Below are 55,226 nucleotides of genomic sequence, written 5' to 3' on the forward strand. Positions count from 1 at the left end.
CCTGGCCGCCGAACGCGCGGCACCGCTATTCGGAGGTGCCCCCGCCGACCTGCGGAAAATCGCCTGAATCCTCTGGCCCGAAAGCACAGGGCGCGCCACTCAGATAGGCCTGGAGGCTCCGGCGGGGACCAGGTCGGGGGTGCCGCATGCCCCCTGATCTTCCGGAGAACTGTCCTCGGCGGACAGCTCCCCGCCTTCGGCATCGAAGCCGACGACGTCGGCAACCTGGTAGCAGTCGATGCCATTCTCCAGGGGGAAGGAGAACAGCTTCACCAGCTCCGACAGTGCGACCTGCCGTACCTCCTCGCCGACGAAGATGCCGTCGCGAAAGGCCTCCAGATGCAACTCGACGGACACCGCGGCGCCTCCTGCATCGCGGCTCAACACACCGACGAAGCGCTCCTCATCCTCGATCGGCTGCACCCAGTGGCCGCGCAGGTGGACCTCCGCGGCGCGCACCGGGCCGGAAGTGGCCAGGGCGCAGAACGCCAGCGCGGCCAGCTGCACGGCGATTGCCCGTTGTTTCACCAAGCTGCGCTCAACGGCTGGACAGCTGGCCGCGGTTGCCGGGCGCTGGCAGGTCAAGCCACTCCTGCCAGCGCGGCAGGTCGGCGCGGGTCTGCTCGAACACCGCGTTGGCTTCCATGTTTTCCAGGGACGCCACGCATTCTTCGAGCGGCGTTTCCTGCCGCAGGCAGGGGTTGTCCGCCGGCAGCTTGGTGCCCGCCAGGTAGGAAACCAGGAAGTAGGACGCCGCATTGTCGGTGGGGAAAATGTGCTTGCCGCCGGTACTCAGCCAGCCACGCAGGGCTTCGGTGAGGTTGTCCGCATAGGCCTTGGCCTCGGGGCTGAAGTTCACTTCCGTGCAGTCCTTCAGGTAGACGTTGCTCGCGGTGTCGTCGCTGACCTTGCCGAACACGGTGCAGTAAAGGTTCACGTACTTCCCTTCCATGACCGGCGACGAGAACTTCTCGGGATCGCGATGGAGCTGCGCCTGGACGTTGAACAATTCGTTGACGCCGGGAAGCTCGAGGACCACGTCATCGGAGAAGTTCATGCGGACCCCCAGGATCTCGCCCGTGACGATGATCTTGCGGCCCTTGTAGAACTGATCGATGGACTCCTCGTCGCCTTCGTACAGCCGCGCCAGTTTCGAACTGGGCACACGCTCGATCGGGTTGACCATCGACAGGATGTTCAGCGCCGACTTTCCGCCGGCCAGGGCGATCAGGTAGTCCTGCTCCATGAGGTGCCGGAAGAAGTTCAGCGCGCCCGCGTCCACTTCCGGATGATCCCCGGCGTCCGCCTTCACGGTGGAGTCCCCGTTGGACATCATTCTCCAGCCTTCCGCCGGCCGATCCAGGTCCCGCGCGGTCGTCGTGATGTGGATGCCAAGGAGGAAGAGCGGGACCGCCAGAACGGCGACGGCGATGCCGCTGCCCTTCTTCCCGGCGAGGCTTTCAATCGCCCGCCAACTGGCGGGGCATAGCCAGATGGCGCCGGACAGCATCAGCAGCCCGCCGATGAGCGAATGGCGCATGAGCGCGACGGACACGGCGATCAGGATCGCGCAGACGATCCAGCAGGCAAGCCTGATGACAGGTACACATTTCATGAGTCGTCCCTTTTCGCGACAAGACGGGTCCCGGCTACTCCCGACAGGCTTTGCCTGCTCCGGGTCGTCGAGCTGGGGTCTGGAGGATTCTTCGCAGGGAGGCGGTGGAAATGAAAATTACCAATCTTCATTTTCTGTCAACGCCGCCCCTCCCCTGCGCGCCAGGGCCCTGGAGGGAAACAGGACGGCTTGCCCGGAAAGGATCGACCGCGCCCGGCAGTCCGTGGGCTGAGCGCCACGGCGCCGGAAGCAATGACCATTTTTGATTCGCATCTTCCAGGCAGCGAATTCGACAATCGACAGCGAGACAACTTCACCAGGGAGTTCGCAATGCTGATCCTGTGTCGCAACGTCGGGGAAAGCGTGGTGGTCCAGCGCACGCCGGACACCATCACCCGCATCAAGGTCATTCGCGTGGAAAGGCCCACGGTCGTCCTCAGCGTCGAAACCCGGACGCTGGACGGAAGGCTTACGGAAAGTCGTGAACTGCGCCTTCTGGAGTCCGCCTGAAGGGCAGGAAAAAAGAGATCGGGGAGCCGCAACGCGAGCCCCCCACGGAACCCTGACCCGGCCGGGTCAGCGGTTCAGGCAGCGGACGTTGTCGATCTCGCGGGCGTAGTAGCAGATCACCTTGCTATCCGGCACCGGCAGGAACTCCAGGCGCAGCGTCGCACCGGTGGCCAGGCCATACTGCCGGCCGAAGAACACATCCGGGATTTCGCTCAGCCGCTCCAGGGGACTGCTGCGGCTGGTCTTGGCCTTCTGCAAGCGCACGTCGAGGCTGCGGGCACCGAAGTCGACGACATCCGCCGAGAGGGACGCGTAGTTGACCTCCGAGCCAACCCGCTCCATGGCGGCCAGGCTCAGCACATCGCCGATGATGAGGCGCTCTTCCGAACGAATCGGGGTGCCGTCGTTGAGCAGGATGGTGTTAGCCCCGTGGTAGGACACACCCCGGGTGTAGGCCGGGCGCTCGAACACCAGGCCGGCCACCGCCAGCAGGGCGAGGCCGCCGAGGATGAATCCGTGCTTGACCCTGCCAAGTTTCATCGCCACCCCCTCATGCAGCGCCTGACCATCTCCAGCTCCAGGTTGGCCATCGTGTTGTCCTCGCGAAAGATCAGGTTTTCGGTAACGCCGCCCGCGCGGACGCAACTCAGGTCGTAGAGCCGGTTCGACTTGTTGATCCAGATATCCCCCTCGAGCCCCTCTTCGCCGGTCTCCATGGCCAGCCTGAAGGCTTCACGGGCCGTCGCGTTCTCCTCTTCACTCTCGCCAATGAAGTGGTAGGTCAGCGGTCCGACCTTGACGTCCTCGATCACCAGATCAGGCGTCGCGCCGCCGAGGACGCCAGTACGGTACAGAGCCACCAGCACCAGCAGGCAGAACATCAGGGCATAGGCAGGGACCAGCAGCCTGCGGGAGCCGAACAGGCCAATCAGTTGGCGGGGCATCTCCCCTGCCGCAAGCTCGGCGTCAGGCTCGATGACCTCCCGGGGGCTGTCGTCGGGCAATTCCGGGCTGGCCGCGCCGGCCTCGTTCGCGGAGTCGTCCGCGAGGTACTGCGCATTGAACCGATAGCCTCGCCGGGGGACGGTTTGCAGCAGGTCATGATCGGTGCCGTCATCGATCAGGTTGCGCAGGGTGAATATCGCCTGGTTCAAACTTCCCGCCGCCACGACGCGGTTGTCCCAGGCATATTCCATTATTTCGTTGCGACTTCTGGTTTCCCCCGGATTATCCAGCAGAAGTTGCAGTAATCGGGATTCCGAATAGGACAGCGTAACGCTGCGGGGCTCGCCTGAACCTGAGCTTAAGAGCAGCTGATTGGTCGCGGCATCGAACATCACGCTATCGCCACACTTCAGGAAGAAATTGAATTTGCTTTTCATGATCGCTTATTGATCGTTATGACTTGATCACCCGGAAAAGTGGAGGCGAATTCTCTCGCACAACGGCACCGGACTGTTTGCCTCACATCAAAAATAACGATTTTTGATTCTCCTTTTTCGCCCACCTGCTTCAGAGTGCAAACGCGCCGAACGTGGCGCGGCACAACGGATTACAAGGCCACCTCCCACCGGGAGAACCGCCCGACGACGTACCGCGCCGCCCACCGACAAGGCCTGCCGAAACGATACGAGACCGTCCGGGCAAGTTGCCCCTGAACATCGGCATTTCCCTTGCGAAAACTCCCCTGAGTCACAGTCGAGTAATTCGATCCGACTTCAACAGGAATACCCATGCATTTCAAAACGCTTTCAACTCTCTCACTTTCGATGGCATTGCTTGGTTGTTCGATGGCTCCGAAAATCGATCAGACCAGCGTTGAACAACAGCAAGCCAACAGCAAACTTCAGTTGATCGAAAACGACGGGGAAACCGTAGTCTGGAAGCGGTATCCCGAACCGCTGTCCAAGCGCTATGGCAAGAAGATATTCATCAACTTGCCGAAGCCGGTTCCCGTCGCGGACAAGAACTCGCTCCATGGCGAATCCGAGGAGGACTTCAACCGGCTGCTCGTCCACTTCAGCGGCAAGCTGAGGCTGGAACTCGTCTCCGCCGGCTACCGCGTGGTGAACAAACCCGAACCCGGCGCGCTCTCGCTCAAGGTCGCGATCACCGACATCAAGCGCACGCCTCGTGATCCCAGCGTCACGGAATACATCCCCATCGGCATGCTGATCGGGGCCTCCCTGCACGTTGCCGGTGTACGCGACGAAACCCTCTACGTGATGTTCGAGACCGAAATCGCCGACAGCCAGAGCGGCGAGCTCCTCGGCCGGTCCCTGACCCGGGTTCGTGGCAAGAACATCGAGCAATCCGAACGAAACACCCTCGACGCCATGTACCCCGCGCTGGACGCCAAGGCCCAGCAGATCCGCGAACGCCTGGACAAGGAGTTCCCGGGCAAGAAACCCGCCTGATTCCACAGACTCCCCCTCACCTCCAACAGACCTTGCAGGAAGAAACATGAAAATCGGCAACAAGCTGGCAGCTGCACTACTGGCCTTCACCTCCCTGGGCGCAATCGCGGATGACAAGGGCCTCTACCTCGGCGGCGGCGTGACCCGCGTGGAGATCGACGAAAGCACCCTGGGCGACGACGACAACAGCTACAAGGCCTACGTCGGCTACCGCCTGAACCCCTACCTGGCCTTCGAGGGTGCCTGGGTCGACCTGGGCAGCTTCAGCGGCTCCGGCGGCGACTTCGATGGCCACTCCGTTCAGGCCGCCGCCCATTTCGGCATTCCGGTGGGCGACCGTCTGCGCCTGTTCGGCAGCGCCGGCGTCCACGCCTGGGAAGCCGACGATGACGCCGCCGGAGACAGCAGCGACCTGGACCTGACCTATGGCGTCGGCGTCGAGCTGGACGTGCTGCGCAACGTTGGTGTGCGCGTGGAGCAGGAAGTGCTCAAGGTCGGCGACATCGAGCTGGACCAGACCACCGCCAGCGCCTACCTGCTGTTCTGATGTCCCCTGCGGCTCCTGTCCCGACAGCGAGCCGCCTCTCCCCGCCAAGGGCATCTCAGCGATGCCCCTGGCCGTCAGCCAGGCTGAGCGGCCGCTCTTCTTCCAGGTCCTGGGCGAACCGGTACGCCACGTAGTACTTGTAGACGTTGTTGACGTAGTTCAGCGTCTCTCGCCCCAGCACCCTCCCCGCCACCTTCTCCACGTTGCCGAACCAGCGATCGGGATCGAGTCCGCTCTCCCGGGTCATGCGCCGGACCTTCTGCAGGTTGCCCGGCCCGGCGTTGTACGCCGCCAGGAGCATGAACATCCGGTTCTCCGGCGTCAGCGACGGATCGTCCAGGTAGGTATCCGCCAGGAAGCGCAGGTACTTGCTGGCCGCTTCGACATTCTTCTCCGCACTGGCAACCACGCCCGATACCCGCACATTGGGGTCCGCCGCGGTGCTTGGCAGCACCTGCATCACCCCCACCGCGCCGCGGCGGCTGCGGGCACGCTGGTTGAACTGGGATTCGTGGAAGGCCTGCGCCATCAGCATCAGCGGGTCCAGGTCATAACGCTCGGCGGACGCGATGAAGGCCCGGTTGAGGCGGCGGAAGCTGCGCAGCTCGTCCGCCGAGGCGGAGGTTCCCAGGTAGCGCCCGGCCTCGATTTCTCCTGAATCGAGCCGGGTCCCGCGTCGGTGCCCGGCAAAGAACGCCGCCAGCACCCGCTGCAACTCGGGGTTGCCCCGGCGCACCACCCAGGCGTACTGACCGCCCCAGTCCAGCTCGACCTCGTCCTGGATCTCGATCCGTCCCAGGGCCGGTTTCCACGCCTGAGCCACTCGGCGGTCCACCACGGCCGCCGGCACGGTTCCGGCATTGACCAGCTCCAGCAGGTCCTCCGGTTCGATCCCCTCCGCCAGCGGCACCAGGTGGATCGGTTGCAGGCCGCGCTCGCTGAACTGGCTGCTCAGCTCCACCAGCTCCCAGAAATCGCTGTTCATGGCGGGCACCGCGATTTCCTTTCCCGCCAGTTGGTCGAGGCTACCGACCGGCTTGCCGCCCGGTCCGTTCACCAGCACCGGGTCGGCCCTGAAGGAGCCGGGCGCGGCAACGACCTGCTCGCCGAATCGTGGCCGGTCGCCTTCCACCAGGCCGCCTGCGGCGATATCGCCGACACCCCGGACCAGGCTGGGAATCAGTTGGTCGCGGGCGACTGGAATGAACATCACGTGCCAGCCGAGGCTGCCGCCCTTGCGCGGGTAGCGCTTGTTCAGCCAGCGCTCGAAGGCGATGCCGACCTCATGGGTGACACCTTTCTGCCGGCCGTGGTCGATGTGGAAGAACGTCCGGCTGTAGGGCACCAGGACGCGAATGGTTCGGCGCTCCTGGAGAAGGTCGAAATCATCGGTCCGGTTGGGCGGCGCGTCGGGCGCCAGCACGACCGGCCCCGCTGAATGCGCGGCACTGGCCAGGGCCGTTGGCTGCGCCGCAATGGCCATGGCCAGAGCCGTCGGCAGGACGAGCCTTCCCGCCAGCCTGCGCAGCGTTTCGCGCCTTGGGTGATATCCCATCGGGTTTCCTGCTTTGGGTTCACGGCTCGTGCGGGTCCAGCGCCCCGAACCGGGCGAAACAGCTCGTGGGCGGCGAACGCCTGCCTTGAGCGATTCAATGAAGCGGGAGTCGTCCTTTTTCCCACGAAACTTGGGCACACACCGGAACATGAATGACAGGCTCCGGTACCTGTTCTGGCCGCCCCTCCGGTGTATCGGGACGGCAAGGCACGCAAGGTCAGGTCCGGCGCCCGGGCGGAGCCTTAGTACTTCTCGGCGATGTAGCGGAAGTCATACTCCGGGGACTTGTACTTGCCGAGCTTGCCGCGCTTGGGCAGCTTCACCGGCTTCTCATCCCGGATTTCCTGATAGGGAACCTGGTCCAGGATGTGCTGGATCACGTTGAGGCGTACCCGGCGCTTATCCTCGGATCGGGCGACATACCAGGGCGCCCACTCGGAGTCGGTGGCCGCGAACATCTCGTCACGGGCCCGGGTGTAATCGTCCCAGCGGCTGAAGGACTTGATGTCCATCGGCGAGAGCTTCCAGGTCTTGCGGCCATCATGGATGCGGTCCTCAAGACGGCGCTCCTGCTCCTCCGGGCCGACCTCCAGCCAGTACTTCAGCAGGATGATCCCCGACTCCACCATCGCCCGCTCGAACAGGGGCGTGACGGCGAGGAACTTCTGCACCTCGGCCTCGCTGCAGAACCCCATCACCCGCTCGACGCCGGCGCGGTTGTACCAGCTCCGGTCGAAGATCACGACCTCACCGCCCGCCGGGAAATGCGTGATGTAGCGCTGCACGTACATCTGCGATTTTTCCCGCTCGGTCGGCGTGGGCAGCGCGACGGTGCGGAAGATGCGCGAGCTGGTGCGCTCCGTCAGGGCCTTGATCACGCCGCCCTTGCCGGCCCCATCCCTTCCTTCGAAGACGATGCAGACCTTCATGCCCTGCTGCACCACCCAGCGCTGCATCTTCACCAGTTCGACGTGCAGCCTTTTCAGCTCCGCCTCGTACGCCTTGCGAGGCATCCTGAGCGCCTCGGTCTCACCCTTGGACTTGTCGGATTTTCCGGCCATATATCCCTCTCTCTTCTAGACATCCGGATTTCGCACAGCGGAATCCACCTGGTTGTCCAGACGCGCTGGGGTACTCCCTGTGACCGCCCCACGTCCGGCCTGGCGGGAACGCGTCCCGCCAATCCTCGACGCCGGTGGACGGCGAAGCCCAAGGGCTCCGGCCACCGGCAAGTGCTCGTCCTCAGTGGAAGGGGAAGATGTAGTTCATCCAGGCCGCCATGCGCAGAAGGATCTTGCGCATGATCGCCACATGGTGGAAATGCTCGCTGTAGAGCGCCGCCTGACCGTAGGCACCGCCAGGCATCAGGGCCGCGTAATTGGCGAAATCGGGATCGGTGATCTCGATGATCACCGGCACCCGGCCGGGAGGCGGCGAGCCGCTGAAGCTGGTCAGGTTGCCGGACGGCTGCACCTGGCCTTCTCCGATCACGCCGAGCACCTGCTTGACGTGGCCCTTGAACACCTGGCCGGGAATGCCGTCGAAGGCCACTTCCGCCTCGTCGCCGGGGGTCAGACGCAGCTGGCTGTTCTGGCGCATCCAGGCGGCGAAGTAATGCCCTTCATCCGGGATGAAGACCATGGAAGGGCGCAGCGGCATGCGGGTCGCCATCATCCCCGGGCGCAGGGACACATGGGTGACGAAGCCCTTGCTCGGGGCGCGCACCACAGTGTTGTCCAGCTCGAACTGGGCGATGTTCAACTGCGCCTGCAGGTCCTCCACCCGCGCAGTGGTGAGGTCCACATCGCGGCGGTTGCCGACATTGCGAGCGGCCAGTTCGCGGGCACGGGACTGGTCGGCGCGAGCCGAAACCAACTGGGCCTTGATCGACTTCACCCGGTTCTCGAAGGGCGTCGGGTCGATACGGAACAGCACATCGCCTTTTTCCAGCGGCTCGTTGCCCTTGACCGGCACGTCGATCACCTGGCCGGTCACCGCCGGGATCACCGGCGTCGACACGAAGTAGCTACGCGCCACCTCGGAGTACGGGTGGTTGTAGTTCATCAGGAAGACCAGCGTACCGATCAGGACCACGCCGCCCAGTGCCGCCGTGGGCACGCTCCACTTGTTCAGCGGAATCTTGAAGATCTTGAAGATGGCGACGCAGATGGCGGTGTAGGTGAGGATGAGCAACAGATCCATGTCAGGCCTCCTCTACCTTGGCCGAAGTGCGGGAAGCACCCTGCCCTTCCAGCTGTTCGAGGCGCTGACGCATGTCGGCCAGTTGCTGTTGCAGGTCCCCCTTGGGAACGTTGAAGCCCCAGCCCCGGTCCTCGCGGTACAACATCGCCCAGATCCACAGGAACGGCCACAGCGCGTGGAGGGTGAACAGGCTCACCCAGCCAGCGGCGTGGATGGCGTCCTGATGGGGATGGTTGCGGTGCTTGGCGATCTCGTAGGGAATGTCGTGCAACAGGATGATCCCGTAGAACAGCACGATCACGACAAAGAACAGCACGCCCAGGGCGAAGTAATCCAGAACGCCATCACTAACCATTTCATCACCTGATTGGCGGGGCCGGCCCGTCGCCGGAGTGTTCCCGCCTGCATGGGGGTTTCACGTCCGGGCCAGCGGGCCCGGTACGACTGGCGAGCACACGAACACGCACCGGCTACCCGCGTGGCGGGTGCCGGTTACGGCGTGTGGCTCGTTCGGAAAGGTGGCCCGTCAGGGCCGGAAATCACGCGCGTCCTTGGCCCACTCATCGAGCACGGGCTTGACGTCATCCAGGATCAACGGGGTCTTGCGGTTCTCCAGGCTCAGTCCCTGGCCCTTGCGCACCGTGCGGGCCACCGGCTCGCCGGTGGTGCCGTCCAGCGCTTCCACTTCCGCGTAGATCGCCACTTCCTGGTCACGGGTTCCTGCGGCGGTGGTCGCTGCGGCCGCCAGCAGGGCGATCGGGATGACCTCGTAGACTTTCAGGTCCTCATTCGACACGGCAACCGCGGAAATGGAGGGGCGCAGGATGAGGGTGTCCGCTTCCGGCTCGCCCACCAGCCGCATCTTGCCAACCATCTCGCGCTGCAAGGCCAGGCGCATGTAGGTGGCGATCTTGTCCATGGTTTCCTGGCTCAGTTGGTCGCTGGGGGCCTGGGCGGGGTAGAAGACGGGCTTCTCCACCATCAGCGAGCCATAGCGCTGGGGATCGAAGCCCGGCGCCGTCCAGCGCATGACCGGCTTGCCGCTGGCGGACATGGTTTCCTCAAGCTTCGAATAATCGCCGAGGAACCCCGAATACTGCTCGGGCTTGGTGATCGTGCTGGAACAGCCACTGCCGAAAAGGACCAGGCCAGCCAACGCAAATCCGAAAAGCGGTTTCACCACAGGTATCTCCATGACAATCGGGGCGAACCGCGCAGGTCCTCCACCCCTTGTGACAGGCCGCAAAGCCTAGGGGTGCGCAACTATCACCACTTCGCATTTCATGACAATTTCTTACCACTTCATGACAACGTGACGCACTTCCTTGCAACAAAACATGTCGATCAGATCGGCGAAAACGAAGCTCACTGCCCCCTCAATCTCCCTGCCGGCGCACCTTGCCGGTGCCTACCGGCGAGGCCAAGGCGGAGGCCGTGGCGCCATGGATTCCCCTCCACACCGCCCCGGAGCGAACCTGCCACCGGAAGCTGAACGCGCCAGCACCTGAGGGAATGCCATCGGCGTCCTGGATGGCAAAGGTGCTGGCGGTCAGACGGTACTGCGTCGGCAACGGCCGGTTGGGGATGGATAGAGCGGTGGCGTAACCGGAAACCATCGGCTTGCCAGTGGGCAGGTGGTGACCGGATCCGAGACTGAGCGTGCGGTCAGCAAAACGCCCTCGGGGGTGCTGCCCAACACACGCAGCGTGGGGAAACTGCCTTGCTGCAGAGTCCTTCACGTTGTGCGTGGAGCTTTTCAGGCTGTACATGGCTGCCTCCCACCACCCGGCCCGGTTTTATCCAAGGGCGTGGAAAGAGCATCAACGACTCCAGCAACCGTGCATAGCTGCGAAAGTCGAACCATTTCATCGGACGTTGGGCCAGAACGACGACCCGACCTTGGTCGAGTGCGCCGCCGAATGCAGGGTTTCCCCAACCCGAGGGCACACGGGCGATCTGTCGGCCATATTTCGACGAACGCCTGTTCGCGGCGAGTGGCGCAACTGGTAAAACTGCATCCGTAGCAGCCGAGGAGCCCGATCCATCGCAATGTACGGCCCGGACCCCGTCCTCCAGAACCTGTCCTACCCGCCGCTGCTGGACCAGCCGGTGCAGCTCACGCGGGCGGAACTGCTCGCCTCACTGGAAACCACGATGGCCCGGCACCGGGGCGGCGCCGTCTGGCTGTTCGCCTATGGGTCGCTGATCTGGCGGCCGGAATGCCCCACGGTGGAAACCCGGCGCGCGCGTATCCATGGCTATCACCGCGGCCTTTATCTCTGGTCGCAGATCCACCGTGGCACCCCGGAAACGCCGGGTCTGGTACTTGGGCTGGATCGTGGCGGCTCCTGCGCCGGTTTCGCCTACCGCCTGCCGGAGCAACAGCTGGAAGAGCACCTCTTCGCCCTCTGGCAACGGGAAATGCCCGACGCGGCCTATCAACCGAAATGGCTCAATTGCCAGTTGGAAAGAGGCGCCAAGGTGCAGGCCCTGGGCTTTGTGCTCAAGCGAAACATTTCCTGCTATGCCGGGGCCTTGCCGGACCACGTGCTGCGCCAGGTCTTCGACAGCGCCAGCGGCCGCTATGGCAGCACCCGCGACTACGTGGAGAAGACTGCCCGAACCCTGCGCGCCCATGCCATGCCCGACCGCAAGCTGGAAGAAGCCCTGGTGCGCTGCTGCCGACAAGGCGCGCTGGATTTCAGCTGAGGGCTCTGGGCCGCGCGTTCCAAGGGAATCAGTATTTATCCCCTCTTCATCCCTACCCGCCAACGCGAAAATTCGCACACGGATCCTGCCTTGAACACCTACAGGAGGCCTGGGTAATTTTTCCGCGCCCCTGCCTCCATGAAGTCCACGCCATGACTACTCCACACCGTTTTCCGACCCTGAACGACTTCTCCGACGACGTGTTGGACGTGCGCGCCGACTCCAGCCCGGAAGCCTGCCGCCGCCTGGCCGACTACCGCCTGGTGCAGGTTTCCCGCCTGATCGAGCGCCTGCGCCTGGAACAGGACAGCAGCACCGCCGGCCGCCTGCGGCAGGAGGCCGTGCTCTCCGGCATGGAGGCGCTGCTGATGGATGCCCACCTGATGTATGCAAGGGCCCAAGGGCAACCCGAAGGCAAGGCTTAGCCCCTGGAAGGGCTCGAATCCTCCCCCTGCACAAGATCCCCCCTTTAGCCTGGCCTGGACCGTAGGGTGTGCTGCGCGCACCGACAACAGGACCGTCTTCGGCACCGCGTCACACCGCCGGCGCGCACGGCGCACCCTACCGGATCGGTCTCATCCTGCTAGCCCGGGCATTCGAAAGATTCATCAGCGCATGACCGGTCAACCCACCCCGATTTCCACCACATCCCCCTGCAACCGCACCGGCCAGACCCGCAGCTGCTGCTCCGGATACTCCAGGCAGCTACCGTCTTCCAGGCGGTAGTGCTGCTTGTACAGCGGCGAGGCGATCACCAGAGCGCCGCCCAGGTGGCCGACGATGCCCCGGCCGATGACGTTGGCCCGCGCCAGCGGATCATGGTTCTGCACCGCGAAGAGCTGCTCGCCGGCCTCTCCCGGCAGATAGAAAAGCGCCACCTGGATATTGGCCACCCAGGCCACCACGCCGGAATTGGGCACCAGGTCGGCGCGATTGCAGACGGCTTGCCAACGGCCCCGAACTTCACTGGGTTGCACGCTTGCTTGGTTCATCAGACCACCTCCTCCACCAAGGGAATAAGCTCGGCCTCGTCCGCCCGGAGCGGGCGGATCTGGCCGCGTTCTTCGATGAAACGGATATCCGGGTCGCCGCGACCGTCGTTGACGAAGGTGCGGAAGCGCTTGAGCTTCTCCGGGTCCTGGATGGCGTTGGCCCACTCGCATTCGTAGCGGTCCACCACCAGTTGCATCTGTGCCTCCAGCTCCTCGGCCAGCCCCAGGCTGTCGTCGATGATCACCGCCTTGAGGTAGTCCAGGCCGCCCTCCAGGCTTTCACGCCAGACCGAGGTGCGTTGCAGCTTGTCGGCGGTGCGGATGTAGAACATCAGGAAGCGGTCGATGTAGCGGATCAGGGTTTCGTCATCGAGATCAGTGGCGAACAGCTCGGCGTGGCGCGGGCGCATGCCACCGTTGCCGCAGACGTAGAGGTTCCAGCCCTTCTCGGTGGCGATCACACCCACGTCCTTGCTCTGCGCTTCGGCGCACTCGCGGGTGCAGCCGCTGACCGCGAACTTCAGCTTGTGGGGTGAGCGCAGGCCCTTGTAGCGGTGCTCGATATCCAGGGCCATCTTGACGCTGTCCTGCACGCCGTAGCGGCACCAGGTGCTGCCGACGCAGGACTTCACGGTGCGAGTGGACTTGCCGTAGGCATGGCCCGTCTCGAAGCCGGCGGCGATCAGCTCGCCCCAGATATCCGGCAATTCGTGCAGCTGGGCGCCGAACAGGTCGATGCGCTGGCCACCGGTGATCTTGGTGTAGAGGTTGTACTTCTTCGCCACCTCGCCAATGGCGATCAGGCCTTCCGGGGTGATCTCGCCACCGGGGATGCGCGGCACCACCGAGTAGGTGCCGTTCTTCTGCATGTTGGCCATGAAGGTGTCGTTGGTGTCCTGCAGCGGCACCAGCCACGGGTTCTGGATCGGGCGGTTCCAGCAGGACGCGAGGATGGAGCCGATGGCCGGCTTGCAGATCTCGCAACCGACATGGCCGCGACCGTGCTTGGCGAGCATTTCCTCGTAGGTCTCGATGCCTTCCACACGAACCAGCGCATAGAGCTCCTGGCGGGTGTAGGCGAAGTGTTCGCAGAGGCTCTTGTCCACGGCCACGCCACGGGCCGACAGCTCATGCTCCACCACCTGCTTGAGCAGTGCCGCGCAGCCGCCGCAGCCTGTGGCCGCCTTGGTGCAGGCCTTCACTCCGGCGACATCGGTGCAGCCGGAATCGATGGCGGAGCAGATGGCACCCTTGCTGACGTTGTGGCAGGAGCAGACGGTGGCGGTGGCCGGCAGCGCATCGGCGCCCAGGGCCGGTGCGCCCTCGCCCGCCGGCAGGATCAGGCTGGCCGGGTCGGCCGGCAGCTTGATGCCGTTCTGCACGTACTGCAGCAGGGTGTCGTAGTAGCTGTTGTCGCCCACCAACACGGCGCCGAGGGCCTGCTTGCCGTCGGCGGAGACCACCAGGCGGCGGTAGCTGGCGGTGGCTTCGTCGATGAATCGGTAGCTGCGCGCGCCCGGCAGAGCGCCGTGGGCATCGCCGATGGAGCCCACGTCCACGCCCAGCAGCTTCAGCTTGGTGGACATGTCGGCACCGATGAAGGGATCGGCGTCTTCGCCGCACAGCTGCGTGGCGACGCTGCGGGCCATCTGATAGCCGGGGGCGACCAGGCCGAAGATGCTACCGTTCCAGGCGGCACATTCGCCGATGGCGTAGATGTTGGCGTCCGAGGTCAGGCACTGGCCGTCGATGGCCACGCCACCGCGCGGGCCCAGTTCCAGACCACTCTGACGGGCCAGGGCGTCCTGCGGGCGGATACCCGCGGAGAAGACGATGAGGTCGGTTTCGAGGAAATCCTCTCCGGCGAAATTCATCCGGTAGCGGTACGCCTCACCCGCGCTGATGGACTGGGTGGCCTTCGACAGGTGCACGCCCACGCCCAACTCCTCGATCCGGGCCTTCAGCGCCAGGCCGCCCTGATCGTCGAGCTGAACCGGCATCAGACGCGGGGCGAACTCCACCACGTGGGCATCGAGGCCCAGGGACTTCAGCGCATTGGCGGCTTCCAGGCCCAGCAGGCCGCCACCAACCACCACGCCACGGCGCGCCTGCGCGGCGGCGGCGCGAATGGTGTCGAGATCCGCCAGGGTGCGGTAGACCAGACGCGAGTTGCCCTCGGCACCCTCGATGGGCGGCACGAACGGATAGGAGCCGGTGGCCAGCACCAGCTTGTCGTAGGCCACGCAACCGTTGGCGGTGATCACTTCACGGCGTTCGCGGTCGATTTCCAGCACCGGCACGCCCAGGTGCAGTGTCACGCCGGGGGTCTGGTAGAGGCTGGCTTCGCTCAGGGCCAGGGACTCGGCATCACGACCGCCAAAGTACTCGGACAGGTGCACCCGGTCATAGGCGCGCAGCGGCTCCTCACTGAAGACTTCGATGCGATAGCGGCCCAGCGCACCGCGCTCGATCAGTTGCTCGACGCAATGATGGCCGACCATGCCATTGCCGATGACGACCAGCGTTTGCACATCAGGAGTGGAAGTGTTCATACGTAGCACCCGGCCCAAGCCAATCACGTTTTTCGGGGGCAAAAAAAAGCGCCTGGGACTCAGCCGTCCCAGGCGCCTTTGCCTGTTCATTCGTGGGTGCCGCCGAGCAGCATTGCCTGGCGCACCTGTCAGCCCGGGGAGCGATCGCCATTGATCTGCCGGGCCGCCCTCCGCCGTGTTCGCGGTGGGTCTGGTCCTGCCTATGCAGTGGCTGTGCCAGTTCGGCGAAAAGCCAATTGGACCGCCGCACCGGACGCGTTCCGACGCAGCAGCGGCGCGGTTTGCAGCGATTCGCACAAAAATCGACCTCCTCTTCAGTAGCCTTCCCGCCGACCGCCGGCTCAAGTACCAAAACGGTGCGAAGGCACCTCGCGCGCCCCATCCTGAAGCCGGCTGACCACCCTTGCCCATGACCCGAAAAATGCCCGCAAAGGCCGCCGCGCAATGCCTGCGAGGAAGGCTGGCCAACTTGGCATGTGCCTTGCGATAGCCCCGGCAAGGCAATCAATGCCGATTGCCCATCCCACGACAAAGGCGCCGTGTCTCCCCCGTTTCGAACGGAGGGTGGCATGGCGCTTTTTCGTTTCTGCGGCAGGTGTTGGATATGGCGAACAAGACAGTACGAAGCGTGTGCCCCTATTGCGGTGTCGGCTGCGGCATCGTCATGGAGGTGGCGGACAACCGCGTGGTCAAGGTAAGTGGCGACAAGGCCCACCCCACCAACGTCGGCCGCCTCTGCACCAAGGGCAACACCTGCGCCCAGCCGCTCACCGAATCCGGCCGCATGGAGCACGCCTACCTGCGCCACGAACGCAGCCGCGACCCGGTGCGCACCGGCATCGACCAGGCCATCGCGGACACCGCCAACCGCCTGCGCGCGCTGCTCGATGCACATGGCCCGGATGCCATTTCCTTTTATGTGTCCGGGCAGATGTCTCTGGAGGCCCAGTACCTGGCCAACAAGCTGGCCAAGGGTTTCATCCGCACCCGCCATATCGAATCCAACTCGCGGCTGTGCATGGCCAGCGCCGGCAGCGGCTACAAGCTCTCCTTCGGCTCGGACGGCCCGCCCGGCGCCTACCAGGATTTCGACCAGGCGGACCTGTTCCTGGTGACCGGCGCCAACATGGCCGACTGTCACCCGATCCTTTTCCTGCGCATGATGGACAGGGTCAAGGCCGGGGCGAAGCTGATCGTGGTCGATCCGCGCCGCACCGCCACCGCCGACAAGGCCAGCCTCTACCTGCCGATCAAGCCGGGCACCGACCTGGCGTTGCTCAACGGCCTGCTGCATCTGCTGTACAAGCATGGCCACATCGATCCGGCCTTCATCGCCGCCCACACCCAGGGCTGGGAAGCCATGCCGGCCTTCCTCGAGGACTACTCCCCGGAGCGGGTCGCGGCCATCACCGGCCTGTCTGAAGCGGATATCCGCAAGGCCGCCCAGTGGATTGGCGAAGCGCAGGAGTGGATGAGCTGCTGGACCATGGGCCTCAACCAGAGCACCCATGGCACCTGGAACACCAACGCCCTGTGCAACCTGCACCTGGCCACCGGCGCCATCTGCCGCCCTGGCAGCGGCCCCTTCTCCCTCACCGGCCAGCCCAACGCCATGGGCGGCCGCGAGATGGGCTACATGGGTCCCGGCCTGCCGGGCCAGCGCTCACTGCTGGTGGAGGCCGACCGCCACTTCATCGAAGACCTCTGGCAGCTGCCGCGCGGCCACCTGCGCCAGGACGGCGGCAACGGCACCGTGGCCCTGTTCGAAGCCATGAGCGCGGGCGAGATCAAGGCCTGCTGGATCATCTGCACCAATCCGGTGGCCACCGTGCCGAACCGCCGCACAGCCATCGAAGGCCTGCAGGCCGCCGACCTGGTGATCACCCAGGACGCCTTCCTCGACACCGAAACCAACCGCTACGCCGACATTCTCCTGCCCGGCGCCCTGTGGGCCGAAGCCGAGGGGGTGATGATCAACTCCGAGCGCACCCTGACCCTGACCCAGAAAGCCGTGGACGCCCCCGGCGACAGCCTGCCGGACTGGCAGATCATCGCCCGCGTCGCCTGCGCCATGGGCTTCGCCGATGCCTTCAGCTACGAAAGCGCCGCCGAGGTGTTCGAGGAAATCAAGCAGGCCTGGAACCCGAAAACCGGTTACGACATCCGTGGCGCCAGCCACACCCTGCTGCGCGACGGCCCACTGCAATGGCCCTGCGCACCGGGCAGCGAAGCCAACGCGCGCAACCCGATCCGCTACCTCAACGACGGCGTTAGCCAGGCGCTGAAACTGGACGCCGACGGCAACCGCCCCGCCATCGTCTTTGCCACCGAGCATGGCAAGGGCGTGTTCTTCGCCCGCCCGCACCTGGACCCGGCGGAGATGCCCGACGACGCGTTTCCGCTGGTCCTCAACACCGGGCGCGTGCAGCACCAGTGGCACACCCTGACCAAGACCGGCAAGGTGGCCACCCTGAACAAGCTCAATCCCGGCGCCTTCCTTGAGCTGAACCCGCTGGACGCCGAACGCCTGGGCATCGCTGACAAGGGCCAGGTGGAAGTGCGCTCGCGCCGGGGCCGCGCCGTGCTGCCGGCGGTGGTCACCGACCGCGTGCAGCCGGGCCACTGCTTCGCGCCGTTCCACTGGAACGACCGTTATGGCGAGGACCTGGCGATCAACGCCGTGACCAGCGACGCCATCGACCCCATTTCGCTGCAGCCGGAATTCAAGTACAGCGCCGTCTCCCTGGCGCCTGTCGCCCCGGCCAGCTCCCAGCTCATCCCCTTGGTCGAAGTCGAGCCGGTCGCGGCCTGTACCGCTTCCGGTTTCGCGGAGGAACTCGCCGACATGCCAATCAACGCCTTCGCCCGCCTGCTGAACCTCGACGCCAGCGCCGAAGTCAGCCTGGCCCCCACCGAACAGCGCTACCTGCAGGGCTACCTGCTCGGCCTGCGCAGCGAGGAAGGCCGCAAGCTGGGCGGCGTGCCCACCCTGCCTTCCAGCGCGCCCCTGGCCCCGGACACCCGCCTGCTGCTGGACGGTATCCTTGCCGGCCTGTTCTCCCGCAACCGGGAAGCGCCCGCCGCTGATAAAGCGCCAGTCCAGGCCGAACAGAAGCCACTGCTGCTGCTCTGGTGCTCGCAGACCGGCAATGCGGAACGCTTCGCCGCCGTCTGCGCCGAAACCTTCCAGGCCGAGGGACGCGCCGTGACGGTGCGCTCGATGGATGCTGTCCAGCCTGCCGAACTCGCCGCTGCCGGCACCGCCCTGCTGATTGCCAGCACCTTCGGCGATGGCGATCCATCCGACAATGGCGCGTCGCTCTGGAGTGCGCTGAGCGCGGACGATGCGCCGTCCCTCGCTGGCCTCGACTTCGCCGTGCTGGCCATGGGCGACTCGAACTACGACCAGTTCTGCGGGTTCGGCCGCAAGCTGGATGTCCGCCTGGAAGAACTCGGCGCGCGCCGCCTGGCCCCGCGCATGGACTGCGAACCGGAGTACGACGAACCCGCGCGGGCCTGGCTGGCCGCCGTGCGCGACGCCCTGGTCGGCGCTCCCGCCCCGCAGGCCGTGGTCGAACTGGCCGGGGCGGACGCCGAGCCCGAAGTCGAAACCGCGCCTCGCTACAGCCGCCAGCAACCGCTGCGCAGCCGCCTGTTGCACAACCGCGTGCTCAACAGCCCGGAATCGGCCAAGGAAACCCGGCAGATCGTGCTGGACCTCAAGGGCAGCGGCCTCGCTTACCAGGCCGGCGATGCGCTGGGCGTATGGCCGAGCAACTGTCCTGCGCTGGTGGAGGAAGTCCTGACCGCAGCCGGTCTGGACGGCCGTCTGGAGGTAGAGGTGAAGGACCAGGGCACCCTGCCCCTGGCGACCGCCCTGGATCGGTACTTCGAAATCGCCAGGATCACCCCCGACATGCTGCGCTTCGTCGCCGAGCGCTCCCGCAGCCCGGAACTGGCGCGGCTGTTGGATCCGGCGAACAAGGCCAAGCTGGATAACTGGCTCTGGGGCCGCCAACTGGCCGACCTGCTGCGGGCCTTTCCCATCCAGATCAGTGCGGATGAGCTGCTGGGCCAGCTCAAGCGCTTGCAGCCACGCCTGTACTCCATCGCTTCCAGCTCACTGGCTACGCCGGACGAGGTGCACCTGACGGTCTCCACCGTGCGCTACCAGTGCGACGACCGCGAGCGTGGCGGCGTCTGCTCCGCCTTCCTCGCCGACCGTGCAGGCCAGGGCGAGGTGCCGATCTTCATCCAGAAATCCGCACACTTCCGCGTACCAGCCGACCCCGAGCGGCCGATGATCATGGTCGGCCCCGGCACCGGCATCGCCCCCTTCCGCGCCTTCCTCCAGGAACGCGAGGCAGCCGGTGCGAAAGGGCGTAACTGGCTGTTCTTCGGTGAGCAGCGGGAAGCCACCGACTTCTACTACCGCGAAGAACTGGAGGGCTGGCGGGCGTCTGGTCACCTGTACCGCCTGGACACCGCCTTCTCCCGCGATCAGGCGGAGAAGGTCTACGTCCAGCAACGCATGCTCGAACAGGGTGCCGAACTCTGGCGCTGGCTGGAGGATGGGGCGCACTTCTACGTCTGTGGCGACGCCAGCCGCATGGCCAAGGACGTGGACACAGCGCTCAAGTCAGTGGTGCGGGAACATGGGGGGATGAGCGCGACGGAAGCGGAGGCCTACGTGGGCGCGATGGCGAGGGATAAGCGGTATGTGAGGGATGTGTATTGAGGGGCAGCCCTTCGGGCTGCTTGGCGAATGAATTCGCCCCCAAAGGAAGCCCCCATCGTCCGAGAGGATCAACCCCCGCGCATCATCTCCAGCACCTGGGCATGGAGACGCGGGTCGCCGCAGGCGATGACGTCGCCGCCGTTCTGCGCGTCGCCGCCGTCCCAACGGGTCACCACGCCGCCCGCACCCTGGATGATCGGCATCAGGGCCTGGATGTCGTAGGGCTTGAGGCCCGGATCGAGGACGATGTCCACCAGCCCGAGGGCCAGCATGCAGTACGCGTAGCAATCGCCGCTGTAGCGCACCAGGCGCACTTCACTGGACAGATCCCTGAACAGGCTGCTGTAGGGCGGCTGCAGAAAGTGCTCGGGACTGGTGACCATCAGGGTGGCGTCGCTCAGCTTGCGACAAGCGCGGGTCTGGATCGGTCGGCCGTTGAGGGAAGCATGCTTGCCATCCCCGATGAAGCGCTCGCGGGTGAAAGGCTGGTCCATCACCCCCAGTGCCGGACGGGTGCCATCGTTGAGGGCGATCAGCGTGCCCCAGAGCGGGATGCCGCTGATGAAGGAGCGGGTGCCGTCCACCGGGTCCAGCACCCAGGTCCAGGGCTCTTCGCCCTTGATGTTCTCTTCTTCCTCACCAAGGACGCCGTGGCCGGGATAGCGCTGGGCGATCAGCTCGCGCATGGCCCGCTCGGCGCCCTTGTCGGCCAGGGTCACGGGGTCGAAGCGCTCCGCTTCCTTGTTTTCCACCTCAAGCGGCAGGCGAAAATAGGTCAGGGTCACCCGGGACGCCGCTTCAGCCAGTTCTTCGGCGAATTCCAGGTACTCGGGAGGGAGGGTTTGCTCGTTCATGGGGACTCCGGGTTACAGGCGTATTGGCAGAATTCCAGCATAGGTTGTGAACCCGCTCCAACCCCCGCCCCGGAGTGGGTCACCATGCCCCCTCTATGGCAAGACCTCCCGCGTCAGCGCCGGTTCCCGGCGTTCGGCATCAGTTCTGCTGCGCGAGGTACTCGTCAGTGGACACCACCTTGGCGTAGGCAAAGCCCAGCGAGGACATGAAAGCGGCATGGACCTGCTCGGCGGGGATGACCTTGCCGTTGAACTCCTGGTCCCGCGTGGCGCAGGCATCGTGGATCACAGTGACGTCGTAGCCGTAGTCCGCCGCCGCGCGGGTAACGCCGTCGACGCACATGTGGCTCATGCTGCCGACGATGGTCACCTGTTCCACGCCGTTCCGGTCGAGGATGTCCTTCAAATCGGTCTCACGGAAGGAATTGACGAAGTGCTTCAGGACCACGGGCTCGCCTGGGGCGTTCAGCACCTTGGGATGGATCTGCGCGCCTTCCGAGCCGGGCCGGAAGAAGGGAGCGTCCTGACTGGTGAACTCGTGACGGACGTGTACCACCAGGTCCCCGGCCTCGCGCGCGCCGGCAATGATGCGGGCGGCGTTGTCGGCCGCGGCGTCGGCGCCGTGCAGGGTCCAGAGGCCACCGGGGAAATAATCGTTCTGGATATCGATGACGATGACGGCTTGTTTGCTCATGGTGTTCACCTCGGGTTGTAGGAGTGGAGACATGGGGCCCAAGATGAACGTCCGCGCGCCGGTTGAGGATCGGCGCGACCGACAAATTCGCAGGAAAAACTGACAATGACGACCCTGCTGGAGATCAGCCTCCTGCTCTATCCCGGTGCCCAGCTCGCAGCCGCCCATGGCCTCTCCGACCTTTTTGCGGTGGCCAATCGCATGGCCGCCGAACGCGCCGACGCCGACCTTCCCGTCCTTCGGGTCCGGCACCTGACCACCGACGAGAACGGCGAAATCCGCTGCACCCTCGACAGCCATCCCGGTGCCGACAGCCGCCCGACCGTCGTCGTGGTGCCGCCCTGCATCGGTACGCTGCCGCCGGCCGAAACCTTGCAGCCCCTCGCCGACTGGCTCAGCCGCCAGCATGCAACCGGCGCCACGCTGAGTTCGGTATGCGCAGGGGCCTTCGTGCTGGCGCAGACGGGGTTGATGGCCGGTCGTGTCGTGACCACGCACTGGAGCCTGGCCAAGGACCTGGGGGAACGTTTCCCCGAGGTGAAGGTGGATGCCGACAAGCTGGTGGTGGACGACGGCGACATCATCACCGCCGGTGGCGTGATGGCCTGGACCGACCTGGGCCTGACCCTGGTGGACCGGCTGCTGGGGCCGACCATCGCCGCCGACACCGCACGTTTCCTGGCACTGGACCTGACCCGTCATTCCCAACAGTACTTCCGCCGTTTCACCCCGCGACTCACCCACGGCGACGAAGCGGTGCTCAAGGTGCAGCATTGGCTGCAGCGCCAGGCTGCGCGCAATGTCAGCGTCGCCGCCATGGCCACTCAGGCCGGGCTGGGGGAACGCACCTTCCTGCGGCGCTTCCAGCAGGCCACCGGCCTGCGCCCCACGGAGTACTGCCAGCAATTGCGCGCGGCCAAGGCCCGCGAACTGCTGGAGCTCACCAACCGCTCGGTGGACCAGATCGCCTGGGAAGTCGGCTATCAGGACCCGGCGGCCTTTCGCAAGGTGTTCAACAAGATGGTCGGGCTGTCACCCACGGACTATCGCCGGCGATTTGGACGGAGGAGTCCGGGGGCCGCTTGAGGCGGCAACCTGCACCCGCCGCCAGCGCCGCGGTCCAATGCAGAGTCCACCCTGTTCGATGAGGTGATCCGCCATGTCCCGGCCCGGTCTGCTGCTCGCCACCTGTGTCGGAACCCTCGCCTACCTGGGCCTTGCCATCCTCGGCGAAGGCGGGTTCAGCGCGTTCTTCAGCCATTCCCCCCTGGTGGCGCTGACCCTGGTGCTCTTCGTCCTGTCCTTCGTGGCGCCCTTCTCCGGCGGCAACCTCAGCAGCGGCATCCGCGAAGACCGGCACAATCGCTGGGTGCTGTGGGTGTTCGGCCTCATCGGCTTGCTCAGCGCCTTCCTCCCGGCCTACACCGACCGCCTCAATGTCTGGACCTTCGGCGGCGAAGGTGTGCGCTGGCTCGGCGTACTCATCTTCGCTGCGGGCGGCGCGCTGCGGCTCTGGCCGGTGTTCGTGCTGGGCCATCGCTTCAGCGGCCTGGTGGCCATCCAACCCGGCCACCGCCTGGTGACGGACGGCATCTACGGAACGATCCGCCACCCCAGCTACCTGGGCCTGATGGTCGGCTCGATCGGCTGGGCCCTGGCCTTCCGCTCCGGCGCCGGCCTGGCGCTGGCCGTGCTGACCCTGCCGCCTCTGCTGGCCCGCATCGATGCTGAAGAGGCGCTGCTGCGCACGGAGTTCGGCGAGGCATACGAAGCCTATTGCGCACGCACCTCACGGTTGATTCCCGGACTCTACTGAGGCCCGCAGTCGACGAAAGCCTTGATGCCGTTGCGCGCCGCCAGCTTCAGACCCGCAGGCGCTCGGCGCTGATCTCCGGCAGGTCGGTGCGGCGCAGGTACACCAGCAGCACGTCGCCCAGATTGAGGCGGTCATTGATGTTCTGGTCCAGCAGGATCTGCAGGCACTCGCGGCTGAGGGTCATCACCTGGCCGGCTTTCTGCACCCAGACGAACTCGCTGGCGGGGGTGATGCTGTTGTCGGGCACGTCCATGCCAAACGAGTCCTCGCTGAAGCGCACGATGTACTTGCCCAGCTTGCGGTTGAAACCGACGAACCCCGTGAGGGCATCGGCGGCCTTGCAGATATCGGCGGATGTGATGCTCATGCTGTACTTCCCTGGATTGGATCGGGACGGGTTGGGCACGCATGACAGGCAGAAAGGCTCCCACTCTGAGCGGTGGGTAGGCGCGCCATTCTGCCAGCCCGGACCAGCGCCGGGGATGTCGTCATGAGAGGCGCGTTGTCGCACCCCGGGGAGCTTCTGGTGGGATCGGAGGGAAGCCAGGGGCCGGCAGGCAGCCCCCGGCTGAACAGGTCAGTGCGCCGGCTGGACGATGGCGTTGCCCGGCAGGGCCGGAAGCCGCGCCAGGTGCAGGGCCACGGCCACAGCAACCACCAGCAGGGCGCCGATGAACAGGCCGACGCCTTCCCAGCCGAAGTGGTGCCAGAACAGGCCGCCAAGGGTGCCGGCCAGGCTGGAGCCAACGTAGTAGCTGAACAGGTAGAGGGACGACGCCTGGCCCTTGGCACGCTGGGCGCGGCGGCCGATCCAGCTGCTGGCCACCGAGTGGGCGCCGAAGAAGCCGAAGGTGAAGATCGCCATGCCGGCCAGAATCACCCCCAGCGGGCTGAACAGGGTAAGCAGGAGGCCGCCCAGCATCAGCAGGATCGCCGCCCAGAGCACCTTGCGCCGGCCCAGCTTGTCCGCCAGGGAGCCGACCCAGGCCGAGCTGTAGATGCCCGAGAGGTAGACCACCGAAAGCACGCCCACCACGGCCTGGCTCATCTGGTACGGCGACGCCAGCAGGCGGTAGCCGATGTAGTTGAACAGGGTGACGAACGCGCCCATCAGCAGGAAGCCGGTGAGGAACAGCCACGGCAGGCCGGCATCGCGGAAGTGCAGGCGATAGCCCTCGATCAGCGTGGCGGGTTTGAGCGGCATCGGGCGGAAGTGCTTCGACTCCGGCAACACACGCCAGAACACCACGCCGGCGACCAGGGCCAGGCCGCCGAGCGCTGCCAGCGCCGCGTGCCAGGAGACAAAGTCCACCAGCACGCCGCTGATCAGCCGCCCGCTCATGCCGCCGATGGCGTTGCCGCCGATGTAGAGCCCCATGGACAGGCCCAGGTGGTGCGGATGGATTTCCTCGCTCAGGTAGGTCATGGCCACGGCGGCCAGGCCGCTCAGGGACAGGCCGACCAGCGCGCGCATCACCAGCACGCCTTCCCAGGTGGGCATGGCGGCGCTGGCCAGGGTGAACAGGGCGGCGGCGAGCAGCGACACCACCATCACGGGCTTGCGGCCAAGGGCGTCGGACAGCGGACCGGTCACCAGCAGGCCGAGGGCGAGCATGGCGGTGGACACCGACAACGCCAGGCTGCTCTGGGCGGCGGTGACGGAGAACGCCTTGGACAGCACCGGCATCATCGGCTGGATGCAGTACAGCAGGGCGAAGGTGGCGAAACCGCCGGAGAACAGCGCCAGGGAGGTGCGCTTGAACTGCGGCGTGCCCTTGCGGATGAAGGTGGGGAGTTCGGGATCGTTGGCGGCGGCGTCCGGCAGCTCGCTGGCTGCGTCACGGACCGCCTCGCTAAGCGCGGGTTCGTCTTCGTTCTTGAGTACTGCCTGGGATTTGCTCACGGGGCACCTTCGGGCGTTTGCGGCGAGCGGGCACAACGAGGCCGCGCCGCCTGGATCAGGGGCTGGGGGATTCGTTGTTGGGGTTGTGGGGCAAAGAATATCGGCGGGTTTACATTATCTCCAATATATTGTTCGACACATTTGATACTCGAAACATATCAATAGGCCGCCCCATGGAACTGAGACACCTGCGCTACTTCATCGCCGTGGCCGAAGAGCTGCATTTCGGCCGGGCCGCCGAACAACTGGGCATCTCCCAGCCACCCCTGAGCCAGCAGATCCAGGCCCTGGAGGAAGAAATCGGCGCGCGCCTGCTGGACCGCACCAACCGGCGTGTGGAGCTGACCGAAGCCGGCCGTCGTTTCCTCGATGAGGCCCGCCAGGTACTGGTGCAGGTAGACCGGGCGGTGCAACTGGCGCGGCGTGCCCACCGTGGCGAACTGGGGGAACTGAAGGTGGGCTTCACCTCGTCGGCGCCCTTCACCTCGACCATCCCCCGCAGCATCAACGCCTTCCGCCAGGCCTACCCGGACGTGCACCTGGAACTCACCGAAGGCAGCAGTGCCGAGACGGTGAAGGCGCTGCTGGAGGAGAGCCTGCAAGTCGGGGTGATCCGCCCCCTGGCCCTGCCGGACAATTTGCAGGCGGTGGAGCTGTTCCGCGAACCCCTGGTGGCCGTGCTGCGTGCCGACCACCCCCTGGCCCAGGGCAGCGAGGACGGAATTGCCGTCGCCGCCCTGGCTGAGGAACCCTTCGTATTTTTCCCCCGCACGTTCGGCACCGGCCTCTATGACCAGTTGCTGGCCCTCGCTCGGGAGGCCGGCTACACCCCGCGCATCGCCCAGGAGGCCAGCGAGGCCATGACTATCATCGGCCTGGTGTCGGCGGGCCTGGGGGTATCGGTGCTGCCGGCCTCGTTCCGCCGCACCCGCATCGATGGGGTGGTCTACCGCACCCTGCTGGACCCCGGCGCCACCACCGCCGTCTGGCTGGTGCGCCGGCGCTGCGAGCGTTCGGCCCCGGCCCTGGCGTTCGTCGAACTGGTGACCCGTGAGGCCGCCGCCCTGGCGGGCCGAAGGATGAATTGAGCGGAGCGATAGGCATCAGGACGCGTGTTGGAAATCGCTGTTCATTTCCACCGCCCCTGCCATTCCGTACGCCGATAGTGGACCGATGAAGCGTGGTCACCCTGCGGGCTGCCCGGTGAGAGCGAGTCTGTGGAGCGCCCCGCCCCGAAACAGTCCGACACATCTTCGGACGCTGCCCCTCCCCCATTCGACGTTTTCTTCACATCCCGTCTGGCAGAGTCCGTCCGGCTTCGGCCGCCTACTGGAACTAATGTACTATCGGGCGGTCTGCTAGCCCCCCGGCCCCAAGCGGCGCCGGCCCTGTCTTGAAGCCCTATGGACGCTTGATCGCATGACCGCACCGGAAACCGTCACCACCCGGCGGGCCTCGTTCACCCTGAACGGCCCCACCGTCAAGAGCCACCTCGCCTTCACCCTGCTCAGCGCCGCCGCATTGGTGGTGATGTACAGCCTCCTGCGCGTGGCGCTGCTGGTGTACAACAGCGACCAGATCGGTGACAGCCCGGCCTCGGTCTTCGTTGAAGCCTTCTACAACGGCCTGCGCTTCGACCTGCGCCTGGTGGTAATCGCTTGCGCCCCGCTGCTGCTGTCCCTGCTCAGCGTCCGCGCCATGGCCGCCCGTGGCCTGCACCGGATCTGGCTGACCCTCTTCGCCAGCCTGACGCTGTTCCTCGGCATCTCCGAACTGGACTTCTATCGCGAGTTCCACCAGCGCCTGAACAGCCTGGTATTCCAGTACCTGCAGGAAGACCTCGGCACCGTTTCCAGCATGATCTGGAACGGCTTCCCGGTGGGCCGCTACCTGATCGCCTGGGCCCTGGCCACCGGCCTGCTCTACCTGATGTTCCGCGGCCTGGACCTGCTCAGCCGTCCGCGCACCCGCGCCACACTCTCGACTGGCCCCCGCCGCGCCGCGCCCTGGTTCGGCCGCCTGGCGGTCTTCATGGTCTGCCTGGTGGTGGCCGTGATCGCCGCCCGTGGCCACCTGCGTCAGGGCCCGCCACTGCGCTGGGGCGATGCCTACACCACCGACTCGATGTTCGCCAACCAGCTCGGTCTCAACGGTACCCTGACCCTGGTGGAAGCCGCCCAGCACACCTTCTCCGCCCGCCGCGACAACGCCTGGAAGGCCACCCTGCCCGAGGCTGAGGCCCTGGCCAGCGTGCGCGAAATGCTGCTGACCCCCAACGACAAGCTGGTGGACGCCGACAAGGCTGCCATCCGCCGCGACTTCACCCCGCCGGCCGACGGCACCCTGCCGATCCGCAACGTGGTGGTGATCTTGATGGAGAGCTTCGCCGGTCGCTATGTCGGCGCCCTGGGCAACCCCGACGGCATCACGCCCAACTTCGACAAGTTGGCCAAAGAGGGTCTGCTGTTCGACCGCTACTTCTCCAACGGCACCCATACCCACCAGGGGATGTTCGCCACCATGGCCTGCTTCCCCAACCTGCCCAGCTTCGAATACCTGATGCGCACCCCCGAGGGCTCGCACAAGTTCTCCGGCCTGCCGCAGCTGCTCAGTGCCCGCGATTACGACGACCTTTACGTCTACAACGGCAACTTCCAGTGGGACAACCAGTCCGGCTTCTTCAGCAACCAGGGCATGACCCGCTTCATCGGCCGCGAGGACTTCGTCAATCCGGTGTTCATGGACAAGACCTGGGGCGTATCCGACCAGGACATGTTCGACCGTGGCGCCGCGGAGCTGGCCAAGCAACCGGCCGACAAGCCCTTCTACGCCCTGCTGCAGACCCTCTCCAATCACACGCCCTACGCCCTGCCCGCCAACCTGCCGGTGGAGCGGGTGACTGGCCACGGAGGCCTGGACGAGCACCTCACCGCCATGCGCTACGCCGACTGGGCCCTGGGCCAGTTCTTCGAGAAGGCACGCAAGGAGCCCTACTTCAAGGACACCCTGTTCGTGCTGGTCGGTGACCACGGCTTCGGCAGCGACAAGCAGCTCACCGAAATGGACCTGTTCCGCTTCAACGTACCAATGCTGTTGATCGGTCCGGGTGTGCAGGAGAAGTTCGGTACGCGCAACCACACCGTCGGCACCCAGGTCGACATCGTGCCCACCATCATGGGGCGCCTGGGCGGCGACGTGCGTCACCAGTGCTGGGGCCGCGACCTGCTCAATCTGCCGGCCGGCGACCCGGGTATCGGCGTGATCAAGCCGTCCGGCGGCGAACAGACCGTGGCCATCGTCAGCGACGACCGCATCCTGATCCAGCCAAAAGGCTTCCCGGCACGCCTCTACAACTACCAGCTGGGCGCCGACGCCAAGGCGGAACGCATCCCTGGCGACAGCGACCCGCGCCTGCAGAAGTACCTGGAGGCCTTCCTCCAGACCGCCACCGGCAGCCTGCTGAACAACACCGCCGGCGTCGAGGACGCCAAGCAGAACCAGTGATGGACCCAGCCCCCGCTCGATGCGGGGGCTTTTCATTCTGGGCGCCTCAGGGCAGGCCTTCGGCCTGCTTGGCGAATGAATTCGCCCCTACAGGAAAAGCGCCACAGCCAGGCACTGTCCGCCCCCCGCCTATCCCGCCTCCCCTCCCGACGCTTGACAGGCCCGCCCCCAGCCCGCAAATTACGCAAAGTGTAAATTGATTACGAAAACAACAATGCCGGCTTCCGGGCCTCCCGGACCGCCTGCCGCCAAGTGAGTGCCATGGATCTCTACACCTATTACCGCTCCACGTCCTCTTACCGGGTGCGCATCGCCCTGGCACTGAAGGGACTGGACGTCCGGCACATGCCGGTGAACCTGATCCAGGACGGCGGCCAGCAGCACACGCCCGAATACAAGGCGATCAACCCCCAAGGCCGCGTGCCCAGCCTGCGCACCGACGAAGGCCAGGTGTTGATCCAGTCCCCCGCCATCATCGAATACCTCGAAGAACGCTATCCCCAGCCCGCCCTGCTCCCCCAGGACCTGGAAGCCCGCGCCCGCCAGCGTGCGGTGGCGGCGATCATCGGCTGCGATATCCACCCCCTGCACAACGTCGCGGTCCTCAACCGACTGCGTGGCCTGAAGGTGGAGGAAGCCGAGGTGATGAACTGGATTCGTCACTGGATCGCCGAAGGCTTCAACGCGGTCGAAGCACTGATAGGCGATGACGGTTTCTGCTTCGGTGAGCCGGGCCTGGCGGACGTCTACCTGCTACCGCAGGTCTACGCCGCACGCCGCTTCGAACAGGACCTGTCACACTATCCGAAGATCACCCGGGTCGAACGCCTCGCCCTTGAGCATCCGGCGTTCATCCAGGCGCACCCTGACCAGCAAGCCGACAAACCGGCCTGAGGCAACGCCCATGAAAAGCCTCGGATTCAAAGTCACCATCGGCGACTACCTCGCCCGCAGCGTACGGGGCATTTCCTGTGCACCGCCCGCAGCCACCTCGCATTGACCTATAACTTTCAATCAAATGCTTGAGGTGCCAAAAAATGGCTGACATCTTCGAAAACCCCATGGGCCTGATGGGCTTTGAATTCATCGAGTTCGCCTCGCCCACCCCGAACACCCTGGAACCCGTCTTCGCGATGATGGGCTTCACCAAGGTCGCCACCCACCGCTCCAAGGATGTGCACCTGTATCGCCAGGGCGAGATCAACCTGATCCTCAACAACGAGCCCAAGAGCCAGGCCGCGTACTTCGCCGCCGAGCACGGTCCGTCCGTCTGCGGCATGGCCTTCCGCGTGAAGAACGCCCACCAGGCCTACGCCCGCGCCCTGGAACTGGGCGCCCAGCCCATCGACATCCCCACCGGACCGATGGAACTGCGCCTGCCGGCGATCAAGGGCATCGGCGGCGCGCCGCTGTATCTGATCGACCGCTTCGGCGAAGGCTCGTCGATCTACGACATCGACTTCGAGTTCATCGAAGGCGTGGACCGCAACCCCGAAGGTGCGGGCCTGAAGCTCATCGACCACCTGACCCACAACGTGTACCGCGGCCGCATGGCCTACTGGGCGGACTTCTACGAGAAGCTGTTCAACTTCCGCGAGATCCGCTACTTCGACATCAAGGGCGAGTACACCGGCCTGACCTCCAAGGCCATGACCGCGCCGGACGGCAAGATCCGTATCCCGCTGAACGAGGAATCCTCCAAGGGCGCCGGGCAGATCGAAGAGTTCCTGATGCAGTTCAACGGCGAAGGCATCCAGCACGTGGCCTTCTTCACCGACGACCTGCTCAAGACCTGGGACAAGCTCAAGGCCCTGGGCATGCGTTTCATGACCGCGCCGCCGGCTACCTACTACGAGATGCTCCAGGGTCGCCTGCCGGACCACGGCGAACCGGAAGCCGAGCTGCAATCGCGCGGCATCCTGCTGGACGGCACCACCGAAGGCGGCAGCAAGCGCCTGCTGCTGCAGATCTTCTCGGAAACCCTGATGGGCCCGGTGTTCTTCGAGTTCATCCAGCGCAAGGGTGACGACGGCTTCGGCGAGGGCAACTTCAAGGCCCTGTTCGAATCCATCGAGCGCGACCAGATCCGCCGTGGCGTTCTGAGCACCGAATAAGGCGCGATCCCCTTCGAAAAGCCCGGCTTCGTGCCGGGCTTTTTCGTTCCGGCCGCGCGCCTGCGCGGGCCTTCGCCGACCAGACCCTGACTATGCTTGTCCCATGGGGGTTGGAGGCGCTTCACATGCAACTCATCAGCGTCAGCATCGACAAGCCGGAAGCGATCAACTTCATCTTCGGCCAGACCCACTTCATCAAGTCCGTCGAAGACATTCACGAAACCCTGGTGGGCGCCGTCCCCGGCATCCGCTTCGGCCTCGCCTTCTGCGAAGCCTCGGGCAAGTGCCTGGTGCGCTGCTCTGGCACCGACGACGCCCTGCTCGAACTGGCTCGCCGAAACGCCCTGGCCATCGGCGCCGGACACAGTTTCATCGTCTTCCTCGGGGAAGGCTTCTATCCGGTGAATGTGCTCAACAGCCTGAAGCTGGTGCCCGAGGTCTGCCGCATCTACTGCGCCACCGCCAACCCCACCGAGGTCATCCTCGCCGAGACCGACCAGGGGCGCGGCGTGCTGGGCGTGGTGGACGGTTTCCGGCCCAAGGGAGCCGAGGGAGAAGAGGACGTCGCCTGGCGCAAGGGGCTGCTGCGGCAGATCGGCTACAAGCTCTGAGGCCAGGAGTTTGCCCCCGAAGTTCGTAGGACGGGTCGTAGGATGCGCTGTGCGCACCGATCCCGAGATCGGCTTCGGCACCCCGTCAAACCGCCGGTGCGCACGGCGCACCCTACCGGATCAGCTTCAACCTGCTGGTTCGGCCTGAGCCGCCAGCGGACGCGCAAAAAAAAGCTGCCATCGCCGGCAGCTTCAGTTTGCACCCTGGCACGTCCTGTGCCGTTTCTGTTCCTGCAAGCAGGATGCCCCACGGGGATGACATCCCCGAGTCAGCGGCATGACGGCCAGGCGACAGACACTGAGCCCGTCTTCAGGCTCCCTTAAGACTTCCTCCGGATACTCCCTCCATCTGCCATTCGCCCGGAGGGCACCGATGAACAGCGCCGAGTGGAACGCCCTGTTTCCTTTCCGTTTCGGTCAAAAGTCTCAGGAACACTACCTGGCCCTGCTGCAGGCGGGAGACAGCGGACGTGGCGCCGCGGAGGACTTTGTCCACCGCCGGTTCTTCAGCGCCCACCACGCCGATATCCGCCAGTACATGCCCGAGCTGCTCAGCATGCGCAATTACCACGGTGCCCTCAGCGCCGTGACCGGCATCCGCCTTGCTGAACAGGAGCCGCTGTTCCTGGAGCAATACCTCGAAGCACCCGCCGAAGCCCTGATCGCCGGGCTGACATCCCGCCCCGTGGCAAGAAGCGAGGTGGTGGAAGTCGGCAACCTCGCGTCGATCAACGCCGGCAACGCGCGGCTGATCATCGTTGCCGTCACCTGGCTGCTGAACCTGCGCGGCCTGGAGTGGGTGGTGTTCACCGGCTCCCCATCGCTGATCAACAGCTTCCGCCGCCTCGGCCTGGACCCCCTGCTGCTGGGCGACGCCGACCCCGAGCGCCTGAGCTCAGGTCAGCAGGAATGGGGCACCTACTACGAGCAGAAGCCTCACGTGTACACCGGCAACATCCGCTACGGATTCGAGCAACTGCAGCGCGCCGGCATCCTCGCTCGCCTGGGCTTTCCGGAAGACGGAGGAGCGGCGCCCCATGCAGCCTGAAGCCCTGCGCGACATCCTGCGGGAGTACGCCACCCGCCTTCCCCAGCCCCTCGCCCTGCGTGGCGACACCCGCCGCTACACCTACGCCCAGTTGCTGGCCGAGGTGGAGCGGCGCGAAACCCTGCTGCGCGCCGAACCCGAAGGTGTGCTCGCCCTCGGCCTGGACAACGGCCCCGAGGCACTGCTCTGGGATCTGGCCGCACTCTTCTCCGGGCGTCCCTGCCTGACCCTGCCGCCCTTCTTCAGTCCCCAGCAGCGCACCCATTGCCTGGAGCAATGCCACGCTGCACTGGCGGTGATCGACAGGGACTACGCGGACGAACTGACCGCCGCCGGCTTCCACGCGGAGGGCCCCTTCTGGCGCCGAACCGTCAGCGGCCCCGCTGCCCTGCCCGGCGGCACTGCCAAGATCACCTACACCTCCGGGACCACCGGCCAGCCCAAGGGGGTATGCCTCGGCGCCACCGCCCTGCTGCAGGTGGCCCATGAGCTGGAAATCGCCAGCCGCGCCACCGCGCCGGCCCACTACCTGGCGGTGCTGCCCATGGCGGTCCTGCTGGAAAACCTCGGGGTCTACGCCGCGCTGCTGGCCGGCGCCTGCGTCACCCTGCTGCCCCAACGGCAGATGGGCATCCAGGGCGCCAGCGGAGTCGACTGGCCGAAGCTGCTGGCCACCCTGGTCCTCAGCGGCGCCCAAAGCCTGATCCTGGTGCCGCAACTGCTGCTCGGCCTGGTGACCGCCATCGAGCAGGGCCACCTGAGCGCCGCACAGTTCCGCTTCGTCGCCGTGGGCGGCGCAAGGGTCTCCCCAGACTTGCTGGCCCGCGCGGCACGGGTCGGGCTGCCGGTGTTCGAAGGCTATGGCCTCTCCGAATGCGCATCGGTGGTCTGCCTCAACCGCCCCGGCACCAACCGCCCTGGCAGCGTCGGTCAGCCCCTGCCCCACGTGCAGGTCCGGTTGGCGGAAGACGGCGAAGTCGAAGTCAGCGGCTCCGCCCTGCTCGGCTACCTGGGCGAGGCGCCGTTCACCGGACGCTGGTGGCCCACCGGCGACGTGGGTGAGTTCGACGCCGATGGTTACCTGCACCTCAAGGGCCGCAAGAAACACCAGTTCATCACCAGCTTCGGCCGCAATGTGAACCCGGACTGGGTGGAGGCCGAGCTGACCCAGCGCGGCGTCATCGCCCAGGCCTTCGTCCACGGTGAAGGCCTGCCGGGCAACCTCGCCCTGGTCTGGCCGCTGGACCCGCAATGCGACCTGCAGACCCTGGCCGATGCCGTGGCCGGCGCCAATGCCGCGCTGCCCGACTATGCACGGATCAGGGCCTGGCACCGCCTGACCACCCCCTTCAGCAGCGCCGACGGGCTGCTCACCAGCAATGGCCGGCTGCGACGCGAGGCGATCCTCGCGCGCTACCAGGGCACCCTTCGCGAACTCGAAAACGAGGTACGACCATGAGTTTCTTCGAACGACTGCAAGCCGAGACCGCCGCGGAGCGGGACGCCCTGTTCAGCGTCCCGGTGATCCGCGAGGCCCTGGCGGGCCAGGTCAGCCTGGAGGGCTACCGCGCCTTCCTCGGCCAGGCCTACCACCACGTGCGCCACACCGTGCCGCTGATGATGGCCTGCGGCGCCCGCCTGCCGTCGCGGCTGGAATGGCTGCGTGGCGCCGTCTGCGAGTACATCGAAGAAGAGTACGGCCACGAGCGCTGGATCCTCAACGACATCGCCGCCTGTGGGGGCGATGCCGAAGCCGCCAGCCGCAGCCGCCCTTCCCTGCCCATCGAACTGATGGTCGCCTACCTGTACGACCTGATCGCCCGGGGCAACCCCGTGGGCCTGTTCGGCATGGTCAACGTGCTGGAAGGCACCAGCATCGCCCTGGCCACCCAAGCCGCCGGCGCCATCCGTGGAGGCCTCGGCCTGCCGGCGACCGCCTTCAGCTACCTGTCGTCCCATGGCGACCTGGACCAGGACCACATGGTCACCTACCGCGGCCTGATGGACCGCCTGGAAGACGAGGACGACCAGCAGGCCGTGATTCACGCCGCCAAGGTGGTCTACCAGCTCTACACCGAGATGTTCCGCGGCCTGCCCCGCGCCGGCGAGGTGAGCCATGCGACTCGCTGATTGCCGTGTCCTGCTCACTGGCGCCAGCGGCGGCATCGGCCTGGCCCTGGCCGAACAGCTCTGCGCCCGGGGTGCCCAGGTACTGGCGGTGAGCCGCCACCGCGATGCCCTGGCCGAACTGCTCCAGCACCATCCCCAGCAGTTGTCCTGGATCGGTGCCGACCTGCGCCAGGCCCAGGGACGCCAGCGGATACTGGAGGCCGCTCGCGCCATGGGCGGGATCAACGTGCTGGTGAACGCCGCCGGGGTGAACCGCTTCGCCATGCTGGAGCAGGTGGATGACGGCCAGATCGAGGAAATGCTGGCCCTCAACGTCACCGCCACCCTGCAACTGACCCGCGGCCTGCTGCCGCTGCTGCGCCAACAGCAGCACGGGCTGGTGGTCAACGTCGGCTCCATCTACGGCTCCATCGGCTACCCGGGCTACGCCGTCTACTGCGCCAGCAAGTTCGCCCTGCGCGGCTTCTCCGAAGCCCTGCGCCGCGAACTGGCGGACACCCAGGTGAACGTTCTCTACGTCGCCCCGCGCGCCACCCGCACCAGCATGAACAGCCAGGCCGCCATGGCGCTGAACGCTGAACTCAAGGTGGGTGTGGACGAGCCGGAACAGGTGGCCCGGGCGGTGATCGCCGCCGTCGAGAAAGACCTCAGTGAGCTCTACCTGGGCTGGCCGGAGAAATTCTTCGTCCGCCTCAACGGCATGCTGCCGGGCCTGGTGGACCGCGCCCTGCACAAGCAACTGCCGATCATCCGCCGCTTCAGCGCCGCCCAACACAGCAAGGACCACCCGTGATGAACAAGCTCATTAGTGCATTCGGCCTGTACCTGATTCTCAGCATCCCGGCCTGGGCCCTCGACGAGAGCGGCACCCAGCAACTCTCGGCCATCCAGCAGCGCTGGGCAGAGATCCAGTACCAGGTGCCGGAAACGCAGCGCGAGGCCGAATTCGAGAAGCTTGCCGCCCGCAGCGGTGCCTTCACCCGCACCTCCCCCCAGGCCGCCGAGGCCTGGATCTGGCACGGCATCGTCACCAGCAGTTGGGCTGGCGCCGAAGGCGGCCTGGGTGCCCTGGGCAAGGTGAAGGACGCCCGCGCCGCCCTGGAGCGCGCCATCCAGCTCGACCCCAACGCCCTGCAGGGCTCCGCCTACACCAGCCTGGGCGCCCTCTATGACCGGGTGCCGGGCTGGCCCGTCAGCTTCGGCGACGACGAAAAGGCCGAGCAACTGCTGCGCAAAGCCCTGGAGATCAACCCGGCGGGCATCGACAGCCTGTACTTCTGGGGCGACCACCTCTATCGCCAAGGCCACCCGGAACAAGCCCGCGAAGCCCTGCTCAAGGCCAAGGCCGCCGCGCCGCGCCCCGGCCGTGAACTGGCCGACCAGGGCCGTCGCCAGGAAATCGATGCTTTACTGCAGGAAATCCAGAAAAAATAAGGCAACCGCAACCTCATGCGACTGCTCCTCGTCGAAGACGACAACGCCCTGGGGGCTGGTGTGCGCGCCGGTCTGCGCCAGGAGGGCTACACCATCGATTGGCTGATGGACGGTGCCAGCGCCCTGCACGCCCTGCAGACCGAATCGTTCGACCTTGCGATCCTCGACCTCGGCCTGCCACGCCTGGACGGCATCCAGGTGCTCCAGCAGCTGCGCGCCGGCGGCTCCACCCTGCCGGTGCTGGTGCTCACGGCCCGCGATGCCACCGAAGACCGCATCACGGGCCTGGACGCGGGCGCCGACGATTACCTGGTCAAGCCCTTCGACCTCAATGAACTCAAGGCCCGCCTGCGCGCCTTGCTGCGGCGCAGCGCTGGCCGGCCCCAGGTGCTGATCGAGCACGCCGGCGTGGTGCTCGACCCGGCCAGCCAGCAGGTCAGCTACCAGGGCAACCCGGTGGCCCTGACGCCCAAGGAGTACCAGCTGCTCCATGAACTGCTCTCGCAACCGGGCAAGGTGCTCACCCGGGAACGCCTGGTGCAGACCCTCTACGGCTGGGACGAGGAAGCCGAGAGCAACACCCTGGAAGTGCATATCCACCACCTGCGCAAGAAGCTCTCCAGCGACCTCATCCGCACCGTGCGTGGCATCGGCTACCTGGTGGACGGCCATCCATGACCTCATTGCGCGACCGCACCCTGTGGCTGGTGATGGTCCTGCTGCTGATCGGCACCCTGCTCATCGTCTACATCAACTACCGCGACAGCAGCCACGAGGTGGAAGAAATCTACGATGCTCAGCTGGCGCAGAACGCGCGCCTGCTGCTGGGGGTGATGCGCATGCCGCTGGCCAGCGCCGAGCGCGATGCGCTCTACCGGGCCTTCAACGAGGCCCTGAGCCACGCCGAGCCACGCAAGATCGGCCACCCCTACGAAAGCAAACTGGCCTTCCACGTCTGGAATCGTGAGGGCGACAGCCTGGTGCAATCGGCCAGCGCCCCGGCGTTCGCCTCCGTCCCGCAGAAGCCCGGTTTCCATGACGTCCAGCTGGGCGGCCACTACTGGCGTGGCTTCGCCCTGCCGGACACCGAACAGGGCCTGCTGATCTGGGTAGGCGAGCGCTCCGACGTGCGCCAGGACCTGGTGCAGCGCATCGTGCGCCACACCCTGGTGCCGAATCTGGTAGGCGTCCTCATCCTCGCCGCCCTCGTCTGGCTGGCCATCGGCTGGGGCCTGAAACCCCTGCAGAACATGGCGCGGGTGATCCGCAGCCGCCACGCCGACTCCCTTGCGCCCCTGCAGATCGTGCCGCTGCCCAAGGAACTGGAACCGATGCAGGCCGCAATCAACCGTCTTCTGGGGCAGATCGAGCAGATGCTCCAGCGCGAGCGTCGCTTTATCGGCGACGCCGCCCACGAGATGCGCACCCCGCTGGCGGTGCTGCGCCTGCACGCGCAGAACGCCCTGGAGGCCACGGCGGAGGACCAGCGCACCGAGGCCCTGCAATTCCTCACCGTGGGCGTCGACCGACTGACCCGTGTGGTCCACCAGTTGCTCACCATGGCGCGGGTGGAACCGGAACTGGCCCGGCAGAAATGGCAGCCGCTGGACCTGGGGACCGTTGTCCGCGAGCACCTGGCGGAGCTCACGCCACTGCTGCTGGACAAGGGCCTGGAACTGGCCCTGGAAGTGGCCGAGGGCGACTTCCACACCACCAGCGACGCCGCCGCCATCGGCATTGCCCTGCAGAACCTGGTGACCAACGCCACCAACTTCTCCCCACCGGGCGGCGAAGTGAAAGTGAGCCTGCTGGAGGACGGCCGGGACGCCTGCATCGTGCGGGTGGAGGATCAGGGTCCGGGCATCGATGAGACTCTACAAGAGCGCCTGTTCGAGCGCTTCTACAGCCAGGACAACCCCCAAGGTGCCGGCCTGGGCCTGGCCATCGTCCAGATGATCGCCAGCCGCCTGGGCGGCAGCATCAGCCTGCGCAACCGCGAAGAAGGCGGGCTATGCGCCGACCTGAAACTGCCCAGGCGGGTGTTGAAGTGATTGTGGGGTGGCGCCCCTAGGGAGCCGAGGTGCCCCTGCCCCTCAGTTCCTGCGTCTGGTCCACCAGCCAATTGCGGAGTATCCGCATCTCCATCGAGTCGGCCATCGCCGAAGGCTCCGACGCTGTGATCCGCATCGGTGAGCTGAGCGATAATCGCTTGATCGCCGGCAAGCTGAGCGAGCACCGCCGCATGCTTTGCGTGCCTCCGGACTATCTCGCTCAGCACGGTGCACCAGGCACGCCGGCCGGCTGGTACGAGTGCTGCCGGACGGGTTGCTGGGTGGCAGCGAAGGTGGCGTCTACCTGGTACGCCCATCGGCCAGGTTCTCCCCCGCAACAACCCTCGCATTCAAAAGCTGGATCGAAAGCAGATTTGCCGGCGGCCCGCCCTGGTCACCTCTCCAGCCCTGACCGCCATCCCATAACCTGATTGCTTGCGGAGGCCTTTGTGTTCAAAGGTATCGCCCTGTCCGTCGCATCGTCCTGCGCGTTCGCCGGTCTCTATTACTACGCCACGCTGCTCAAGCCGCTCACCGGTGAGGAAATCTTCGGCTGGCGCATGCTGCTCACCCTGCCGTGCGTGTCGCTGTTTCTGCTGCTAGGCCGGGAGTGGCAGCCGGTCAGGGAAATTTTCATCCGCATTCGGCAGCGTCCCAACCTGCTGCTCGGCCTGATGGGTAGCAGTGCTCTGCTCGGCGTGCAGCAATGGCTGTTCCTCTGGGCCCCCATCAACGGTCGGGGTCTACAGGTTTCCCTGGGGTACTTCCTGCTTCCGCTCACCATGCTGATGGTGGGGGTGGTCTTCTATCGGGAGAGGCTCACTTGGTTGCAGAGGGCCGCCGGCGCTTCTGCGCTGATGGGGGTCTCTCACGAGTTGATCCAGATGGGTGGCTTCTCCTGGGAGGCATTGCTGGTTGCGTTCGGCTTCCCGGCCTACTTCATGCTGCGTCGCAGGCTCAACACCGCCAACTTGGGGGGACTTTGGTTCGACATGCTGTTCACGCTGCCCTTTGCCTGCTGGTTCGTGCTGGGGCAACAGGGGACGGTCGCGCAATTCGAGCAGGCGCCTCGACTGGTCGTCCTGGTGATTTTCCTGGCGGTGATCAGCGCAGCGGCCTTCATGGCGTACACCACTGCCAGCCGTCTCCTTCCATTCAGCCTGTTCGGCTTGCTGGGTTATGTGGAGCCTGTGCTGATGGTGGTCGCCGCATTGTTCATCGGCGAACGAATCGCGTCCCGCGAGTGGCTGACCTATATACCCATCTGGCTTGCGGTGGGACTGCTGGCCCTGGAAGGCGTGCGGCATATTCGGGGCAGAGCCAGAGCGTGATTGACTGTCCGTATATGGGCACAAAGCGGCGATGAAACCAGGGGCGATTCAGAAAGCGCGGCTTTCTGACCCGCTATCGGTTCAATTCGTACACGCACATATTGACCGTCGCGGCCAGGTTCAGCGATTCGATCGCGCCACAACCGGGAATCGTAAAAGGCTGGGCGTTGAGTGCGATCAGTTGCTCGCGGGGCACGCCGCGTGCTTCGTTGCCGAACAGGTAGCAATCGAAGGTCTTGAAACTGGCGGATTGCACGCGATCGCCCTTCATGTCCAGGCAGGCGATGCGTTCAAAGCGCGTGCGCAGGGAATCCAATTCCACATCCAGCTCCATGGGCGCATGAAAAATGGCGCCCATGCTGGAGCGCACGACTTTGGGGTTATACGGATCAACGCTGCCGGGACTGAGCAGGCAGCGAAAATGACCGAACCACGCCAACGTACGCAGAATGGTCCCGAGATTGCCCGGGTCCTGAATTTCATGCAGGTAAATGGCGCGCTCGTTATCCGTGGAGGCAGCAACCGGCGCGCTCGTCGCCGGCATGGGCACCAGCGCAATGATTCCCTGCGGTGTCTTGGTGTCGGCGATCTGCGCCATCTGGCGGTCGCTGATCACATGGGTTTCAAACGGGCTTTGCCAGTGCTCGTAGGCGCCGGTTACATACAGCTGACTGCGCTGCAGAAGCGGATTCTTCAAGGCCGCTTTCTGCAGTTCCAGCAGCAGATGTTCGCCCTCCACCAGGAAATGACCGAACTCGGCCCGGTATTTCTTCTGGTGGAGCTTTTTAATGTCATCGAATTTCATCAATGCGGCGCTCAGTGGGGCTGCTCTTCGGTCTTCTGGATTTCAGACAGAAGCGACTTGGCCAAGGCCTCGGCGACTTTGATACCGTCCACGCCCGCCGACAGAATGCCACCGGCATAACCGGCGCCTTCACCAGCCGGATACAGGCCGCGCAGGTTGAGGCTCTGCAAGGTCTCGTGGTCGCGCGTGATGCGGACCGGGGAGGAGGTGCGGGTTTCGATGCCGGTGAGCACCGCGTCATCGCGATCAAAACCACGAATCTGCTTGCCGAACGCCGGCAGCGCCTCGCGGATGGCCTCGATCGCATAATCCGGCAGCGAGAGCGCCAGATCGCCCAGGCGAACGCCGGGTTTGTAGGAGGGTTCCACCTCGCCAAACTCGGTCGACGGCACGCCGCGAATGAAGTCGCCCACCAATTGCGCGGGCGCACAGTAATCGCTGCCGCCCAATTCATAGGCACGGGATTCCAGGCGCTCCTGGAATTCCACACCGGCCAGCGGGCCGCCCGGGAAGTCCTGCTCCGGGTTGATGCCGACGACGATGCCGGCATTCGCATTGCGTTCGTTGCGCGAGTACTGGCTCATGCCGTTGGTAACGACGCGCTCCGGCTCCGACGTAGCCGCCACCACAGTGCCGCCGGGGCACATGCAGAAGCTGTAGACGGCGCGGCCATTCTTGGCGTGATACACGACTTTGTAGTCGGCGGCGCCGAGCTCCTGGTGGCCGGCGTACTTGCCCAGGCGGGCCTCGTCGATCATGCCCTGCGGGTGTTCGATGCGAAAACCCACGGCAAAGGGCTTGGCCTCGATGAACACGCCCTGTCGGTGCAGCATACGGAAGGTATCGCGGGAGCTGTGGCCCAGCGCCAGGACAACATGGCGACTGTGGATGGTTTCGCCGCTGGCCAGCACCACACCCTCGAGCTGGCCATCGTTGATCAGCAGATCGGACACCTTGCTTTCAAATCGCACCTCGCCGCCGAGGGCGATAATCTCCTCGCGCATGGTGGACACCACGCCGGTGAGGCGGAAAGTGCCGATATGCGGCTTGCTCACGTACATGATCTCCGACGGAGCGCCGGCGCGAACAAACTCGTGCATGACCTTGCGGGCGTAGAACTTCGGGTCCTTGATCTGGCTGTAGAGCTTGCCGTCCGAGAACAGGCCGGCACCACCTTCGCCGAACTGCACGTTGGATTCCGGGGTCAGGACCTTCTTGCGCCACAGCGCCCAGGTATCCTTGGTGCGCCTGCGCACGTCCTTGCCGCGCTCCAGCACGATGGGTTTGAACCCCATCTGCGCGAGCAACAGCGCCGCGAACAATCCACAAGGGCCAAAGCCCACGACCACCGGCCGCTCGCTCAGATTGGCCGGCGCTTCTCCTACTGGATAGTACTGGGTGTCCGGGGCCGGACGGATATTGTGGTCATCGGCAAAGCGCGCCAGAATCGCCGCCTCGTCGCGGGCCTCCAGATCGATGATGTAGATGAACAGAATGACGCTGCTTTTCTTGCGGGCATCGTAGCTGCGCTTGAACACGGTGAAGTTCAGCAGATCGGCGTCGCTGATACCCAGGCGTTTGACGATGGCCTTGCGCAATTCATCGGCGGAGTGATCGAGGGGCAGAGACAGTTCGTTGATGCGAATCATGGCGGTAATCCTGGCCGGTGAATCCGGCAAAGGAAGCAACAGAGGGATGAGGTAAGGCGCGAATTGTACCCGCCGCCGCCCGCCCCTGTCAGGTCTGGACTGACGGCCCTCTGGAACGCGCCATGCGGGTCGGCGCAGTGCGATCCCTGCCCCGCGGATTTAACCTGCGCGGGATTATCGGCTTATAATTGCCGCCGCTTTGCGCCCAACAGCTTCCCCTCTGTTGCCTATATTGTCCCGCACCTCACATTGATTTTCCGTAGTTGGCTCTCTCATGAAACGATCCAAAAGCAGCCGCCGCTGGCTGGATGAACACGTCAACGATCCTTACGTCAAACGGGCTCAGAAGGATGGCTTGCGTTCCCGCGCCAGCTACAAGCTCATCGAGCTGAACGAGAAGGACAAACTGATCCGCCCCGGCATGCTGGTCATGGACCTTGGCTCCGCTCCCGGCGGCTGGTCGCAGGTGGCCGGAGGGCTCGTGGGGGAAAAGGGACGGGTTCTGGCCAGTGACATTCTGCCGATGGACCCGCTGGATAACGTCGATTTCATTCAAGGCGACTTCACCGACGACGCGGTGTTCCAGCAGATTCTCGACAAGCTCGCCGGCAGGCAGCCCGATCTGATCGTTTCCGACATCGCCCCCAATATCAGTGGCGTCGCTGCCGCCGATCAGGCCTCCTCGATGTACCTGGTCGAACTCACCCTCGACATGGTTCGGCAAGTGCTCAAACCCAATGGAAACTATGTGGTCAAGGTCTTTCAGGGCGAAGGCTCCGACGTCTTTCTGAAGGACGTTCGCACCTCATTCGAAAAGGTGGTGATACGCAAACCCGAGGCGTCGCGGCCGCGGTCGAGGGAGGTTTATCTGGTGGCAAAGGGGTTTAGAGGATAAGGCGCCTGCAGCGCTGAAGTGCGATCGGTCGGACGCAAAATCCCGTGCACGATTTCGCCGACCCATCCGTTGCATCGACCAGTCGAATCCACACCCTAGAGTGGGCGATGGCCTATCGATGCCCCTGCTCGTTGGCGGCCTGGTTCACAGCCGCCTCAATGGCTTCAACCCAAGGCTCATTGCCAATGGCCTGCGCAATAGCACGTGCGCCCACCATCGCCGCAAAAATGACCATTGCATCGCGTTCGGCGGCGTCCGAGACGGTATGGGCAGCAGTTGGTCCCTTCAGCTCGCTGATGAACTTGTCGAACAGGTCTTTCGTACCCGCCTTGTAAGCGTCTACGGACGCTTCATCGGCGCCTCCGTGGATGACGTGTGGCGCGAATGCCAATACCGGGCAGCGACGCTTCGCCGACCTGTTTCGAAGGTACTGGCGGACAAGCGCACAGGCTCGATTCTCGGCTTTGGCATCTGCCTGCTGATACACGTCGTCCCAGGCATCGAGGGACTGATCGAACGCCAGCGAAAACGCTTCGGCCACAAGCGCATCCTTGGACTTGAACTGCTTGTAGAAGCCGCCAACCGTCATTCCGTTGGCAGCCATCACGTCGGACACCGATACGTTTTCGACGCCCAGCTCGCGAAACATCCGGCTCGCCGTCTCAACGATCTTCGCTCGATTCTCCGAAGCCTGTTGTTGTGATGAGCGTCCCATGACCTTACCTCTCCTTCTTGAAGCCCACGACCTTGGTGGTCAGTTTTTGCAGTACCTCATCATTCTGATTCGAGGTCACACACTCGAAAACGACGATGGCCCGATCAGGCCTGGATCGGGACGGCGTAATGCTGACGACCTTGCTGGTGACCTGAAGGATGTCACCAGGGCGGGTTGCCTGTGGCCAACTGATCTCCGCGCCTGCGCCGATTACGCCGCGAGCGAAGGGCAGGCTCTGCACCAGGAGCCGCATCGTGATGGCCGCTGTGTGCCATCCACTTGCAGCCAGGCCCTCGAAGAACGTGTCCTTCGCCGCGTCTTCGTCGAGATGGAATGACTGTGGGTCGAACTGGGTTGCGAACTGGATGATCTGCTCGGCGTCCAGCTCATGCTGGCCGCTTACAAAAATGTCATCCACGGCTATGTCATCCAGGTAGATACGTTCCGGCATTCTCTCGACTCCATCGCTAGCCCGTTGGGCGCTATCCAGGGGGTGGTCGCACTCTCTTGTAAAAATAGATTATGGTCATTATCTTTTCACTGCAAGGGTGCCTGGCGACCGAACCGACCAGCGCCTGAGCTCGCGCCCAAGCCAGCGGGTCTGAAGGTTTTCCCGATCACGTCCAGGAGAATTCCATGCCTCTCGTCCGTATCGATATCAAAAGGAACCCTGACACTTCCTACGCCAAGCGGCTGGGCAAGGTCGTCTATGACTCGATGAGGAGCGCGATCAACGTGCCGGATCACGACAACTTTCAGGTCCTGACCGAGCACGATGACGCCCACTTCGTCTATGACCCGGAGTACCTCGGGATAGCGCGAACGGATGGCCTGGTGTTTATCCAGATCACCCTCAACGAGGGGCGCACAACGGATCAGAAGAAGCTTCTCTACAAGGCGATTGCCGAAGGGCTCAACAAGGAAGCAGGTGTTCGCCTGGAGGACGTTTTCATCAGCCTGGTCGAAGTCAAAAAGGAAAACTGGTCCTTCGGTAACGGACTCGCTCAATACGCGACCTGAACCGACGGCCGTGCAGCAACCACCCGATTGACCAGCGCCGGGCAAGCTCCGGCACCAATGGCTTTGCGGCCAGGTAGCAGCGCTCGATGAGCCAACCTCCTCCTGCAAACGGACGCGCCTCACACAGCCGCAAAGCGGCTTGTTCGCATGGCTGTTCATGGCCAGGGTGATTTGCTATCAATCAGCACGCCCTCTCGCCACTGCCGAAACGCCTGCATGGACCAGATCCTTTCGTTCCTGTCCGAAACCGTTCCCAAAGCCAAAACCGTAGAACAGCTCACACGCCCGTTGCTGGCCTTGCTCGAAAGAGTCACGGGCATGGAGTCGACCTACCTGACGACCATCGACACCGGGCAAGGTGTTCAGCGCGTGGAATTCGCTCGCAACGCCGGCGGGATGGAGATACCCGAGGGGCTGGTGGTGCCGTGGGAGGACACCTTGTGCAAGCGTGCGCTGGACGAGAATCGCCTGTACTCGGACGACGTTGCCGAGTGCTGGGGGGACTCGGATGCCGCCAGGGCGCTGGGCATCAGGACGTACGTCAGTGCTCCGATCAAGGCACAGGATGGCCGGGTGCTCGGTACGGTTTGTGCCGCAAGCTCGTCAAAGGTCACCCGCGCTCCAGAAGTGGAACCGATCCTGAAGCTGCTTTCCGGACTGCTGGGGTACTCCCTGGAACGGGAGCTTCTTGTCGAACAATTGCAAACCGCGAACACGGAGCTGACGAGGCTGGCCCTGACCGACTCCCTGACGGGCTTGTCCAATCGGCGCGCCATCCTGAGTGAACTCGCGCGCATGTTCGCGCTGGCTCAGCGGGAACAGAAGTACGTGCTGGTGGGCGTCGTCGATCTGGATGGCTTCAAGCACATCAACGATACCCATGGTCACCAGGCCGGCGACGCCTTTTTGCAAGGCGTCTCTGCCCGCCTGCAAGACAGCCTGCGTGCGAGCGACATTCTTGGGCGCACGGGCGGGGACGAGTTCATCGTGATCGCACTGGGCACGCCATCCCGTCAGCAGGACCAGTCGACCGACATGCTGCATGCCGCCAACCTGCTGCAGGAGAGATTGGCGAACGCCACCATCGGGCATTACGAATTGGTAACGGGCACGGCGATCTTCAGTATCGCGGCGCCAGCGTCGGCGTTGTCGCGGTGCAGCCCGATAGCGTGACCGCGGATGAGGCCATCAAGCTGGCTGACCGGGAAATGTACAAGGTGAAGCAGCAGCGCAAGGCCGCCCGGTAACTGGAGCAGTCGAACTGCTCGGGGGCTCGAATTCGAGACCTCGACCCAGCCCCCGAAGCGGCGCTTTCGCACCCTTTGTGCCAGCTACTCCTCAAAGCGACTCGTGGCGTCACGATCACGCTCGTAACGCCTCGTGAGCGGAAACGGCGGCAACCAGGACTCGCGACGGATATTCCAGAGCTCATAGGTTGGCTTCAGCTGGTCAGGGGCATCCAGGGCCCCCAGGCTCACTTCGATTTCGTCATCGCTGCGCGCAAACACAGACGAGCCGCAGCGGGGACAGAAAAACCGTCCGGCGTAGTCGCGTGTTTCGCCCTCGATCGTCACCGCATCCTGAGGGAATATCGCGGACGCGTGAAAAAGGGCTCCGTGATGCTTGCGGCAGTCGAGACAGTGACAAATGCCGACCCGATAGGGGCGCCCGGACGCCACAATTCGGACGCTGCCGCAAAGACAACCACCTGTGAATCGGTCCATGCTGCGTCTCCTCTGAAATCAAGCGGACGGAATCTCTGCAATGAACGCCCACGGGCGTCCATGAAACCTGTTCAACACCTACCGCTCGTCACCTGCATACCTGTATGTATAGCGCCGTCCGACCTTCGAAGTTGGCCGTGAAAATTCCTCGTCTGTTTCCCTGGTGATTCACTGTGGGAAAATTTCCCGCGCAAATCCTCACCATTAAAAGAGCCCGCACTAAGCGGGCTTTTTCGTTATTACCCGAAGTTCCAAAAAATTCGTCACAGGCTCGAGGAATCAGGCCTGCCGCCTGTCTAGAACACTGTAGCCAGAGATGAACAGGGGGCTTACTGGAGACTCTACCGAAATACTTTTCGTTGGGGAGGGGAACCAAGAGAACTGAGACGGAGGCCTGATCATGCTATTCAAAAAGTGCCTACTCGCTCTGGCGATTGGTGGTGTTCTCTCGGCATCCAGCGTGCTGGTCCCGGATTACATTTCGAGTTCATCCGTAGTTCACGCCCAAGATGGAGGCGGTGGACATGGCGGTAGCGGTGGTGGTGGCGGTGGCCACGGTGGTAGCGGTGGCGGCGGCAGTGGCGGCGGCGGCGGTGGCGGTAGCGGCGGCGGCAGTGGAGGCGGCGGCGGCAGTGGCGGCGGCGGCAGTGGAGGCGGCGGCGGTGGTGGCGGCGGCCATGGTGGTGGCGGTCACGGCGGTGATGGCGGCGGAGGCCATGGTGATGGCGGCGGCCATGGTGATGGCGGCGGCCATGGTGATGGCGGCGGCCATGGTGACGGCGGCGGCCATGGTGGCGGCCATGCCGGTAACGGCCATGGAGGTCCGGGGCACGGTGACGCAGACCATGGTGGCGTAGCCGGCAACAACGGCCCGGGCAATGCCCATGACAACGACGCGGACGATAACGACGCGGATGACAATGACGCAGACGCTGCCAGAGACGCTGCCAGAGATGCAGCAGATGCGGCGAGAGACGCTGCAAGAGCGGAGGCAGATGCCGCCAGAGATGCAGCCAGGGCTGCGGCGGATGCTGCCAGAGACGCAGCCAAAGCGGCTGGAGACCCGAACGCCGATGCCGAAAGAGATGCTGCTCGAGCAGCCGCAGATGCGGCTCGGGATGAAGCCAGAGCGGCGGCAGATGCAGCCAGGGACGCTGCCAAAGCGGCGGCAGATGCTGCCAGAGATGCAGCTCGGGCACCTGACGATGATGCTGATCAAGCTGCTCGCGAAGCGGCCGAAGATGCAGCAGACGCGGCCAGAGAAGCTGCCGAAGACGCTGATCAAGCAGCTCGTGAAGCTGCCGAAGAAGCGGAAGACGCTGCCAGGGAAGCAGCCGAAGATGCTGACGACGTTGCTCGCGAAGCTGCCGAAGACGCGGCAGACGCTGCCAGGGAAGCAGCCGAAGACGTTGATCAAGCACCTCGCGAAGCTGCCGAAGAGGCAGCAGACGCTGCCAGGGAAGCAGCTGAAGACGCGGCAGATGCCGCTCGCGAAGCTGCAGAGGACGCCCCTGACGTAATGCCGGCTGGACAAGCGGCGGTTCAATAACGAGTCAGGTGTTTGAAGAGTCGTGTCGATCGGAGTTTCCAGGTTGGTGCTTTGCCAACCTGGGGCTCCATTGTCCATGCGCCGTCGAGCAACGCTCATGCGCCGGCCTTAGGTTCTCTGGCTTGCGCCGCTGCTACGCTGAAAGTCGATGCACTACCGCCCCAACCGGAAGGAGGTGGGTATGGCGGGCATCACGCTGGACTCTGACCTGAGGTGCCCGCACTGTGGATTCGTGCAACGGCTGCGGATGCCAACCGACTTCTGCCTGTTCTTCCATGGGTGCAGCGAGTGCAAGCGCGTGATGTGGGCCAAGCCGGGCGACTGCTGCGTGTTCTGTTCCTATGGTTCGGTGCCCTGCCCGCCTCGCCAGCACCAGGCGGTACGCTGCACGAGTGGGTGCACACCTGAGTGAACAGCGCTTCCCGTGCCTGCCAGAAATTTCGACTCGACGTTCTCCGCTGATCCCCCACCTCCCGTTGGCACCCCGTCAGCCCGTTCCTGCGGCCTGATGGTTTCCGTGCGACCTTCCTTCCCCTCACACCCGGCCCCTCTTCCTGAAGCGGAAAGGGTGACACGCGCTGGCTACCGAGCAGTCATCCGATGCTTTCGTAGGATGCGGAAGAGCGAAGCGAAACCCATCAGCGATGGTCAATGGGTTGCGCAAGCTCGCGGAACGCCGCCCGCCCCATCCTACAAGGATGTCCATAGCCCGGATGGAGTCTGGGCTACCAACGAGATGGGCAATGAATCCGTGAGAAAAGGGCCGCTACGCGGCCCCTTCCCCATCTCAGGCAATCATCCGTTCCCGCAGCCTAGCCAGCATGCCGAGGATGCTGCCGACCCGCTGGTTCTCGGCGGCCTCCTTGGGCGCATCGGCCACGCGCGGGAGCAGGTCGAGGGGTTGGGCGCGCCAGAGGAAGGCTTGCTCGGCGGCAGCCTTCAGGCCCTTTTCGAACAGGCCGCGGCGGATCGGCTTGGGCAGGTAGCGGAAGATCTGCGCTTCGTTGATCAGCTTGAGCAGCGCCTGGGTATCGCGGAAGGGGGTGACCACCAGGCTGAGCAGGCGTGGATGGGCCTGGGCCAGGGATTTCAGCAGCGGCGCCATGTCCTCGCCGCCGAGCTTGAGGTCGCTGACCAGGATGTCCACCTGGTCCATGTTCAGGGTCACCAGGGCTTCGCTCAGGCTGTGGGCACGCAGCAGGCGGTGACCGCCAGCCTGGCAGAAGGCCTCGACGCAGTGCAGGGTTTCCTGGTCGTCGTCCAGCAGCAGCAGGGAAAGCGGTGCGGCCAGGTCGCTGGTGGCCGACGTGACCGGCGCAGCGGCCTGGCGTGTGGCGATTTCGGCGGCCTGGCGCAGGGTGAAGGCCATTTCCTGCGGGTCCCAAGGCTTGGTCAGGTAGCGGAAGATGCCGCCGCTGTTCAGGGCCTCCACCGCAGCGTCCAGGTCGGAGTAGCCGGTGAGCAGGATGCGCAGGCACTCCGGGGCGATCTCGCGGGAGCGCGCCAGCAGTTCGGCGCCGTTCATGCGCGGCATGCGCTGGTCGCTGACGATGATCTGCACCGACTCTTCCTTCAGGCGCTCCAGGGCCCGCAGCGGATCGCTTTCGATGATCACGTCGTACTGGCGGCGGAACTGCAGCGCCAGGCTGCGCAGGATGCGTTCCTCGTCGTCGACGAAGAGGATGCGAATGGGGGTGGTCATGGGCTCAGGCGCTCCGTTTCAGTTCGACTGCCTGACTGCGCGGCAGGCTGATGAGAAAGCGCGTTCCGCGCCCCGGCTCCGAGGCCACGCGGATACTGCCGCCATGGTCACGGATGATCTTGTAGCTGATGGACAACCCCAGCCCCGTGCCCTCGCCCACCGGCTTGGTGGTGAAGAACGGGTCGAAGATGCGCCGCATCACCTCGGGCGGCATACCCCGACCGTTGTCCTGCACGGAGATGAAGACGCTGGCGTCGTCGGCCCAGCTCTTCACCTGGATGCGCCCCGGCCCGTCCATGGCCTGGGCGGCGTTGGTGAAGAGGTTGAGCAGCACCTGGTTGATCTGGGAGGGCGTGCAGGCAATGCGCGGCAACTCGCCCAGCAACTGGAACACCTCGGCCTTGTCCTTGATGTGGTTGCGGGCGATCAGCAAGGCACTGCGGATGCAGTCGTTGAGGTCAACTTCCTCGCTCATGGCCCGGTCCAGGCGGGCGAAGTCCTTGAGCCCCGAAACCAGTTCGGCGATCTGGCCGAGGCCGTAGAGGGTATCGCCGAACAGTTGGCGCAGGTCGCCGGCCAGCAGGTCGGGCGCAGCCCCTTCGCGCGCGATCGCTGCACGGTCAAGGGCATCGGCCAGGCGCTGTTCGTCACAGGCCGGATCTTCCAGGCAAGCGGCCAGGGTGGCCTGGCTGTCGGCAAGGGCGAAGAGCGGCGTGGTCAGCGCTTCCATCAACTGCACGTTGTTCTTCACGTAGCCCAGCGGCGTGTTCAATTCATGGGCGACGCCGGCCACCATCTGGCCGAGGGACGCCATCTTCTCCGACTGCACCAGCTGAGTCTGGGATTCCTTCAGGTCCACCAGCGCCTGACGCAGCACCCGGTTGCGCTGGGCGATGCGCAGCTCCATGGCCTTCAGCAGGTCCAGCACCGTACCGAGCCCCAAGTAGCGTCCCTGCTCGTCCACCAGGATGAAATCTTCGGTAATGGGGTACTGCAATTGCGCGGTGACCTGCTTGGCCGCCAGCTCCAGGCCGGAGGCCAGGCTGACGGTCAGCGGTGCCGGGTTCATCACGTCGGCTACCGGACGACGGCCCCAGAGATCGCGCCCGAAGCGCTGCATGAAGATGTCCTGCAACGCGTAACGGCTGACCAGGCCCAGCGGCTGGCCCTGCCCGTCCACCACTGGCAGGGACAGGAATGCCTTGTGTTCATGGGTCAGCAGACGATCGGCCACGTCACTGATGCTCATGTCCGGGGCCAGTGGCTCCACGGGTCTGAGCAGGCGCGCCAGACTGCTTTCGGCTGCCATGATCGGTACTCCGCGACTTATGGGTGCCGGGCATTCAAGCAGCATCAGGTTGCCATCATGTGACAGGTGTCTCATACAGGAAACATTTGGCATTGCGGCGCGGGAGCGACAACACTGAAATCTACATTTTCAGGAGTCTGGGACCATGCCCGAAAAAGCCACCGCCTCGACGCCCCGCAAGGGATGGATCCTTCGCCTGCTGCGCATCCTGGCGTGGTTGTTGATCGTCGTTTCCCTGGTCTGCGTGGCTATTTACCTGGCGTTCGGCCCTGCCCGGATGATCGATCGCCTGAAGCCTTCCGCGCCGGTGTTCCCGGAGCACGTCACCGAGGCGCCGCAGCCGCCAGAGACCGCCGCGCCGGTCACCGCCCCGCCGTCGGCGCCAGCCGAGACTCGGGAACTGGTCAATCAGGTCATGGACAGCACTGAAGACATCTGGGGCGAGTTCCTCGCCCGTGGCGACTTCGCCTACCGCAAACCCAAGCTGGAACTCTATGAAGGCCGAGTGGACGCCGGCTGCAAGAACGTCGGTACCGCCAGCGGGCCGTTCTACTGCCCGGACGGCAAGCGCCTGTACCTGGACCTGGCTTTCCTCGACGAACTGGGCAAGCGCCTCCCTGAAGCGAGTGCCTTTGCCAAGAGTTATGTGGTGGCCCATGAAGTGGGCCACCACGTGCAGAACCTGACCGGGGTGAACAGCTGGATCAATGATTACCGCGCTCGCGGGGAAATCACCACGGACCTGGAAACCGCCCAGGAACTGCAGGCCGACTGCCTGGCGGGCATCTGGATCACTTATGCACAGCGCAAGTACCCCTGGGTTCAGCCCGACCAGATGGACAAAGTCCTCAAGGCCGTGGCGGCCCTGACCCAGGAACGCGCCAAGGCCAAGGACCAGCCGCCCATGGCCGATCAGTTGGCGGCGAGCGACGTGGAGACTCGCATGCACTGGTTCAGGGTAGGCGTGGAAACCGGGGACCCGCGGGAGTGCACCCTGCTGTTCAGCGGCATGGTGCAGTAGGCCTCCGAAGGGACCGGATGAGGGGCCGGATCACTCCGGCTGGCGTCCGCCCATCCTCAGGCTGATGGCTTCGGCCGCCTGGTGCAGCCGCTCGGCGGCGGAGCCCTGGGTGTCGGCGCGGAACACGCTGGCCGCGCCGACCACGGTGATCACCCCGGCCAACTTGCTACCGGTGGCGAACAGCGGAGCCGACAGGGCGTTCACCCCGGGCATCAGCAGGCCATGCACCGGGTGCAGGCCAGTGGTGCGGATCTGCGCCATCTGCTCCTGGAGTTCGGCGGCTCCTGGAGCGCCTGGCAGGGCCAGTTCCTCGTCGCGCAGGAAGGCGGTTTCGGCCTCCGGCAGGTAGGTGTTGAAGACCAGGCCGGTGGAGGAGCCCAGCAGCGGCAGCACCGAGCCCACCTGGGTGACCAGGGTCACCGCGCGCAGGGCCTGCTCCACATGGACCACGGTTGGCCCCTTGTTGCCCCACACGGCAAGGAAGCAGGTTTCATTCAGCGCATCCCGCAGGTCCACCAGATGCGGCATGGAGACCTTCACCACATCCAGTCGACCAATGGCGGCCAGCCCCACCAGCAGTGCCTCACGGCCGAGGCCATAGTGGTTGGTGGTGGCGTCCTGCTCGGCGAAGCCACTGGCGATCAGCGCCTGCAGGTAGCGATGGACCTTGCTGGCCGGCATCCCAACGTGTTCGGCCAGCTTCGACAGCGAGGTGGCCGGCGCCAGCTCCGCCAAACCCTTGAGAATGTCGGTGCCCACTTCCGCGGCCTGCACCTTCTGCCGCCGCGGGGCGCTCGCGCTGTCGTTTTCGCTTGTCATGTCCTGGCCTTGGTCGGTGTGAAGGGCGCTGTTATAGCTTGACCCCTTTTGCCTTTCAAATTACGTTATGCGTAATTCAATTACAAAAACAGCGAGGTCGCCATGGTCTCCCCCACGCAGCTCACTTACCAGTCCGGTTTCGACAACGAATTCAGCAGCGAGGCCCTGCCGGGTGCCCTGCCCGTCGGCCAGAACTCCCCGCAGAAAGTCCCCTACGGCCTGTACGCCGAACTGCTCTCCGGCACCGCCTTCACCGTGCCCCGCAGCGAAGGCCGGCGGACCTGGATGTACCGCATCAAGCCCTCGGCGAATCATCCGAAGTACCAGCGCCTGGAGCGCCAGATCACCGGCAATCGCCTGGGCCCGGTCACGCCTAACCGCCTGCGCTGGAACCCGCAGGACATCCCCGCCGAACGCACCGACTTCATCGACGGCCTGCTGACCATCGCCGCCACCAGCGATGCCGAGCAGGCGTCCGGCGTGAGCGTGCACCTGTTCCGCGCCAATACCTCGATGCAGCGGGTGTTCTTCAATGCCGATGGCGAGCTGCTGATCGTTCCGCAACAAGGCCGCCTGCGCATCGCCACTGAGCTGGGCCTGCTGGATGTGGAGCCGCTGGAAATCGCGGTGATCCCGCGCGGCATGAAATTCCGCGTCGAGCTGCTGGACGCCACTGCGAGCGGCTACATCTGCGAGAACCACGGCGCCGCCCTGCGCCTGCCGGACCTCGGCCCCATCGGCAGCAACGGCCTGGCCAACCCGCGCGACTTCCTCGCCCCGGTGGCCCATTACGAAGACATCGATGCGCCGGTGACCCTGGTGCAGAAGTTCCTCGGCGAACTCTGGGCCACCGAGCTGGATCACTCCCCGCTGGACGTGGTCGCCTGGCACGGCAACAACGTGCCCTACAAGTACGACCTGCGCCGCTTCAACACCATCGGCACCGTGAGCTACGACCACCCCGACCCGTCGATCTTCACCGTGCTCACCTCCCCCAGTGACACCCACGGTCAGGCCAACGTCGACTTCGTGATCTTCCCGCCGCGCTGGATGGTGGCCGAGAACACCTTCCGTCCGCCGTGGTTCCACCGCAACCTGATGAACGAATTCATGGGCCTGATCCAGGGCGCCTACGACGCCAAGGCTGAAGGCTTCGCCCCGGGCGGCGCCTCGCTGCACAATTGCATGAGCGCCCACGGCCCGGACAACGCCACCACCACCACCGCCATCGCCGTCGACCTGAAACCGCACAAGATCGACAACACCATGGCCTTCATGTTCGAGACCAGCCGCGTGCTGCGCCCCAGCCAATACGCGCTGGAATGCCCGCAGCTGCAGAGCGACTACGATGCATGCTGGGCCGGCATGGCCAAGACCTTCGACAAGGGCAGGATTTGACATGACCCAAGCAGACACCCGCCGTAGCTGGATCGCCTCCGCCAACGGCCACCCCGACTTTCCCCTGCAGAACCTGCCGCTGGGCATCTTCAGCCCGTCCGGCGCCTCGCCCCGTGGCGGCGTGGCCATCGGCGACGCCATCTTCGACCTGAAGGCCGCTACCGATGCCGGCCTGTTCAGCGGTGAAGCGGCCGAGGCCGCCAGCGCAGCGTGCCACGACAACCTGAACGCCTTCTTCGCCCTCGGCGCCTCCGCTCGCCGCGCCCTGCGCGCCCAGTTGCAGGACCTGCTGGCCGAAGGCAGCGCCGCCCAGGCACGCCTGGAAGCCATGGGCCAGGCCCTGCTGCCGACCGCCGCCACCTGCCAGCTGCACCTGCCGGCGAAAGTGGGCGACTACACCGACTTCTATGTGGGCATCCACCACGCCAACAACGTCGGCCGCCTGTTCCGCCCGGACAATCCGCTGCTGCCCAACTACAAGTACGTGCCCATCGGCTACCACGGTCGCGCGTCCACCGTCTGCGTCTCCGGCACCCCGGTACGCCGCCCGCTGGGCCAGACCATGCCGCCGGGCAACGAAGTGCCGAACTTCGGCCCCAGCAAGCGCCTGGACTACGAACTGGAACTGGGTATCTGGATCGGCCAGGGCAACGAGATGGGCGAGTCCATCGCCATCGGCCAGGCCCAGGATCACATCGCCGGCTACTGCCTGCTCAACGACTGGTCCGCCCGTGACGTGCAGGCCTGGGAATACCAGCCGCTCGGCCCGTTCCTGGCGAAGAACTTCGGCACCACGGTGTCGCCCTGGGTGGTCACCGCCGAAGCCCTGGAACCCTTCCGTGCCGCCCAGCCGGCGCGCCCCGAAGGTGACCCGCAGCCCCTGCCCTACCTGCTGGACGAAGCGGATCAGGCCAAGGGCGCCTTCGATATCGAACTGGAAGTGCTGATCCTCACCGCCGCCATGCGCGAGAAAGGCCTGGCGCCCCATCGCCTGGCGCTGAGCAACACCCTGAACATGTACTGGACCGTGGCCCAGATGGTCGCCCACCACAGCGTCGGCGGCTGCAAGCTGCAGTCCGGTGACCTGTTCGGCTCCGGCACCCTCTCCGGTCCGGAACCGCAGGCCTTCGGCAGCCTGCTGGAGAGCACCTTCGGCGGCAAGCAGCCCATCAGCCTGCCCAACGGCGAGCAGCGCACGTTCCTGGAAGACGGGGATGAAGTGATCCTGCGCGCCCGGTGCAAGCGGGAAGGTTTCCCCAGCATCGGCTTCGGCGAATGCCGTGGGGTATTGCT

55 protein-coding genes and 1 pseudogene (2 of these 56 running past the window's edge) are annotated in these 55,226 nt (G+C 65.1%); 31 read left to right on the forward strand and 25 right to left on the reverse strand.

What is annotated here, in order from left to right; all coding sequences use genetic code 11:
* A protein-coding gene (msuE, locus tag TQ98_RS18980) for an FMN reductase (RefSeq protein ID WP_044870447.1) crosses the window boundary here: on the forward strand, positions 1-67 show its 3' portion. 497 nt of this gene lie to the left of the window's left edge; only the last 67 of its 564 coding nucleotides appear in the window; its start codon lies beyond the left edge, outside the window; the stop codon is at positions 65-67.
* 32 nt (positions 68-99) lie between these two features.
* On the opposite strand, the gene TQ98_RS18985 is transcribed toward msuE, so the two are convergent.
* Together TQ98_RS18985 and TQ98_RS18990 are read right to left on the reverse strand one after the other, a co-directional pair.
* On the reverse strand, positions 100-528 hold the full coding sequence (locus tag TQ98_RS18985) for a hypothetical protein (protein ID WP_146036031.1): 429 nt from the start codon (positions 526-528) through the stop codon (positions 100-102).
* Positions 529-538: 10 nt separating this feature from the next.
* Positions 539-1,615 (reverse strand): hypothetical protein, encoded by a 1,077-nt coding sequence (locus TQ98_RS18990; RefSeq protein WP_044870449.1) that lies wholly within the window; start codon positions 1,613-1,615, stop codon positions 539-541.
* Between the two features lie 330 nt (positions 1,616-1,945).
* Between TQ98_RS18990 and TQ98_RS18995 the strand changes: the two genes are divergently transcribed.
* Entirely contained in the window at positions 1,946-2,125 is a 180-nt protein-coding gene (locus tag TQ98_RS18995; RefSeq protein WP_044870450.1) for a hypothetical protein, read from the forward strand.
* A gap of 66 nt (positions 2,126-2,191) precedes the next feature.
* Here TQ98_RS18995 and TQ98_RS19000 read toward each other — a convergent pair whose 3' ends face one another.
* Both TQ98_RS19000 and TQ98_RS19005 read right to left on the reverse strand, forming a co-directional pair.
* Complete coding sequence (locus tag TQ98_RS19000) at positions 2,192-2,665, reverse strand: hypothetical protein (protein ID WP_044870451.1); 474 nt, start codon at positions 2,663-2,665, stop codon at positions 2,192-2,194.
* Positions 2,662-3,507: a winged helix-turn-helix domain-containing protein gene (locus TQ98_RS19005; RefSeq protein WP_082073134.1), complete on the reverse strand. Its 846-nt coding sequence runs from the start codon at positions 3,505-3,507 to the stop codon at positions 2,662-2,664. The genes TQ98_RS19000 and TQ98_RS19005 overlap by 4 nt, the downstream gene beginning before the upstream one ends.
* A gap of 408 nt (positions 3,508-3,915) precedes the next feature.
* Here TQ98_RS19005 and TQ98_RS19010 point away from each other — a divergent pair, with 408 nt between their 5' ends.
* On the forward strand, positions 3,916-4,542 hold the full coding sequence (locus TQ98_RS19010; RefSeq protein WP_242443163.1) for a DUF3313 domain-containing protein: 627 nt from the start codon (positions 3,916-3,918) through the stop codon (positions 4,540-4,542).
* A gap of 46 nt (positions 4,543-4,588) precedes the next feature.
* The gene (locus TQ98_RS19015; protein WP_044870454.1) at positions 4,589-5,089 is read left to right on the forward strand and encodes an outer membrane beta-barrel protein; all 501 of its coding nucleotides are present in this window, start codon (positions 4,589-4,591) and stop codon (positions 5,087-5,089) included.
* Positions 5,090-5,144: 55 nt separating this feature from the next.
* Here the strand turns inward: TQ98_RS19015 and TQ98_RS19020 are convergent, their stop codons facing one another.
* The 6 genes from TQ98_RS19020 to TQ98_RS19045 all read right to left on the reverse strand — a co-directional run bounded on the left by TQ98_RS19020 (position 5,145) and on the right by TQ98_RS19045 (position 10,615).
* Entirely contained in the window at positions 5,145-6,644 is a 1,500-nt protein-coding gene (locus tag TQ98_RS19020) for a transglycosylase SLT domain-containing protein (protein ID WP_044870455.1), read from the reverse strand.
* A gap of 242 nt (positions 6,645-6,886) precedes the next feature.
* Entirely contained in the window at positions 6,887-7,705 is an 819-nt protein-coding gene (ppk2, locus tag TQ98_RS19025; RefSeq protein WP_044870456.1) for a polyphosphate kinase 2, read from the reverse strand.
* A gap of 181 nt (positions 7,706-7,886) precedes the next feature.
* Positions 7,887-8,846, reverse strand: coding sequence for a biotin/lipoyl-binding protein (locus TQ98_RS19030; protein ID WP_044870457.1), 960 nt, complete (start codon positions 8,844-8,846; stop codon positions 7,887-7,889).
* A 1-nt stretch (position 8,847) separates the two neighbouring features.
* Positions 8,848-9,201, reverse strand: a complete 354-nt coding sequence (locus TQ98_RS19035; RefSeq protein WP_044870458.1) for a DUF3302 domain-containing protein — start codon at positions 9,199-9,201, stop codon at positions 8,848-8,850.
* A gap of 171 nt (positions 9,202-9,372) precedes the next feature.
* Positions 9,373-10,026, reverse strand: coding sequence for a DUF3313 domain-containing protein (locus TQ98_RS19040; protein ID WP_242443164.1), 654 nt, complete (start codon positions 10,024-10,026; stop codon positions 9,373-9,375).
* A 196-nt stretch (positions 10,027-10,222) separates the two neighbouring features.
* Positions 10,223-10,615, reverse strand: a complete 393-nt coding sequence (locus tag TQ98_RS19045) for a hypothetical protein (RefSeq protein WP_044870460.1) — start codon at positions 10,613-10,615, stop codon at positions 10,223-10,225.
* 280 nt (positions 10,616-10,895) lie between these two features.
* Here TQ98_RS19045 and TQ98_RS19050 point away from each other — a divergent pair, with 280 nt between their 5' ends.
* Positions 10,896-11,555: a gamma-glutamylcyclotransferase gene (locus TQ98_RS19050; protein WP_044870461.1), complete on the forward strand. Its 660-nt coding sequence runs from the start codon at positions 10,896-10,898 to the stop codon at positions 11,553-11,555.
* A gap of 152 nt (positions 11,556-11,707) precedes the next feature.
* Entirely contained in the window at positions 11,708-11,980 is a 273-nt protein-coding gene (locus tag TQ98_RS19055; RefSeq protein WP_044870462.1) for a hypothetical protein, read from the forward strand.
* Positions 11,981-12,178: 198 nt separating this feature from the next.
* On the opposite strand, the gene nirD is transcribed toward TQ98_RS19055, so the two are convergent.
* Positions 12,179-12,547 carry a nitrite reductase small subunit NirD gene (nirD, locus tag TQ98_RS19060; protein WP_044870463.1) on the reverse strand — a complete coding sequence of 123 codons (369 nt, stop codon included), beginning with the start codon at positions 12,545-12,547 and terminating at the stop codon, positions 12,179-12,181.
* Positions 12,547-15,099 (reverse strand): nitrite reductase large subunit NirB, encoded by a 2,553-nt coding sequence (gene nirB, locus TQ98_RS19065; RefSeq protein WP_044870464.1) that lies wholly within the window; start codon positions 15,097-15,099, stop codon positions 12,547-12,549. Before nirB ends, nirD begins: the two co-directional genes overlap by 1 nt.
* A gap of 604 nt (positions 15,100-15,703) precedes the next feature.
* On the opposite strand from nirB, the gene TQ98_RS19070 reads away from it, so the two are divergent.
* Positions 15,704-19,837, forward strand: a complete 4,134-nt coding sequence (locus TQ98_RS19070; protein WP_044870465.1) for a sulfite reductase subunit alpha — start codon at positions 15,704-15,706, stop codon at positions 19,835-19,837.
* Between the two features lie 68 nt (positions 19,838-19,905).
* Here the strand turns inward: TQ98_RS19070 and hisN are convergent, their stop codons facing one another.
* Both hisN and TQ98_RS19080 read right to left on the reverse strand, forming a co-directional pair.
* The gene (gene hisN, locus TQ98_RS19075; protein ID WP_044870466.1) at positions 19,906-20,691 is read right to left on the reverse strand and encodes a histidinol-phosphatase; all 786 of its coding nucleotides are present in this window, start codon (positions 20,689-20,691) and stop codon (positions 19,906-19,908) included.
* 139 nt (positions 20,692-20,830) lie between these two features.
* The gene (locus TQ98_RS19080) at positions 20,831-21,385 is read right to left on the reverse strand and encodes a cysteine hydrolase family protein (protein ID WP_044870467.1); all 555 of its coding nucleotides are present in this window, start codon (positions 21,383-21,385) and stop codon (positions 20,831-20,833) included.
* Between the two features lie 105 nt (positions 21,386-21,490).
* Between TQ98_RS19080 and TQ98_RS19085 the strand changes: the two genes are divergently transcribed.
* A complete protein-coding gene (locus TQ98_RS19085) occupies positions 21,491-22,471 on the forward strand; it encodes a GlxA family transcriptional regulator (RefSeq protein ID WP_044870468.1) in 981 nt (326 codons plus the stop codon).
* A 73-nt stretch (positions 22,472-22,544) separates the two neighbouring features.
* Positions 22,545-23,201, forward strand: coding sequence for an isoprenylcysteine carboxylmethyltransferase family protein (locus tag TQ98_RS19090; protein WP_044870469.1), 657 nt, complete (start codon positions 22,545-22,547; stop codon positions 23,199-23,201).
* Between the two features lie 46 nt (positions 23,202-23,247).
* Here the strand turns inward: TQ98_RS19090 and TQ98_RS19095 are convergent, their stop codons facing one another.
* Both TQ98_RS19095 and TQ98_RS19100 read right to left on the reverse strand, forming a co-directional pair.
* The gene (locus TQ98_RS19095; protein ID WP_044870470.1) at positions 23,248-23,568 is read right to left on the reverse strand and encodes a DUF2025 family protein; all 321 of its coding nucleotides are present in this window, start codon (positions 23,566-23,568) and stop codon (positions 23,248-23,250) included.
* 210 nt (positions 23,569-23,778) lie between these two features.
* Positions 23,779-25,104, reverse strand: a complete 1,326-nt coding sequence (locus TQ98_RS19100; RefSeq protein ID WP_044870471.1) for an MFS transporter — start codon at positions 25,102-25,104, stop codon at positions 23,779-23,781.
* Between the two features lie 173 nt (positions 25,105-25,277).
* Between TQ98_RS19100 and TQ98_RS19105 the strand changes: the two genes are divergently transcribed.
* The 14 genes and pseudogenes from TQ98_RS19105 (at position 25,278) to rarD (ending at position 39,327) form a co-directional block, all read left to right on the forward strand.
* Positions 25,278-26,192, forward strand: a complete 915-nt coding sequence (locus TQ98_RS19105; protein WP_044870472.1) for a LysR family transcriptional regulator — start codon at positions 25,278-25,280, stop codon at positions 26,190-26,192.
* A 331-nt stretch (positions 26,193-26,523) separates the two neighbouring features.
* Complete coding sequence (locus tag TQ98_RS19110) at positions 26,524-28,608, forward strand: LTA synthase family protein (protein ID WP_044870473.1); 2,085 nt, start codon at positions 26,524-26,526, stop codon at positions 28,606-28,608.
* Between the two features lie 261 nt (positions 28,609-28,869).
* A complete protein-coding gene (maiA, locus tag TQ98_RS19115) occupies positions 28,870-29,502 on the forward strand; it encodes a maleylacetoacetate isomerase (RefSeq protein WP_044870474.1) in 633 nt (210 codons plus the stop codon).
* A 143-nt stretch (positions 29,503-29,645) separates the two neighbouring features.
* Positions 29,646-30,722 (forward strand): 4-hydroxyphenylpyruvate dioxygenase, encoded by a 1,077-nt coding sequence (gene hppD, locus TQ98_RS19120; RefSeq protein ID WP_044870475.1) that lies wholly within the window; start codon positions 29,646-29,648, stop codon positions 30,720-30,722.
* Positions 30,723-30,847: 125 nt separating this feature from the next.
* Entirely contained in the window at positions 30,848-31,333 is a 486-nt protein-coding gene (locus tag TQ98_RS19125) for an adenosine-specific kinase (RefSeq protein WP_044870476.1), read from the forward strand.
* 373 nt (positions 31,334-31,706) lie between these two features.
* Entirely contained in the window at positions 31,707-32,381 is a 675-nt protein-coding gene (locus TQ98_RS19130) for a thermostable hemolysin (protein ID WP_044870477.1), read from the forward strand.
* A complete protein-coding gene (locus TQ98_RS19135; protein ID WP_044870478.1) occupies positions 32,371-33,840 on the forward strand; it encodes an AMP-binding protein in 1,470 nt (489 codons plus the stop codon). The genes TQ98_RS19130 and TQ98_RS19135 overlap by 11 nt, the downstream gene beginning before the upstream one ends.
* A complete protein-coding gene (locus tag TQ98_RS19140; protein ID WP_044870479.1) occupies positions 33,837-34,511 on the forward strand; it encodes an iron-containing redox enzyme family protein in 675 nt (224 codons plus the stop codon). Before TQ98_RS19135 ends, TQ98_RS19140 begins: the two co-directional genes overlap by 4 nt.
* Positions 34,498-35,304, forward strand: a complete 807-nt coding sequence (locus TQ98_RS19145) for an SDR family oxidoreductase (protein WP_044870480.1) — start codon at positions 34,498-34,500, stop codon at positions 35,302-35,304. The genes TQ98_RS19140 and TQ98_RS19145 overlap by 14 nt, the downstream gene beginning before the upstream one ends.
* Complete coding sequence (locus TQ98_RS19150; RefSeq protein WP_044870481.1) at positions 35,304-35,945, forward strand: hypothetical protein; 642 nt, start codon at positions 35,304-35,306, stop codon at positions 35,943-35,945. Before TQ98_RS19145 ends, TQ98_RS19150 begins: the two co-directional genes overlap by 1 nt.
* A gap of 15 nt (positions 35,946-35,960) precedes the next feature.
* On the forward strand, positions 35,961-36,623 hold the full coding sequence (locus TQ98_RS19155) for a response regulator transcription factor (RefSeq protein ID WP_044870482.1): 663 nt from the start codon (positions 35,961-35,963) through the stop codon (positions 36,621-36,623).
* Positions 36,620-37,996, forward strand: a complete 1,377-nt coding sequence (locus TQ98_RS19160) for an ATP-binding protein (RefSeq protein ID WP_103103009.1) — start codon at positions 36,620-36,622, stop codon at positions 37,994-37,996. The genes TQ98_RS19155 and TQ98_RS19160 overlap by 4 nt, the downstream gene beginning before the upstream one ends.
* A 104-nt stretch (positions 37,997-38,100) precedes the next feature.
* Positions 38,101-38,408: pseudogene (locus TQ98_RS19165) on the forward strand (hypothetical protein); the annotation flags it as partial.
* A gap of 37 nt (positions 38,409-38,445) precedes the next feature.
* Entirely contained in the window at positions 38,446-39,327 is an 882-nt protein-coding gene (rarD, locus tag TQ98_RS19170; protein WP_044870485.1) for an EamA family transporter RarD, read from the forward strand.
* Between the two features lie 73 nt (positions 39,328-39,400).
* Here rarD and TQ98_RS19175 read toward each other — a convergent pair whose 3' ends face one another.
* Positions 39,401-40,132, reverse strand: coding sequence for an RNA methyltransferase (locus TQ98_RS19175; RefSeq protein ID WP_044870486.1), 732 nt, complete (start codon positions 40,130-40,132; stop codon positions 39,401-39,403).
* Between the two features lie 11 nt (positions 40,133-40,143).
* Complete coding sequence (locus TQ98_RS19180; RefSeq protein ID WP_044870487.1) at positions 40,144-41,781, reverse strand: NAD(P)/FAD-dependent oxidoreductase; 1,638 nt, start codon at positions 41,779-41,781, stop codon at positions 40,144-40,146.
* Between the two features lie 274 nt (positions 41,782-42,055).
* On the opposite strand from TQ98_RS19180, the gene rlmE reads away from it, so the two are divergent.
* Complete coding sequence (rlmE, locus tag TQ98_RS19185) at positions 42,056-42,676, forward strand: 23S rRNA (uridine(2552)-2'-O)-methyltransferase RlmE (RefSeq protein ID WP_044870488.1); 621 nt, start codon at positions 42,056-42,058, stop codon at positions 42,674-42,676.
* A gap of 112 nt (positions 42,677-42,788) precedes the next feature.
* Here rlmE and TQ98_RS19190 read toward each other — a convergent pair whose 3' ends face one another.
* Positions 42,789-43,391 (reverse strand): TetR family transcriptional regulator, encoded by a 603-nt coding sequence (locus tag TQ98_RS19190; RefSeq protein WP_044870489.1) that lies wholly within the window; start codon positions 43,389-43,391, stop codon positions 42,789-42,791.
* Between the two features lie 4 nt (positions 43,392-43,395).
* A complete protein-coding gene (locus TQ98_RS19195) occupies positions 43,396-43,842 on the reverse strand; it encodes a MaoC family dehydratase (RefSeq protein ID WP_044870490.1) in 447 nt (148 codons plus the stop codon).
* Positions 43,843-44,027: 185 nt separating this feature from the next.
* Here TQ98_RS19195 and TQ98_RS19200 point away from each other — a divergent pair, with 185 nt between their 5' ends.
* Both TQ98_RS19200 and TQ98_RS19205 read left to right on the forward strand, forming a co-directional pair.
* Positions 44,028-44,411, forward strand: a complete 384-nt coding sequence (locus tag TQ98_RS19200; RefSeq protein ID WP_044870491.1) for a tautomerase family protein — start codon at positions 44,028-44,030, stop codon at positions 44,409-44,411.
* Positions 44,412-44,627: 216 nt separating this feature from the next.
* Positions 44,628-45,584 carry a GGDEF domain-containing protein gene (locus tag TQ98_RS19205; protein WP_242443165.1) on the forward strand — a complete coding sequence of 319 codons (957 nt, stop codon included), beginning with the start codon at positions 44,628-44,630 and terminating at the stop codon, positions 45,582-45,584.
* A gap of 158 nt (positions 45,585-45,742) precedes the next feature.
* Here the strand turns inward: TQ98_RS19205 and TQ98_RS19210 are convergent, their stop codons facing one another.
* Positions 45,743-46,135: a GFA family protein gene (locus TQ98_RS19210; RefSeq protein ID WP_044870492.1), complete on the reverse strand. Its 393-nt coding sequence runs from the start codon at positions 46,133-46,135 to the stop codon at positions 45,743-45,745.
* A 487-nt stretch (positions 46,136-46,622) separates the two neighbouring features.
* On the reverse strand, positions 46,623-47,021 hold the full coding sequence (locus tag TQ98_RS27940) for a hypothetical protein (protein ID WP_177410187.1): 399 nt from the start codon (positions 47,019-47,021) through the stop codon (positions 46,623-46,625).
* 34 nt (positions 47,022-47,055) lie between these two features.
* Here TQ98_RS27940 and TQ98_RS27790 point away from each other — a divergent pair, with 34 nt between their 5' ends.
* The gene (locus TQ98_RS27790) at positions 47,056-47,655 is read left to right on the forward strand and encodes a hypothetical protein (RefSeq protein WP_158249365.1); all 600 of its coding nucleotides are present in this window, start codon (positions 47,056-47,058) and stop codon (positions 47,653-47,655) included.
* A gap of 210 nt (positions 47,656-47,865) precedes the next feature.
* Positions 47,866-48,096, forward strand: a complete 231-nt coding sequence (locus tag TQ98_RS28170; protein WP_044870493.1) for a GDCCVxC domain-containing (seleno)protein — start codon at positions 47,866-47,868, stop codon at positions 48,094-48,096.
* Positions 48,097-48,471: 375 nt separating this feature from the next.
* Here the strand turns inward: TQ98_RS28170 and TQ98_RS19235 are convergent, their stop codons facing one another.
* Positions 48,472-49,386: a response regulator gene (locus TQ98_RS19235; protein WP_044870494.1), complete on the reverse strand. Its 915-nt coding sequence runs from the start codon at positions 49,384-49,386 to the stop codon at positions 48,472-48,474.
* A 4-nt stretch (positions 49,387-49,390) separates the two neighbouring features.
* The gene (locus tag TQ98_RS19240) at positions 49,391-50,695 is read right to left on the reverse strand and encodes an ATP-binding protein (protein ID WP_044870495.1); all 1,305 of its coding nucleotides are present in this window, start codon (positions 50,693-50,695) and stop codon (positions 49,391-49,393) included.
* A 145-nt stretch (positions 50,696-50,840) separates the two neighbouring features.
* Between TQ98_RS19240 and TQ98_RS19245 the strand changes: the two genes are divergently transcribed.
* Positions 50,841-51,716: a neutral zinc metallopeptidase gene (locus TQ98_RS19245; protein ID WP_052659139.1), complete on the forward strand. Its 876-nt coding sequence runs from the start codon at positions 50,841-50,843 to the stop codon at positions 51,714-51,716.
* A 30-nt stretch (positions 51,717-51,746) separates the two neighbouring features.
* Here the strand turns inward: TQ98_RS19245 and TQ98_RS19250 are convergent, their stop codons facing one another.
* Positions 51,747-52,535, reverse strand: coding sequence for an IclR family transcriptional regulator (locus tag TQ98_RS19250; RefSeq protein WP_044870496.1), 789 nt, complete (start codon positions 52,533-52,535; stop codon positions 51,747-51,749).
* A 102-nt stretch (positions 52,536-52,637) separates the two neighbouring features.
* Between TQ98_RS19250 and hmgA the strand changes: the two genes are divergently transcribed.
* Together hmgA and fahA are read left to right on the forward strand one after the other, a co-directional pair.
* Positions 52,638-53,933 carry a homogentisate 1,2-dioxygenase gene (gene hmgA / locus TQ98_RS19255; RefSeq protein ID WP_044870497.1) on the forward strand — a complete coding sequence of 432 codons (1,296 nt, stop codon included), beginning with the start codon at positions 52,638-52,640 and terminating at the stop codon, positions 53,931-53,933.
* A gap of 1 nt (position 53,934) precedes the next feature.
* Positions 53,935-55,226: the 5' portion of a fumarylacetoacetase gene (gene fahA, locus TQ98_RS19260; RefSeq protein ID WP_044870498.1), read on the forward strand. Its footprint extends 13 nt past the window's final position; the window shows 1,292 of its 1,305 coding nt (coding positions 1-1,292); the start codon lies at positions 53,935-53,937; its stop codon lies beyond the right edge, outside the window.

It is taken from the genome of Pseudomonas sp. LFM046, assembly GCF_000949385.2.
Lineage (GTDB): Bacteria > Pseudomonadota > Gammaproteobacteria > Pseudomonadales > Pseudomonadaceae > Metapseudomonas.

Bases quoted from the DNA above. Each gene is read 5' to 3' on its own strand.
- TQ98_RS19080 (WP_044870467.1), bottom strand. From the start codon at position 21,385: ATGAGCAAACAAGCCGTCATCGTCATCGATATCCAGAACGATTATTTC.
- TQ98_RS19055 (WP_044870462.1), top strand. From the start codon at position 11,708: ATGACTACTCCACACCGTTTTCCGACCCTGAACGACTTCTCCGACGAC.
- TQ98_RS28170 (WP_044870493.1), top strand. From the start codon at position 47,866: ATGGCGGGCATCACGCTGGACTCTGACCTGAGGTGCCCGCACTGTGGA.
- TQ98_RS19235 (WP_044870494.1), bottom strand. From the start codon at position 49,386: ATGACCACCCCCATTCGCATCCTCTTCGTCGACGACGAGGAACGCATC.
- nirB (WP_044870464.1), bottom strand. From the start codon at position 15,099: ATGAACACTTCCACTCCTGATGTGCAAACGCTGGTCGTCATCGGCAAT.
- TQ98_RS19070 (WP_044870465.1), top strand. From the start codon at position 15,704: ATGGCGAACAAGACAGTACGAAGCGTGTGCCCCTATTGCGGTGTCGGC.
- TQ98_RS19140 (WP_044870479.1), top strand. From the start codon at position 33,837: ATGAGTTTCTTCGAACGACTGCAAGCCGAGACCGCCGCGGAGCGGGAC.
- TQ98_RS19125 (WP_044870476.1), top strand. From the start codon at position 30,848: ATGCAACTCATCAGCGTCAGCATCGACAAGCCGGAAGCGATCAACTTC.
- TQ98_RS19245 (WP_052659139.1), top strand. From the start codon at position 50,841: ATGCCCGAAAAAGCCACCGCCTCGACGCCCCGCAAGGGATGGATCCTT.
- TQ98_RS19090 (WP_044870469.1), top strand. From the start codon at position 22,545: ATGTCCCGGCCCGGTCTGCTGCTCGCCACCTGTGTCGGAACCCTCGCC.
- hppD (WP_044870475.1), top strand. From the start codon at position 29,646: ATGGCTGACATCTTCGAAAACCCCATGGGCCTGATGGGCTTTGAATTC.
- TQ98_RS27790 (WP_158249365.1), top strand. From the start codon at position 47,056: ATGACGCAGACGCTGCCAGAGACGCTGCCAGAGATGCAGCAGATGCGG.
- TQ98_RS19000 (WP_044870451.1), bottom strand. From the start codon at position 2,665: ATGAAACTTGGCAGGGTCAAGCACGGATTCATCCTCGGCGGCCTCGCC.
- TQ98_RS19005 (WP_082073134.1), bottom strand. From the start codon at position 3,507: ATGAAAAGCAAATTCAATTTCTTCCTGAAGTGTGGCGATAGCGTGATG.
- hmgA (WP_044870497.1), top strand. From the start codon at position 52,638: ATGGTCTCCCCCACGCAGCTCACTTACCAGTCCGGTTTCGACAACGAA.
- TQ98_RS19130 (WP_044870477.1), top strand. From the start codon at position 31,707: ATGAACAGCGCCGAGTGGAACGCCCTGTTTCCTTTCCGTTTCGGTCAA.
- TQ98_RS27940 (WP_177410187.1), bottom strand. From the start codon at position 47,021: ATGGGCATTGCCCGGGCCGTTGTTGCCGGCTACGCCACCATGGTCTGC.
- TQ98_RS19190 (WP_044870489.1), bottom strand. From the start codon at position 43,391: ATGGGACGCTCATCACAACAACAGGCTTCGGAGAATCGAGCGAAGATC.
- TQ98_RS19105 (WP_044870472.1), top strand. From the start codon at position 25,278: ATGGAACTGAGACACCTGCGCTACTTCATCGCCGTGGCCGAAGAGCTG.
- TQ98_RS19160 (WP_103103009.1), top strand. From the start codon at position 36,620: ATGACCTCATTGCGCGACCGCACCCTGTGGCTGGTGATGGTCCTGCTG.
- TQ98_RS19050 (WP_044870461.1), top strand. From the start codon at position 10,896: ATGTACGGCCCGGACCCCGTCCTCCAGAACCTGTCCTACCCGCCGCTG.
- TQ98_RS19085 (WP_044870468.1), top strand. From the start codon at position 21,491: ATGACGACCCTGCTGGAGATCAGCCTCCTGCTCTATCCCGGTGCCCAG.
- TQ98_RS19155 (WP_044870482.1), top strand. From the start codon at position 35,961: ATGCGACTGCTCCTCGTCGAAGACGACAACGCCCTGGGGGCTGGTGTG.
- TQ98_RS19175 (WP_044870486.1), bottom strand. From the start codon at position 40,132: ATGAAATTCGATGACATTAAAAAGCTCCACCAGAAGAAATACCGGGCC.
- TQ98_RS19020 (WP_044870455.1), bottom strand. From the start codon at position 6,644: ATGGGATATCACCCAAGGCGCGAAACGCTGCGCAGGCTGGCGGGAAGG.
- TQ98_RS19135 (WP_044870478.1), top strand. From the start codon at position 32,371: ATGCAGCCTGAAGCCCTGCGCGACATCCTGCGGGAGTACGCCACCCGC.
- ppk2 (WP_044870456.1), bottom strand. From the start codon at position 7,705: ATGGCCGGAAAATCCGACAAGTCCAAGGGTGAGACCGAGGCGCTCAGG.
- TQ98_RS19110 (WP_044870473.1), top strand. From the start codon at position 26,524: ATGACCGCACCGGAAACCGTCACCACCCGGCGGGCCTCGTTCACCCTG.
- TQ98_RS19200 (WP_044870491.1), top strand. From the start codon at position 44,028: ATGCCTCTCGTCCGTATCGATATCAAAAGGAACCCTGACACTTCCTAC.
- TQ98_RS19030 (WP_044870457.1), bottom strand. From the start codon at position 8,846: ATGGATCTGTTGCTCATCCTCACCTACACCGCCATCTGCGTCGCCATC.
- TQ98_RS19205 (WP_242443165.1), top strand. From the start codon at position 44,628: ATGGACCAGATCCTTTCGTTCCTGTCCGAAACCGTTCCCAAAGCCAAA.
- TQ98_RS18990 (WP_044870449.1), bottom strand. From the start codon at position 1,615: ATGAAATGTGTACCTGTCATCAGGCTTGCCTGCTGGATCGTCTGCGCG.
- TQ98_RS19240 (WP_044870495.1), bottom strand. From the start codon at position 50,695: ATGGCAGCCGAAAGCAGTCTGGCGCGCCTGCTCAGACCCGTGGAGCCA.
- TQ98_RS19195 (WP_044870490.1), bottom strand. From the start codon at position 43,842: ATGCCGGAACGTATCTACCTGGATGACATAGCCGTGGATGACATTTTT.
- TQ98_RS19035 (WP_044870458.1), bottom strand. From the start codon at position 9,201: ATGGTTAGTGATGGCGTTCTGGATTACTTCGCCCTGGGCGTGCTGTTC.
- TQ98_RS19180 (WP_044870487.1), bottom strand. From the start codon at position 41,781: ATGATTCGCATCAACGAACTGTCTCTGCCCCTCGATCACTCCGCCGAT.
- rlmE (WP_044870488.1), top strand. From the start codon at position 42,056: ATGAAACGATCCAAAAGCAGCCGCCGCTGGCTGGATGAACACGTCAAC.
- nirD (WP_044870463.1), bottom strand. From the start codon at position 12,547: ATGAACCAAGCAAGCGTGCAACCCAGTGAAGTTCGGGGCCGTTGGCAA.
- TQ98_RS19250 (WP_044870496.1), bottom strand. From the start codon at position 52,535: ATGACAAGCGAAAACGACAGCGCGAGCGCCCCGCGGCGGCAGAAGGTG.
- TQ98_RS19210 (WP_044870492.1), bottom strand. From the start codon at position 46,135: ATGGACCGATTCACAGGTGGTTGTCTTTGCGGCAGCGTCCGAATTGTG.
- TQ98_RS19045 (WP_044870460.1), bottom strand. From the start codon at position 10,615: ATGTACAGCCTGAAAAGCTCCACGCACAACGTGAAGGACTCTGCAGCA.
- TQ98_RS19150 (WP_044870481.1), top strand. From the start codon at position 35,304: ATGAACAAGCTCATTAGTGCATTCGGCCTGTACCTGATTCTCAGCATC.
- TQ98_RS19010 (WP_242443163.1), top strand. From the start codon at position 3,916: ATGGCTCCGAAAATCGATCAGACCAGCGTTGAACAACAGCAAGCCAAC.
- TQ98_RS19095 (WP_044870470.1), bottom strand. From the start codon at position 23,568: ATGAGCATCACATCCGCCGATATCTGCAAGGCCGCCGATGCCCTCACG.
- TQ98_RS19145 (WP_044870480.1), top strand. From the start codon at position 34,498: ATGCGACTCGCTGATTGCCGTGTCCTGCTCACTGGCGCCAGCGGCGGC.
- TQ98_RS19015 (WP_044870454.1), top strand. From the start codon at position 4,589: ATGAAAATCGGCAACAAGCTGGCAGCTGCACTACTGGCCTTCACCTCC.
- maiA (WP_044870474.1), top strand. From the start codon at position 28,870: ATGGATCTCTACACCTATTACCGCTCCACGTCCTCTTACCGGGTGCGC.
- hisN (WP_044870466.1), bottom strand. From the start codon at position 20,691: ATGAACGAGCAAACCCTCCCTCCCGAGTACCTGGAATTCGCCGAAGAA.
- TQ98_RS18995 (WP_044870450.1), top strand. From the start codon at position 1,946: ATGCTGATCCTGTGTCGCAACGTCGGGGAAAGCGTGGTGGTCCAGCGC.